This is a genomic window from Edaphobacter sp. FHG110511_03, assembly GCF_059115365.1.
In genome coordinates this window covers 805,183-862,072 of sequence record NZ_JBZYWL010000001.1, presented here as the reverse complement: position 1 = coordinate 862,072, position 56,890 = coordinate 805,183, and the positions used below count along the sequence as shown (strand labels likewise).

The window sequence follows — 56,890 nt, the reverse complement described above, 5'->3', positions numbered from 1 at the left end:
GACGCGCAGCCGCTCGTCTTCAACGACCCGGTCGCTGTCCCCATCCTCGGCAGCGAATACCTCCCCGAGGTGGAACGCACGGTCACCAAGCTGCAAAAGCCGTTCTCGGTCTCGCTGCGAGCCTTTATGGTGGCGCGCAGCCGTTATGCAGAAGACCTGCTCGCCCAGGCCGTGGCGCGCGGAGTGACTCAGTACGTCCTGCTGGGTGCCGGTCTCGACACCTTCGCTTATCGCAATCCGTTTCCGGGGCTCCACGTCTTCGAGGTCGATCACCCCGCCACACAGCAGTGGAAGCATGAGCTGCTCGGTGCCAATGGCATCTCCATTCCCTCCAGCCTCACCTATGTCCCGGTCGACTTCGAGCATCAGCTGCTCGCGACTCAACTCACTGCCGCGGGCTTCGATGCCTCGCGTCCCGCATTTTTCGCCTGGCTCGGCGTCGTACCTTACCTTACCCAGCCCGCCTTCCGCTCCACGCTTTCGCTCATCGCAACTTTGCCTGCCGGAAGCGGTGTCGTCATGGACTACGGCCAGCCCCGCTCCGCGTTGCCCTACTTTGAGCAGCTCGCGCACGATTCTCTTGCTTCGCGGGTTCAGCTCGCGGGCGAGCCCTTTCAGCTCTTCTTCACCCCGCCCGAGATGGCCGCCGAGCTTACCGCCTTTCAAACGATCGAAGATCTCGGTGGCGAACAGATCAACGCCCGTTACTTTGCAGATCGCAAGGACAATCTGAAACTGCTGGGAAGCGCTGGCCGCATCGTCAGCGCATGGGTATGAATTCGAGCCGGGGGTATACCATCGCAGCGTGAACCTTCCTGTATCACCACCTGTGCTGCCCATGCTCGCCAAGCGAGTCGACGAGATTCCCGAGGGCGATGCCTGGATCTTCGAGCCCAAGTGGGATGGCTTTCGCGCGCTGATCTTTCGCGACGGCGATGAGCTTCTGATTCAGAGCCGCGATCAGAAGCCGCTCGACCGCTACTTCCCCGAGCTCTTCGATCCGCTGAAGTCGCAGCTTCCCGAGCGTTGCGTCCTCGATGGAGAGATCGTCATCGCGGCAGCAGATGGGCTGGATTTCGACGCGCTGCAGCTTCGCATTCACCCAGCCGCATCGCGTATCAAACTGCTCTCGCAACAGATTCCCACTTCCGTCGTCTTCTTCGATGTGCTCGCCATTGGCGATCGCGACCTGACCCAGCAGCCCTTCGAGCAACGCCGCTCCGAATTGGAATCGCTACTGGCGAAAGCGAAGCCGCCCATCCACATCACGCCGGCCACACGGGACGTGGCTACAGCGCGCGACTGGTTCCGGCGCTTCGAAGGCGCGGGACTCGACGGCGTAATGGCTAAGCCCGCCACCGGTATCTACGAGCCGAACAAACGCACGATGCTCAAGGTTAAGCACGAACGCGACTGCGACTGTGTCGTCGCCGGTTTCCGCTGGCACAAGGACGCCGAGAACGAGGCTATCGGATCGCTCCTGCTCGGCCTCTACGATGTGTCCGGCTCGCTGCAGCACGTGGGAGTCTGTGCAAGCTTCACCAAGGCGAAGCGGCGTGAGCTCGTTGAATTTCTCGAGCCCTATCGCCGCAACGCGCTCGCAGATCACCCCTGGCGATCGTGGGCTGAGGCCAGCGGCGCGGCTGAGAATCAGCGCATGCCCGGCGGCCAGAGCCGATGGAGCCAGGGCAAGGACCTCTCCTGGCAGCCGCTGCGACCCGAGCTTGTCGTCGAAGTCGCCTACGAGCATATGCAGGGCACGCGCTTTCGCCACATGGCGCAGTTCCGCCGCTGGCGCACCGACAAGCCGCCTGCCGAATGCACCTACGCGCAGCTCGAGGTCATTGCCCCGCACGAGCTCTCCTCCATCTTCGCCACCGGCCGCTGAGGACACGCTCTTTCACTACGACTTTGCCCACACGCTGGCGTTCAAACAGGCACACATCTCTAACTTTCTCAATCGGAAGCGTGCTTTGTCGCTTGAAGGCCTCGACCGCGTTCTGGCGGCCCAGAACCTCAGGATCGAGGAGATTCTTCCTTTGGAGCTAACTGCCGGAGGGGGTAATCCTCCCCTTGCCCAGGAACTGGACCCGGTGGAGTCGGTTCCGATCGTCTCTCCCTCCTCCGCGATGGAGGATGTCTCGATCGCGCCTGCCGCAACGATTGAGGTGATTCCAATCTCAACCTCCAGGCTGTACGAGAACCGCGCGCGCCCCGCCACCCGCCGCACGCACTGGCAACGGTTCCTCGCCGTGCGCACGGATGCGCAACAGGCTACGGCGATGGCTCCCCTGCTCCCGCCCGGATCCATTGCCGTGCTGGACCGTCATTACAATTCCCTCGCCCCCTATCGCGCGAACCAGGCTAGCATCTATGCTGTCCGTTTTGGTCCCATGCTTCTGCTTCGCCACGTCGACTTCGATGAGCGCCATCTCATTCTCAAGCCCTATGTGCGCGATTTCCCCGTACAGCTGCTTCCCCTGGTCCCGAATGAATCTCCTGGAGACCATATCGTGGGCCGGGTCTGCATGGTGGTAGCCGAAGTCTGATCGGGATTCATTTGGTCACCCTCATCGCTTGATAAACTAGAAGGATGCTCGGAAAGCTTTACGCGAAGTGGATGTACGCCTGGGAGACGGCGTTGACCACGCGCGACACCAACCGCATTGTCAGGCCGCTGGAGTGGGGCGAGGACTGGCTAAGCGATTTCATCCAGGCCGGCAATCTTACAGGCGCTTCAGGATTCGACCGCATGGTCTCGCTTAACAACCAAATTGTTGAGCGGGCAGATGAATTCTTTGGTTATGAGACGCCAGTGGATTTCCGGCTCGAACACCGCCATCCGCAGCTCTTCCCGACGAACGTGCGTCCGGAGACGCTTGAGCAGGATGCAGAGATGAAGCGGCAGGCACATTCAGGCGAGCTTTCCACGGCGGAGTTCCTGCGATTTACCTCTCCCGTGCGAACCCGCTATCCGGAGAACGACATCGTCAATGCGCGCTGGTATCCCGCGCCTGAGCCTTCGCATAAGAGAGTGAAGCAGGCGATGATCGTAATGCCGCAGTGGAACGCCGACGCCTTCAGCCACAACGCTTTGTGCACACTGTTCAATCGCTTTGGCATCTCAGCGCTGCGGCTCTCAAAACCGTACCATGACATTCGCAGACCGTCCGAGCTGGAGCGTTCGGACTATGCCGTGAGCTCGAACATCGGTCGCACCATCGAGGCGTGCCGCCAGGCGGTCGTTGATATCCGGAGTTGCATCGACTGGCTGGAGCAGCAGGGTTACGAGCAGATGGGCGTACTGGGCACAAGCCTGGGAAGCTGCTACGCCTTCATCGCCGCAGCGTTCGACCCGCGCCTGCGCGTCTGTGCATTCAACCACGCCTCCACATGGTTCGGCGATGTGGTCTGGACCGGTCAGAGTACGCGCCATATCCGTGCGTCCTTTGAACAACAAGGGCTGACCCAGGATGATGTGCGGCGGGTCTTCACGTCCATCAGTCCCATGTCGTACATGGACCGGTTCGCCGCGAATTCCAAACGCGTGCTGGTCGTACACGCAACCTACGACCTCACCTTTCTGCAGGAGTTCTCGCTTGATGTGCTGAAGAACTTCGACAGGCTGGGGATCGATTATGTCTCGAAGGTGCTGCCCTGCGGCCACTACACAACCGGAGAGACTCCCTATAAATACATGGACGGCTGGTATCTCGGATCGTTCGTCTATAGTGCTTTCAAGAAACTCGCCGCGACTCCGGCCGAGGCGAGAAGGCTTGAAAGCCAGATGACTCCGTAAATTGCTACAGATATCGCCTAAGCTCCTTACCGGGCGGCGAGCCTCGAGACCGGCGGCTGCGCTTCGCTGCGTCCTTCACATTCCTTCGCCAGCAGCTCCATCGTGCGTGCAAGAGGCAATCCCATTACGTTGAAGAAGCAGCCTTCGATCCGCGGAATCCAGCGGGCCGCGTAGCCCTGGATCCCATAAGCCCCTGCCTTATCCATGGGCTCGCCGCTGGCGAGATAGTGGACCATCTCTTCCTCGCTGATCAGGTCGAAAAAGACCTGTGTAATCTCGATCTCGCTGAACAGCCCGCGATGCGAGACTGCGGCGATTCCGGTAAGCACCTGGTGCGTGCGGCCAGCGAGCATCTCCAGCATCCTTCGAGCATCTGCCTGATCGACAGGCTTTCCAAGGATCATGCCATCGCACACTACTGTGGTATCGGCCCCCAGCACGACGAGGTCGGCGTTCTCCTCCGATCTGTGACGATCCCAGACTGCCTGTGCCTTCTCGAGTGCGAGCCGTTGCACATATGTCGCCGGGGCTTCGTCCGGCTGGAGTCGCTCATCGATATCGGCTGCCTCCACTGTGAAATCAAGGCCCGCAAGCTTCAGCAACTGGGTGCGCCGGGGTGACGACGATGCGAGGATCAGCATGGTCAGCCTCGTTTCTCCTGCGATTTCTGCACTGTGATGTGAGCCTCCATGACATGGGTCGACCGGGGTGCCAGCGTCACGATGTTCTGCCCGGCGTTCACGGTCTCTACACAGACCATCTCATGCCACTCATCCGGCCCCATGTCAGGCAACTCTTTCCATGGATTGAAGACGACCGTGGTGTTGGAGTTTTTCTTTTCGACCGTGATCGTGCGGTTGATCTGTTCGTCATGGATGGTGCAGGTCGCCGTGGTATTGGGGTAGACGCGGTCTGTGAATCCGGTCAGCCGAAGCGGTGCGTTGGCCGCAGGCTTGAAGCGAAAGTGATCCGTCTTGTCGACGTAACCGGTCGGCTCAAGCCCCGTAATGAAAACTTCATGGACATCGCCGACGGCAAAATAGGTATGCAGCGCTTCTTCAAACTGTAGGGGGACCTCTGAATCGTTCGCGACAGCGAGACGCATCGTAAGGCTGCGCCCTATCACCAGCTCGAAGGCGAGACGAAAGTGATCGAAGCCCATCTGGCGGCTGAGCTCGGTAGGCCCAAGCGTAAAGGTGAGATGGAGATCATCGCCAGACAGCGCCGCAAAGCTGAGGGTCCAGTCCTGGATTCGGGCAAAGCCATGAGAAGGACCGGGCTTGCCTTGAAACCGGTCTTCCTTCGAGTCGATCGCGAACCACGGAAAGGCAATCGGAACCCCGCCCCGAATGGGTTTCCCCGGAAGAAAGTCACTCTTCCGGCTCATGAAGAGAACTGGCCGCTCACCTGCGGGCTGCCAATGGGTGAGATGCGCCCCCTGCAGGTAGACCGTGGCGCTGGCGGCTGGAGCTGTAATGACGGCGCGAGAGAGCCCCGCGTGCTCGTCGAAGTGAAGAACGTTGGGGATTCCGAAGTGATCGTTAAGCTGCTTGAGGTCCATGTCGGTATCAAGTGTAGCCTTTGCCGGGGATCGATGCTCTCGTGACCTTTCGAAGCCATCGTTGCAATCAACGATAGTCCATGGATTCCGATCGGCCGGGCGAGAGAATCGCTTGATCTCCCGGTGCAGGTTGTTTCAGGTCGATGGGGATCTCCGAAGTAGCGGCGAAGCGCGTCGTCGGGAACGATTCTGGATAGTGCTGCTGAATGTAGGCAATCATCTTCTCGCGCACGAGGCAGCGCAAATCAAAGTTCTCGCTTGAGTTGCGCGAGCTGACCAGGCAGCGCAGCTCCATCGTGCGCTCGGACAGGTTCGTTACCTGCAGACCGCAAACCCTTTTATCCCACAGGGGTGAGGCCTCCACCATGCGTTTCAGCTCATCTCTCAGCTCTTCGACGGGAATCGCGTAATCCACATACAGGAACGAAGTGCCAAGGATGTCCGAGGATTCGCGGGTCCAGTTCTGAAATGAATTCTCAATAAAATAACTGAGCGGAACGATAAGGCGGCGTAGATCCCAGATGCGAATGACGACGTAGGCGGAGGTAATTTCTTCTATACGCCCCCACTCCCCCTGGATGACGACAACGTCATCGATCCGAATCGGTTCCGTAATCGCGATCTGAAGACCAGCGAAAAAGTTCGATGCCGTGGACTTGGCCGCGGTGGCAACGATCAGCGAAGCGAGACCAGCGGAGGCGAGAAGTCCCGAGCCGTAATGCCATATTCGCGGATCGTTAAAGGTCCACAAAAGAGCACCGATCGTTACAACAACGACAAAGGTGATCAGAATGCGGCGAAAGAGTTGAAACTGCGTGTGAAAGCGGCGCGCGCGAACATTATTCTCTAACTTCAGGTCATAACGCTGGAGCAGGAACTCCTGCAAAACATAGACACAACCAATAGCGAACCAGCCAAGGCAGAGAACCACCGCCATCAGCAATCCCTGATGAATGATGCCCTTCAGATTCGACGCCAATGACGGTAGAAGCGGAAGGGCAATTCCGGCGCAGGTCAGCAAAAAGATTGCGCGTGCGGGGTGGCTCAAATGCTGCTGAATCCCCCAGCGGCTGCCGATCCTTTTCTCTTCCTTCTTTTTAAGGATGCGGAACAGAACGTAGTGGATCAGATTCGCTGCAACGATAAAGCCGCAGAAATAGAAGACGGCGGCGAACCAGGTGTGGCGAAATTGAAGTACGTTAGCAATCGTCATCATGATCAAGGTTACAGTGCGCGTCGGCACGCTATCAGTGAGGATGAGAATGGGCTTGTGTCGGTTGCTTTCCCGTTGTCGTTGAATCAGCGCATGTGGGCAACATCAAGGCTTCGCAGGATCTCCTGCTGAAGCGCGATGCGATGATCCGAATAAGAGTGGTCCGTGGCGAAGTGAACGGAGCGTGCCTCCGTATCACCCAGCTTGTGCAGGTTCTCGATCAGCTCATTGTTTGCGGGGGCAAGGCCGTCATCGGATGTGATCACCAGGATCGGACGCCTGGCAAGCTTTGGCGCAAGATCAGGGATATTCCAGCGCGCAGCATTTGCCAGCAACTCCCGGGCGAGCGACTCCGGCGTGCAACCGGCAAGCGGCGCCATTCCCTCGGCAGCCAACCCTCGTCCAATCCCAGGCAGTGCAGCTTCCTGTTGATTCGCTCTTACAGCAGGCAGGACCCGGCCCGCCATATTCGCCGCAGAGATGAGACCGACGAACCGGATGTCGGCGTTCTCTGCATCCTCCGAAGCAACGACCGCGGCAATCATTCCGCCCATGGAGTGACCGATAAGAAGAATCCTCCTGGGGTCCGCTCGGAACTTCGCTGCATTTGCAGAATCGTGAAGAAATTCGATCGCGGCGTGCGTGTCTTCAATAGAGTGAATGAAAGAGAAATCGCCCGGAGAGCCCCAGGATCCCCTGTAGTCAAAGAAGAGGACGTCGTATCCTGCACGTCGAAGTGCCTGCGCGAGATCCAGGTTGCGCTCGTTTCCGGGAAAGCCGTGCAGAAGAATCACAATGGGATGCGGACCCGCTCCAGCCGCAACGTAGACCAGCGCATTGAGCAGCGCTCCATGACTAGGCAGCTGAAACGACCGCATAGCCGCAGGATTCGCCTTGTCTGGCGCGGGGTCGGTTGTGATTGCCGTCGTGCTGAGTGCAGTCGAGCTCTGTGCATGAACCATCAGCGACGCACAAAGTAGTGCAACGGCAAGGAAGGATCGGCAGGCGAGCATGCCGTGATTCTATCGAGGAGACTGGGAATGTAAAGAGAGAACGTTCAGGTTTTATGGCAATGTTGCAGAGATATCGACGGTAGCCAGTGCCGTAAGTCCAACGCCGCGTCCGCAGTCCGTTGCATAAACGATAGACGATCTCGCCGACCATGCCGGGGTGTAGGCGTTGCAGTCCGTCGTCGTAAGAACTTTTACCTGGCGGTTCGACATATCCAGCACGGCGAGCTGCCAGCGATTATGAATTCGTTCCGTAAACGCCATGTAGCCTTCATCGGGCGACACAGAAAAATTCGCAACCTCGGCCCCGGGAGAAAAAAATGGACTCGGCGAGGCTCCCGTTTGAATGGAAAATAATCCCGTCGATCCCCCATGCTTCGCCAGAAAAAGAAGCGCGCCGGAGCGAAGAAACGAGATATCGCGTACATCGTAATCTTCTCCCGTAAGACGGATCGGTGACGGTGGCTTCAAGGACGCTTCCAAGGCGAGAGGCATAGCCCATACGCTGCCTCGACCTTTGTGTTCGCGGATAAAGGCAAGCTGGTTGCCATCGTCAGAGATCGCAGGAGACTCCGCGTCCTCTATTACAGGTGCGAGATCGGAGCCACGAACGATGCGAGAGCCCGAAGAGTCTGCAACCTCTGCAAAGATTCTGTGATCCGGAGATACCGTGAACGAGAGTTGATCTGTAAACCGCCGAGCATGTCGGTTAAGAAGTACAGGCTCATCAGCTTCGAAAATGCTATAACCCTTGGGCCACAGGGCCACGAAGAGGTCACGGCTGAAGTCGGCATGAGGCTGGGTGGCAAGCAATGTCGTGGCTGGTGGCGCGATGCGGCGTCCCATCTCCTGGTCCCGATTAAGGAAGTGACGGTGATAGCTCGCAATGCTCAACGTGAGCGCGATCCCTGTGAGTGCAATGAGCAGAGCGTAGCGGTTGCGCTCATGCTGCAATCCTCTCCGCTCAGGATCACGGCGAAGCCAAACGAACAAGACTGCATACAAAGCGATCCCAAACCACAGGCGGGAGGTTGTGAGCAGTGTATTCAGGACTGAGCTGGTGTGAGAATTCGGTGCGATGAAACCGGATACCGAAACGAACAGGTAAAGCAACACGGCGATGACGATGAGGCCGCGTCGGTTCTCCCGGGCCAGTCCATCGATCAACAGAACGACAGGCAAGATCATCACTACGAAGTGATAGCTCGATGGCACCGGCGACAACAGCAGCAAAGCGATAAGAAAGCCTGCCCACTCCACCTGCTCGCGTATAGAACCGCTGCGTGGCCGAATAAGAGCGAATAAGGGAAACAAGATCGCCGCTTGCCAGAGAGGATACAAAACGGCATAGAGAGTAGACGACGCAAGCACAGGAGTGGGATTGAGAGATGGCTCAAACAGAAAGAGACGATGAAAGAGAGCTGTCGCCGATGCCGCGTGCAGATTGTAAGGGTCGAGCATCTCCCCCTGCATGCTCCGTGGAAGCATCTCGAACGCATAGGTATGGAGAGGACCCCACCCCATCGTGAATCCTCCAACAGCCACGAGAATCCCAGCAGCGATCACCGTCGCCACCGCAGTACGCCACTGTCGCTTCCACAGGAAGAAGAGGACGAACAGCAGGGGATAGATCTTGAGAGCTCCCGCGAGCGCGATGCACACTCCACACCACTCTGCGCGGTCACGGCGATGGAAGACATACGCCAGCACCATCAGGAACAGAACCAGCAGATGCATCTGTCCATTAAGAAAGCTGGTGCGGAGGGGCGACACTGCAAGCAATGCAATCAGCCAGATGCGCCGACGCCCAAGCATTATCGAACGATGTAACAGCTCGACGCATGCAGCCAGCAAACCCAGGTTGATCACAATCCAGATCCGTTTCGCGGTCAGGGCCGAAAAGATCGAAAGAGGAACGATGGGAAGTGCCGACCAGGGCGTCAATCCCGCGAAACCGACCAGTGTTTGGTCCAGGCCCCAGTGATCCTTTATCCGCTGCAGCCATATCCAGTCATAGATGCGATCGAGACTGTAACCCTCCCGAAACAGTCGGGCAACCAGGTAATAGTTAGGGAAATCCGTGTTGAGAGATCGCCAGGCCGGAATCACACCCTTCCACAGCAGAAGCAGTGCAAGCGCAGCGCATAAAGCTGTCTCGAGCCTCGCGCTCGAACCTGAACCCGCAGAACCGTTTGCGTCTTCCATAACCATTCGCCTTTGAGCTTATGACGCACTTCGCCGATTGCGGCGCATAAGGCGTTCTTTTTACATCTGTGAGACAACTCGGCCCGGGAGACGGTTTTACAAACAAATCGCTCGGGACCCTTCCGGCCAGTAAAATAGAGAGGATGGCGTTTACGGAACATTATGATGTACTCGTCGTGGGGGCAGGGCATGCCGGCTGCGAAGCTGCTGTGGCGGCGGCGCGCATGGGACTGCGCACGGCGATCTTTACCCTGAACCTCGACCTCATCGCCCAGATGAGCTGCAATCCCGCGATCGGCGGAATCGCGAAGGGCCATTTAGTACGCGAGGTCGACGCGCTTGGCGGCGTCATGGGTGAGGTCGCGGACGCCTGCGGAATCCAGTTCCGGTTGCTGAATACCTCGCGAGGAGCGGCAGTATGGTCGCCCCGCGCGCAGTGCGACAAGGCTTTGTATCGCGTGAAGATGCGCGAGGTGCTCGAAGCGCAGCCAAATCTCTTTATCAAGCAGGCAGAGGTCGTAGACCTGATCGTGGAGACCAGCCCCTCCGGCGAGGCCTCACACAGCGTCATTCGCGGCGTGAAGCTGCGGGACGGCCGCGAGATACGGGCGTCCGCAACCGTCGTCACGACAGGCACGTTCCTCAATGGCCTGATTCACTGCGGCGAACAGCAGTACACGGCAGGCCGTTCCGGAGAGCCTGCCAGCGTACTTCTGGGCGAAAGCCTGAAGCGGCTCGGCCTGCGCGAGTGCCGTTTGAAGACCGGGACCCCTCCGCGGCTCGACGGACGCACCATCGACTGGTCACGATTCGAAGAGCAGCCCGGAGACACTGAACCCACTCCCTTCAGCTTCCACTCACCGTTTGCGAAGGGCGGTGTTCCGCCGCTGCGGCAGATCAGCTGCTACATCGCTTACACCACGCCGGAGACGCTCCAGCTGATCCGCGACAACGTGCATCGCTCGCCGATGTACTCCGGCCAGATCGAAGCCATCGGCCCGCGTTATTGCCCTTCCATTGAAGACAAGATCGTGCGCTTTCCGGAGAAGGCGCAGCATCAGTTCTTTCTTGAGCCTGAAGGCCTGAACACTCACGAGGTCTACATCAACGGCATGAGCACCAGCCTTCCCATGGAGGTTCAGGCAGCAATGGTCCGCTCGATCCCCGGCCTCGAGAATGCCGAGATGCTGCGCCCCGGCTACGCGATCGAATACGACGCCATCGATCCCACCGAGCTTGACCGCTCCCTGAAGGTAAAGAAATACGACGGCCTTTATCTCGCTGGACAAATCAACGGAACCAGCGGCTACGAAGAGGCTGCCTGCCAGGGCCTGATGGCCGGCATCAACGCTGCGCTCGCGGTGAAGGCGGCCGCAAGCGGAGAACCGATCGTCCCCTTCACGCTCGACCGCACGGAAGCCTATACGGGCATCCTGATCGACGATCTCATCAGCAAGGGAACCAACGAGCCATACCGCATGTTCACCTCGCGGGCAGAATTTCGCCTGCACCTGCGCATCGACAACGCTGACCGCAGGCTGACCCCGCACGGCCGCCGTCTAGGCCTGATCGGCGATGAAGCCTGGACCGCCTACGAAGCCCGGCAGCAGCGCACCGCGCTCTTTGCGAAGCTGCTCGCGGCAACGAAGGTGCAGATTACGGAGCTTCCTGCCGAAGTCCGCGCGACTCTCGAAGGAACCAACGTCGAAGGCCTGACCTTCGCGGTTCTTCTGAAGCGGCCGGCGGTAAACCTCGAATCTCTCGCGCCTCTACTACGAAGCCTGATCGCGACGCAGGATGGTTTGGGCGAATGGGTTGAGGCGATGGACGCAGCCTCGGAGACCCGATTGCCCGCCTGGGTTCGCAACGAGATGAAGACGGTTGAAACCGAGATCAAGTTCGCCGGATACCTCGACCAGCAGCGTAAGTCGATGGAAAAGCTGAAACGCGCCGAGCAGAAGGCGATCCCCGACGGATTCGACTACACCGCGATCAGTGGGCTAAGCCGCGAAATGAAGGAAAAGCTGGGGCGCGTCCGCCCGCAGACCCTGGGCCAGGCCAGCCGCATCTCCGGCGTAACCCCCGCAGCTATCAGTCTCATTCACGTCTTCATCGAGATCCAGTCCCGCCAGCAGAGCGTGGCCTAGCCTTTTTGTGACCTGACAGGCAATTGCCGCGTCGAATGGGTGTGTGCGATGGAGGAATTGCGATGAAAAATGGGGCGACCTGGGTAAGGCTGAGTCTGATCTTCATCGCGCTTCTCGCCGTTGTGCTGGTGATGGGAGGACGCAAAATGGCAAACGTTGCCGCAGAGACGAAGCGAGCGCCGATTCCTGCTCCTGCGCTCGATCCGCAGGCCCAGGGGCAGCATAGCGAAACAGCTGTCTTTGCAGGCGGATGCTTCTGGGGTGTGCAAAGCGTCTTTCAGCGGGTCAAGGGCGTTACTGCAACCACGGCAGGCTATTCGGGTGGAAGCAAAGAGACCGCCAACTATGATGCGGTCTCCTCCGAGACCACCGGCCACGCCGAATCCGTAAAGATCGTCTATGACCCCACGAAGATCAGCTATGGAACCCTGTTGCGTATCTTCTTCTCCGTCGTCCACGATCCCACGGAGCTCAATCGCCAGGGGCCAGACGTTGGGACCTCCTATCGCTCGGCCATCTTCTTCACCACTCCTGAGCAGCAGAAGACCGCCGCTGCCTACATCGCGCAGCTCGATGCGGCCCATGTCTTCCCCAAAAAGATCGTGACCCAGCTCGTGCCCCTCAAGGCTTTCTATGACGGCGAAGACTACCATCAGGACTACGCCGATAAAAATCCAAACAATCCCTATATCCAGGTCTGCGACGTCCCCAAGATCGCCGGGTTGAAACAGCAGTTCCCCGACCTGTTCCAGGACTACAAACACAAGTAAACGACTTACACCGCTTCGCCCGGACGCCGGTTTCCTCTTTGGATACCGGCGTTTCTGTCCAGGGATGCATAACAACGTAAACTTAGGAACGAGCGGCTTTTCCTCGTTCTCCACAGTCTTGCACAGGCCTGTGGAAGCACCTGAGTGCATGCTCCGTTAAGGTAGAAGATTCATGGCAACCTATCCCCAACTCGTCGGCGATCAGCAGGAGCGCCCCGCCTCCGTCCACGCGGAGATGACCATCCTCGGTGCGATGCTGGTGGAACCCCTGGCCATCACCGATGCCACCATGCTTCTTACCGCCGAAGACTTCGCGCTCGATTCGCACCGACGCATCTATTCGGGAATGCTGCGGATCGCCGAGACGGGGCACGCAGTCGACATCGTTACCGTCGCCGAGGAACTGCGCAAGCAGAAAGAGCTGGATTCGATCGGCGGCGTGCCTTATCTCGCCTCCCTGAGCGAGGGTCTGCCGCGCAAGCTAAGCGTCGAGAGCTACGTCCGCATCGTGCGCGACAAGAGCCTGATGCGTCAGCTGATGACCGTCTGCGATATGGGAATGGTCGATGCAGCTGATCAGTCCCAGGAAGCCATCGAGGTCCTGAACAACGTCAGCACTCGCCTCATGGAGATCTCCGACCACGCCGTCACCGGGGGCTTCTCCGACATTGGTGAGATCGTAAAGTCCTCCTTCGGCTCCATCGACAAGCTCTACGAGCAGGGCCGCGAAGTCACCGGCCTCGCCACTCACTACATCGAATTCGACCGCATGACCAGCGGCCTGCAGGACTCCGAACTCATCATCATCGCCGCGCGGCCCTCCATGGGCAAAACCGCCTGGGCCATCAACATCGCGCAGAACTCCGCCGTCCGCGACGGCAAGGTCGTCGCCGTCTTCTCGCTTGAAATGTCGAAAGAGAGCCTGCTGCGCCGCATGCTCGCCAGCGAGGCGATGGTGAACTCGCGCAAGATCCAGACCGGCTTCCTGCCCAAAGAGGACAAGGGCAAGCTGATGGCTGCGCTCGAGCGCCTCATCGAATCGAAGATGTTCATCGACGACACACCCGGCATCACGCTGGCCGAGATGCGTGCCAAGGCGCGCCGTCTGCGTCAGCAGGAGGGCCGCCTCGATCTCATCATGATCGACTATCTCCAGCTGATGACAGGCTCTTCCGGCCCCGGCAAGAAGGGCTTCGAAAATCGCAACCAGGAAGTCGCTGCCGTATCTCGTGGCCTCAAGGCGCTCGCCAAGGAGATGAAGGTCCCTGTCATTGCGCTCTCACAGCTCTCCCGCGCCAGTGAGCAGCGTGGTGGCGACAAAAAGCCTATGCTCAGCGACCTCCGCGAATCCGGCTCTATCGAACAGGACGCCGACGTTGTCTGCTTCATCCACCGCGACAGCTACTACAACAAGGATGAAAACGGCGATGAAGATCCGGAATCCAAGGGCAAGGCCGAGATCATCATCGCCAAACAGCGCAATGGCCCCACCGGCAGCGTCCACCTCGCGTATCTCTCCGATTACACGCGCTTTGAGAACCTTAGCTCCGGCGACCACGGCGGCGGAGGCTACTAGAAAAGGCTTCGAGGAGCGATTTGTCTCCGTGCTACTTGTTCTTGTGTCGCTGTGTTTTCCGTGCTGATTTGTTTCCATGCCACCGTTCAGAATCTGAACCGTGTCGTCCTGCGCGGAGCGCAGCGGAGTCGAAGGATCTGCGGTCGAACGATCTGCGATAGTTTTCCGCCTTATTTCTGATCTTAGCTTCCTTTCAAAGAAAGATTCCTCCCGACAAACCTACTGACATGATGCTGTCAGCAGGGCTTCAGTATGCTTCGTGATGTAGTCGCCCTAGAGTGTTTCCCGAAAGGGATGAAGGAGCGCCCCCATGAGCGGACAAATGACAGCAAAACAGAATGCAATCAACTGGTTCGAAATTCCCTGTGAAGACCTGGACAGGGCTGCGGATTTCTACGAGACGCTGCTCGGCGTCAAGATGCACCGGCATAGCCTCGACCGCCCGATGGCCCTTTTCGCATCGGAGCAAACAGGCACAGGTGGAACGCTGGTTAAGCGGCCCTTTCAAAAGCCCGGCCGTGGCGGAACCATGGTCTATCTCAACTGCGACGGCGAGCTCGACGATGTTCTGGCGCGCGTTCCCACGGCAGGTGGCCTGGTGCTGATGCCCAAGACGCCGGTGCCTGGGGGCTATGGTCACTTTGCCTGCCTGCGCGACTCCGAAGGAAACCACATCGGGCTGCATTCCCACTAAGGCCGTTGTCAGCTGCAGTTGTCAGTAGCCCGTAAAATCAATCTGGCAAACAGCAGCTGGCAACTGATAGCCAAGAACCGGCACCGAATCCCTAAACCATGCGACGCGCAGACCGCCTCTTCCGAATCGTGCAGTTTCTCCGTCAGGGCAGGCTGCAGACGGCGCAGACGCTCGCCTCAAAGCTGCAGGTGTCGCAGCGGACCATCTATCGCGACATTCAGGATCTTCAGCTCGCGGGGACCCCCATCGAGGGCGAAGCTGGCGTCGGCTACACCCTCCGCCGCGATATGGATCTTCCGCCACTGATGTTTACCCGGGGCGAGTTGACCGCGCTCGTCCTCGGGGCACGTCTCGTGCGCGCCTGGGGAGGCGCGGAGAACGTCCTCGGGGCTGACCAGGCCCTGCAACGCATCGAAGCCGTTCTGCCGGCGGACCTGCGCACGGAGTTCGACTCCATTTTGCTCTATGCTCCCGGCCATCGAATGCGCCCGCACCTTCGCGCTCGCGTCGACATGCTGCATAGCGCCTGCAAATCCCAGCATGTCGCCAGCTTCAAGTACGTTCGTGAAGATGGAGAGAACAGCCAGCGTTGCGTGTGGCCGCTTGCTCTCGTCTTTTGGAGCGGCGTGTGGACCCTGACCTCATGGTGCGAGCTGCGCGAAGACTTTCGTGACTTCCGCCTCGATCGCATGGACGACGTCGCCATCCTCGAGCGCACCTTTACGCCAAAGAAAGGCCAGCGGCTTGAAGATCATCTAAGGCAAGTCGTACCGTCAGCTGAGGAGCGCCGCGAACTTCTGGCGCCCTCGGCTGTCCTCTAATCCACTCGCGAACCTTTCCTCGATCTTCACGGCTCCTTCCGATAGGGGCCGTAGGATAGAAGAGTGAAGAACTGGGTGGAGATCTCAGGACAGCGGCTTGCCGCAAACTATCGCCTGCTTGCTGACAGCGTGGCCGCCGGAATGTCTGTGCTCGCGGTTGTAAAAGCGGACGCCTATGGACATGGAATCGAGCTTTGTGCTCCGGTGCTGACCTCAGCCGGGGCTGAATGGCTGGGCGTGACAGACGTTTCCGAGGGGGCGACCGTTCGGGCGGCGCTCGGCAAGGCGGGCATTCCAATCGAACGGCAGCCGCATGTGCTCGTGATGAGCGAAGCGCTCGAAGAGGACATGGGTTCCATGCGGGAGCAGAATCTAATTCCTGTCATCTCGACGATGGAGCAGCTGACGGCGCTGGTTCGGGCTGCGAAGAACGATCCCTCACAGCCATTCCGCGTGCATCTTGAAGTGGATACCGGCATGGCCCGGCAGGGAGTCGCGACTGGCGAAGCGCTGGACGATGTCCTGCGATGGCTGAGCCGCCAAGGCGCGATCCGTCTCGATGGCGTTATGACCCACTTCGCCTCATCCGAGATCGCCGGCTCGTCTCAAACTGCGGCACAAAGGACGCTCTTCGAGCAGGCCATCCAGCAGGTCGCCGCTTCCGGCCTGAAGCCTGCCTGGGTTCATGCCGGAAACTCCTCAACGATCGATAATTCTGCAGGGGATCCGCTTCGCTGGCTGAAGAAGACGGCTGACCTGCTTGGCGCACGTTCGATGGTGCGCAGCGGTCTTGCACTCTATGGGTACAGCCTTGCGGTCGAGCGCGAGCAGGGTTACGCGGACCTTGCACAATCGCAGGTCCGGCCGCGGCTTCTGCCGGTGATGACGTGGAAGGCGCGCGTCACAGGGCTGCGCGAGGTTGAAGCAGGCGCAAGGATCGGCTACAACGGAACCTTCACCGCCAAACGGCGCATGCGTCTCGCCCTGTTGCCGGTCGGCTACGCCGATGGCCTGAGGCGTGAACTTTCCGCCACGGATACGCGTGCCGGAGGCCGGGTCCTGTTCGGCGGCACGCCGGCTCCGATCGTAGGCCGCATCTCGATGAACCTGACCATCGTTGACGTGACGTCCATCCCGTCGGTCTCGGTAGGCGATGAGGCCGTGGTTCTGGGCGAGGGTGTGAGCGCTGACGATCACGCGTGCCTGGCCAAGACGATTCCCTACGAGATCCTCTGCGGCGTGAAGGCCGTCCGATGTTTGGTGTAGAACTTACTCCACGGGTTGGTAGCGGAGCAGCCGCCTGAGAATCACGTCCATCGATCCGCATTTGCACGGCGCCTGCATCGGCCATTAAGATCGGGCTAGAGAGACAAGAGGGACTTTTTTCATGGAAGCCACAACGATTGCCGCGCGCCGCACGGAAGATATTGCCCTGGACCTGCTGAAGTTCGTCGCCGCGCATGCGAACCTCCCAAGCAAAGGCGGCGGCTCAACCGGGTTCGGCGTTGTGACCTCGGCGAAACCTGAAGACCAGATAACGCACTTGCTGGAGCTGTATGCACGCTGCCGCGAGGCGGTAGAAGCTCCCATCAAGTAAGTGAGCGCTACGAATCCACTCCGGGTCGCGGTCGTCGGGGCCGGGACCTTTGGCCGCAACCATCTCCGCGTTTATCAAGAGCTGGAACGTGCGGGCGAGCCGGTGCGACTGGTTGCCCTGGTCGATCCCAACCCGGCTGTCGCCGCCGAAGCAGCAGCGAAGTTCGGCGTGCCCGCGTTCGGCTCGATCGCCGAGTGCCTTTCCAAAGGCGAGGGCCTGGATGCGGCGTCCGTCTGCGTTCCGACGGTGCATCACCGTGCCGCTGCCGAGGAGCTGATTGCCTCGGGCGTCGACGTGCTGATCGAGAAGCCGCTGGCTCCGAGCCTGGAGGATGCGGACAGCATCCTCGCACTGGCCGCGAAGCATGGGCGGATTGTGCAGGTGGGACATCTGGAACGGTTCAACCCGGCGGTGACGGCAGCGCGGCGATATCTACATCAGCCGATGTTCTTCGAGTCGCACCGCCTGAGCGTCTTTACTCCGCGCTCGCTGGATGTGGACGTGGTGCTGGACCTGATGATTCATGATTTGGACATCGTGCTGAGCCTGGTGGGCTCGCCGCTGGCCGAGGTTCGGGCAGTCGGCCTGCCGGTGCTGTCACCGAAAGTCGACATTGCGAACGTCCGGGTGGAGTTTGAGAGTGGCTGCGTTGCGAACTTCACGGCCAGCCGGGTTTCGACAGAGCGGGTTCGCAAGCTGAGGTTCTTCCAGCCTCACCAATATCTCTCGATCGACTTCGCGCGGCAGGATCTGCTGATGATCGACGTGACGGCTGCAGCGGGGATGGACCCGGCGAAGCTGGCGGCGATGGCCCAGATGCTTCAGGAATCTCAGCAGCTCCAGGCTTCCGGGGGTCATCCCTCGGCCGGGCTCTCGCTGAGCAAGGTTCCGGTGGAGCAGGGCGAACCGCTGCTGCTTGAGATCGTCTCGTTCCTCGACGCCGTGCGGAAGCGATCCGTTCCGGTGGTTTCCGGTGAGGATGGCCGGGCGGCGCTGAAGCTCGCTCTCGAGATCAATGCTGCGATCCATGTTCATGCCGAGCGGGCGGGGCTTACGATCTAGCCTCCCCCCATACAAAATGCGTCAAAGTCTTCAAATAATTCGGCTTAGCCTCGGACCTCGCTTCGAGTATCTTGACGCGGGGTGATAGCCGCAAAGGTCAATACCTCTCTGAACAAGTTAGGGTTTAAGCGCCTTCTTTTTCTTCGAAGGTGGAAGGTAGTTTTCATCTGAGACGACCTTCCGACCGGTTTCCTTCTCAAGTTCCAGACGAGCCCTTCTAGCGATGCTCCCACCTGTTACTGCCGCTTTTTGATTTGCTGGCATTCCCCTTGCAGAGTTGGTTTGGGCAACTTGCCGAGTTGACAATTCTGCTAAGGCAGTAAAAATCAGTTCAGCTTCGGTCATATGGTCGCGGAGGTTTTGGGATTTGAGCCCTTTGCGATCTTTATGATCCTTAATCGATAACCCCGTCCACTCTTGGTGAATGATGTTGGTTAATATTGCGAACTCCTGTCCGGGCCGAACGTCATGGGATGCCCAGTAGTCAGTAAGTTTGTTTCGGGTTTCTTGGCTCGTCATTCGGTGAGCGATCCACTTCTCACTTCTGCCTTGCTTTTGCCAAGTATCGCGAGCGCGGTCAACGGATAAGGAAGGATCGGCAAGTTCCTGCATGCGCTCGAATCCAACCTTCGCGAGCCAAACTTTAATGGGTTCTGCCCTTGGACTTGGCACGGATTGGACGAGCCTTAGCATAGTTTCGGCGGTGGCACAGTCAGTGAAACGCTCTTTACCATCTTCTGCGGTTAATTTCAACGCGTTACATTTTGTAACGGTTTCACTCCCCTCTTTGGTCAACCTGCTCTTCAAGACTCTCCAATATAGGCCCGCCCTTTTAACGTCTGATTGCTGAGTGAGAACTTTTATGATGTCCACGACAGAGAACCACCAGGTATCGCTGGAAGCATCGTAAACACGGCGAATAGGTTGATTATCGAAGAGCGCAGGTTGATGATTGGGCATAAAATGTGCCTCAAGATTACCAAGATATTCAATTTATTCGAGATGTCTTTATTTGATCGCAAAGAAAAACCTCGGCCATTGCTGGCGGAGGTTTCTGCTTTCTGACCTCCAGTATATCAACCGGAGGACAATCTTTCGCCAGAGGGATGTGATTGATAATATTGGTGATACGGACACATCGGGCTTGACAGGTTTTCTTCCGGTGGATTCTGAGGTATCGCCTTCGGCAGACTCCCTTTCTCGAGAAGTTGTCCACCCACGCGGTAAAGCCGCGTAGGTGGGACGGTTCCGTTATGGGTCGATCCAGTCGAATCCAGTGAAGTTGGTCGAATGGTTACGCTGATTTTTGCAGCCAATCCGCAAACCGCGTTGGAGCGATGCGGGGGCTGGGACCATCGGGGTTCAGGGTGTGGTCGTCGAGCAGGTATCCGAAGTAGCGGGCACCGGGGTCCGAGACGACCGGACGTGGGTCGTGCTTCGCGGTAAGTACCTTTTTAACGATCTCGACCATGGGAAGCTTCTCGGGATCTGCCACCTCAACGATGCCATTGGCGGGTTTGGCGGTCGTGACGTCACGCAGGGCGGCGGCAACGTCATCGGCGGCCATTGGCTGCATGAGCGCGGGCGGAAGGCGGACGGCTCCGTCCTGCTGGCTTACATCGGCGATTCCCTGAAGGAACTCGTAGAACTGCGTGGCGCGAACGATGGTGTATGGGACGCCGGAAGCCTTGATGATGGCTTCCTGCGCGACCTTGGCGCGCATGTAGCCTGCGCTGGCCATGCGATCAGCTCCAACGACGGAGAGCGCGACGTGATGTTGCACTCCTGCGGCAACCTCCTGCTTTGCAATATTGCCAGCTGAGGTCTCGAAGAAGTTGAGAACTGCCTTCTCCTCAAAGGAGGGTGAGTTTGAGGTGTCGATGACGACCTGTGCTCCCTTAAGAGCTTCGGCGAGACCTTCGCCGGTAAGCGTGTTGACGCCCGAGGAGGGTGAGGCCGAAAGGACATCGTGACCCTGTTGGCGAAGCAGGTTGGCAAGTTTCTTTCCGATGAGGCCAGTGCCTCCGATGATGACGATCTTCATGATGAACCTTCCCGGATTGCCCACAGACGGGGCGGAGTTTTGTTCCTTCGTTACAGGGAAGACAGGACAGCCCTGCGGGTTGTGACACGGGCCAGGATTTTCCTGTGGGCAGGAGATCAGAGATCGGAGGGAGGAGGGGCGTGGTCCTACCCGAATCCGGGCCAGGATCTGGAGATGAGCGCGAGTTTGGCGGGGCTCATCACCCAGAGGATCTTGCTGATGCGGTCGTCTGTGACCTCAACCGTTCCGAAGGCATATACAGAGTTATTCCGCGAGATAAGGACAGCGGACTGTCCGTTGGCCTGAATGTAAGCCAGGGTTGCATCGGCCCAAAAGTGTGAGGGGAAGGAGGCCACGAACCTGGCAACGCGTTCCTGACCGATGACAGGTTTGCGCGCAGCGTTGACGATGCCATTGCCATCGGTGAGGGAGACGACCTCGGCGGCAAAGAGGCTTTCGAGTTCGGCAAGCTCGCCCTTTTGTGCGGCACGCATAAAAGCCTGGAGAAACCTGTCCTGCTTCTGGAAGCCTGACGCTGGGGCGGATGAATGACCCTCTTCTGCGATGTGACGGCGTGCGCGGGAGACGATCTGACGGACGTTGGCCTCGGTAAAGTCCAGCAGGTCGGCGATCGCGGAGTAGGGGTAATCGAACGCTTCGCGCAGGACGTAAGCTGCGCGTTCTGCCGGCGTGAGTTTTTCGAGCAGGAGGAGAACAGCAAGGGAGAGGGCTTCCCCACGCTCGGCTCCGAGGTGAGGATCGGAGCTGGTATCTACGGGCTCGGGCAGCCAAGGGCCGATGTAGGTCTCGCGACGCGAATGGGCCGACTGGGCGACGTTGAGAGCGAGCCGGATGGTAATCGTAGACAAGAAGGCCGGTGGATCAAGGACGGTAGAGCGATCCGTCCCCTGCCAGCGGATCCATGTTTCCTGAACGAGATCCTCGGCCTCGGCGGCGCTGCCCAGCATGCGATAGGCAATTCCGAAGAGTCGCTGGCGGACACCGAGAAAGACCGACGCCGCATGATCGAGTTCGCCGGTCCCGTCCGTGTGATCCAGAGACATGTTTTCGATTGTAAGGAATGCGTGGCGGATGTGGGTACGCGGCCGGTGGGCGATTGCCGACTTTCGCTTAGGCTTAACCATAATGAGAATTTTTCGGGCCTGCTTTTGTTCTGCACTTTTCTTCGTTACCGCAATCCTTTCCTGCATTGCCGTCCATGCTTCCGATCCTGCCCCGGCTGGGGCCAAACCGCCTGCGCCGGATGTACTGATCTTTACGAATGGAGATCAGCTGACGGGCAAGCTGATGCACTCGACCGGGGACACGGTTACGTTCCATAGCGATATGGCTGGGGATATCAATGTGAGCTGGTCGAAGGTGAAGGAGCTGCGCTCCGGGCGGCAGTTCGTGGTGCTGGGCAAGGACCAGCACTTTAGCTGGCACTCGGTGCAGAAGGTTCCATCGGGCAGTATCAAGGTGGAGAACAATAAGATCAAACTTCAAGGCAAGAATGAAATCCAGACGATGCCGATCAAGAGCACGGCGGACGTACTGGATCTTGAGACCTTCAACCGGGAGGTCCTGGAGGATGTCAGCTTCTTCCGGCGGTGGAAGGGGTCGGTGAGCCTGGGAGCGACGCTGATCCAGGCCACGCAGAACAATTACACCTATACCGCGGGCGCCTCGCTTATACGCAATACGCCAACGGTGAATTATCTGCCGCCACGCAATCGGACGACGGCGAACTTCTCCGGCTCCTACAGTCTGATCACGCAACGGCAGGCGGAGGGCGCACCGGCGCTGCCTGACCTGAAGACTTCGATCTACCATGTGGATGCGGAGCGCGATGAGTATGTGTCGTCGCGGGTGTATCTGCTGGCGGCCACGGCGTTCGATCACAACTTTTCGCAGGGCCTGGATCTGCAACAGATCTACGGCGCAGGAGTTGGATGGACCGCGATCAAGCGACCGAAGCAGACGCTGGATCTGAAGGCGACGCTGCAGTATGAGAAGCAGGAGTTTCTGCTTACCGCTTCGGAGGTGAATACAAACCTTGTCGGCTCGACGTTCAGCGCGGACTATGTTCGCAAGCTTCCACTGAATGCGGTGTTCGAGCAGCAGGTGCAATTTCTTCCCGCCTATAACCAGCCTGAGGCGTATTCGATTAATGAGACCAACAGCTTGAGCTTTCCGCTCTACAAACGATTCCGGTTTCAGATTGGAACGCTGGACAGTTATCTGAACAACCCGCCGCTGGCGATCTTCCCGGCGCCGGTCAATCGGAGGAACTCGTTCCAGTTCACGACGGGGATCAGCTACACGTTTAAGTGATTTATTTTTGCGCGGCGATGAGGAGGAACATGGGACGCTCGAGCTCCTCTGCGAGCTCGGGCCTTTGAAGAAGGCCAGGGTAGATATTTTGCGCCATGGTGGCGTGGGGCCCCTACGAGGTATTTACTTCAAGGTTTCGACGTTGATGCCCTCGGGGATCTTGAGCTCGAACTGGTCGTCGTCGAGCTTGCCGTTGAGGGTGAGCTTGGTGATGTTGACCGTGAGGGAGTAGTGGTCGCGGGGGCGCTCGATGATGATGTTCGAGGGGAAGGGAGTGTTGCCGTAGTACTGGTAGTTGCTGTAGTGAGCCTTGGTGACGACCTGTCCGTCGGTGTCATAGATGTCCTGCTGATAGGGCAGGAGATCGGTAGAGTTGATGTGGATGACGCGCAGGGTCCGGACGGTCTGTCCCTCGGGCCGGGCGAGAATCTGGAGGGAGTAGGCGGGCTCTTCGATGAGGTCCTTCTTCTTCTTGCCGGACTCGATGACGCGGATGTCGGTGGTCATGGAGATGATCTGCTCCTCCTCGGGCCCCTGAATGAACATGGAGTCGAAGACGACATCGGGGCGAAGGTTTTCGAGGGTATTTTTCGACTTCGTCGTGACAGTGTTGCTGCCTACGATAGCTCGTTTGCGCGCCGGAATGAGGAGCTTGAAGTTTTTGCCATCGGAGACCATGTCGAGGGCCTGGGTGCGGACGACGGGGACGAGGAGGAGGACGCGGAGGAACTCCGGCTTGCGCATGAGGATGTAGCCGGCGAAGCTGAGGGACTGGGTTTCCTTGCCCTGGAGGCCACCGCCGGTGGTGGCGGAGATCTCGACCCCGGCGTTGAAGGTCTGGACGGCTTCATAGCGAGTGTCCAGCTGCTTAGCCATGGCATCGAGCGACGTGCTGATGATGACATCGGCGATGCGAGTCTTGGGGACGTAGCGGGTATGGGAGAGGCATCCCGTCAGCGCGGGGAGAAATCCCATGATCCCCAACGCCAAGGTTTGTCGTATCTTCATGCGCACGAAGGTTAAGTATATCCGCCTAATTTTTTGGGAAGCAGAGACTACAAAGGATTTAGATGTCCGCGAACACGGGAAGGTTCGGGGAAATCGCCCTTCCCTGTGTTCTGGGGGGTACTAGAGAGATACGAGGCCATTCTGCGGGACCTGCTCAGTGCTGCTGGGCTTTGCGATAGCTCTGCACGTTCTGGTTGTGCTCCTTCAGTGTGGCGGCAAAGCGGCTGTGGCCGGCGGCATCGGAGACGAAGTAGAGGTAATCGGTCTTTGCCGGGGAGAGGACGGCGCGGAAGGCTGCCATACCGGGATTGCAGATCGGTCCGGGGGGAAGGCCGGGATGGCGGTAGGTGTTGTACGCCGAGGGCGAATGCAGGTCGGAGGCATAGATGGTTCCACGCCAGCGGTTGTCGAGCAGCGCGGCGTAGACGACGGTGGGGTCGGTGGCCAGCGGGATGGACTTGGCCAGACGGTTGCGGAAGACACCGGCTACGAGAGGGCGCTCAGAGTCCTGGGAGACCTCTTTTTCGACGAGGGAGGCGAGGGTCACGGTGCGGGGGACATCGGCTTCGAGGCCGAGCTGCTGGCTGGCCTGACGGAAGCGCCGCACCATGGCGGCGAGGATGTGCACGGCCGGAGTGTGGCGGGCGAAGTGGTAGGTATCGGGGAAGAGATACCCTTCGAGCGAGGCGGGGGGCGTGGCGGCTCCAGCGGTCCATTCGGCGATGAGCTCGGTGTGTTTGCGCTCCTCGGCGAGGAAGGCTTCGTGCTCCCCGAGCCCGGCGGCTTCGACGGCCTGGGCGATGTCGAAGATGTTGTAGCCCTCGGGAATGGTGAGGGCGTGGGTGTAGATATCGCCGCGGGCGATGCGGCGGTAGACCTCGGTGAGGGTGACAGGGTGGTCGAAGCGGTACTCGCCTGCCATGAGGGTTCCGCCACGGGCGAGTTTTAGGGCCTCAAAGGCGTAGCGGCTGCGGATGATGCCGCTCTGCTGCAGTTTGGTGGCGATGGTCTTGGTTCCGGTGTGGGGAGGGATCTCGACGAAGGTTTCTGTGGAGGGGCCGAAGGGTGTGTAGACGAAGTAGGCCGCGAGCCCGCCAGCAACAAAAGCTATAAGGATGATAAGGAGCAGCAGGGTACCGATGAACTTCAAGGTGAGGGCGACCTCCGATTGGCTCTTATTTTAAGACGTGGGCGATTTCGATTGTCCCTTTCTGAAGGATCGAGGACATGCACAAGGTGAAAGTACTCTCGCAGCCTGCCGTATTGATTATGAAGGATTTTGGGGGGTAACGGGTTTCGAGGAGCAACAGGCCGTCCCTACAGGAAGGATTTGTCCTAAGGTCGTATAATCGTATTTTCACTCCCATGCGCGGATTTCGGGCACGGGAGATCCCGTGGCTTCTGACGTCGCGGGCGGTTGTAAGCCGAAATCAGGAAGGCCCAATGCCAGAACAGATCAAGAAACGGCTCGAAGAGGAGATCAAGCAGCTTGAGTATGAGCTGACGACCGAGCTTCCGGCCGAGATTAAAAAAGCAGTCGCCCTGGGCGACCTGAGTGAGAATGCCGAATACCACATGGCCAAGCAGCGCCAGGTGTTCGTGAATGCCCGCCTGGGACAGCTGAAGAAGCGGATGGGCGAGCTGGCAATGGTAAACCTGACCAACATTCCTCACGACAAGGTTGGCTTCGGAGCCACGGTAACGGTCTTCGACACCTCGAAGGATGAAGAGATCGTGTACAAGCTGGTGACGAGCGAAGAGTCGGATGTTTCGCAGGGGTTAATATCGACGACTTCGCCGATCGGGCGCGCCATTCTGGGCAAGAAGGTAGGCGACACTACAACAGTGGTTACGCCAAACGGCAAGCGCGAGCTGGAGATTTTGAAGCTGGTCACGATTCACGATACGGCAGAGTAGTTTGCGGATAAGCGCGGCCAGGCTGCGCAACGAAAAGCAGCAAGAGGGGCAAGGTTGACCTGGACGAGCGCATTTGGCAAAGGCAGCGGCTGGCTGCTGCAGAAGATCGTGAACGGTCTTGCGCTCTCCCGTATCTCACCGAACACGCTGACCTTCATCGGGCTGATCATCAATATCATCGCGGCGCTGTTCTTCGGCTTCGCACGTGGACCGCACGCGAATCGCATGTTCCTGTACGCGGGACTGACGATCATCGGCGCGGGCATCTTTGACATGGTGGATGGCCGGGTGGCCCGCGCAACCAACCAGGTCTCGATCTTTGGCGCGTTCTTCGATTCGGTGATCGACCGTTACTCCGACGTGGCGATCTTCTTTGGCCTGCTGGTGTACTACGCCCGCGGCAACCGGCTGTTCTACGTCGGCCTGGTGGCGTTTGTGATGACGGCGTGCCTGATGGTGAGCTACACGCGGGCACGAGCCGAGGCGTTGATCGGGAGCTGTAAGGTCGGCTTTATGGAGCGCCCGGAGCGGATTGTGTGCGTGATCCTGGGAGCGCTTTGCAACAAGTGGGGCGTGATGGCGGCGGCACTCTGGGTGCTGGCGGTGATGTCGACCATTACGGTGATTCACCGCATTCGTTACACATATCTGGAGACGGAACGGCGGAAGCTGCAGCCGACGGCTTGATTCTGTAGCGCTTGCATCACGAGCCTGAAGCTGAAGGGTTATTGTTCTACTCAAGGGAAAATTCCGCCTGCTTCTTTTCAGGCTCCGCCGATGAAAATCCTCCCGGAGTTCAAGACAGGATACGCTGCAACACGTTGGTCTTCGCCAGGTCGAGGACCTCGTCGCCTCGACCGCTGAGCACGGACTTTGCTGCCCAAAGGGAGAAGCCTTTGGCCTGCCCGAAGGTGATGGACGGCGGCATGGAGAGCTCCTGACGATTGACGATGACTTCGACGAGCGCGGGGCCGGGAGTTACGAAGGCGGTACGCAGGGCGGCTTCTAGATCGTTGGGATACTCGACACGGGTGCCGTGCAGGCCCGCGGCCTTTGCAATGTCGGCGAGGTTGGGGTTGTCGAGGTTAGTGCCATAGTTCACGATTCCTGCGGCCTTCATCTCCAGCTCTACAAAGGCGAGAGAGCTGTTGTTGAAGACGACGATCTTGACGGGGAGCTTGAGCTGGCGCAGGGTGAGCAGGTCGCCGAGCATCATGGCGAGTCCGCCATCGCCTGCGAGAGCGACCACCTGACGTTCACGATGCGAGGCCTGCGCGCCGATTGCCTGAGCGACTGCGGATGCCATGGACCCGTGCACGAAGGAGCCCAGTAAGCGGCGGCGACCGTTCATGGTGAGATAGCGTGCGGCCCATACGGTGGGGGTGCCAACATCGCAGGTGAAGATGGTGTCATCCGCAGACAGCTTGTCGATGAGGCGGGCGACGTACTGTGGGTGGATGGGGGTCTTGTTGTTGTCGGGCTGAGCGAGATCTTCAAGCCCCTCGCGGACTTTTTTGTAGTCGTTGACGTGGGTGTCGAGCCGGGCCTGATCGGTCTTTGCCGTGATCAATGGAAGCAGCGCGGGGAGGGTGTGCCTGATGGAGCCGACCAATCCCAACGCGAGGGGAGTGCGGCGGCCGAGTTGTTCGCCGCGCGCGTCGATCTGGATGACCTTCGCTTTGGAGGGAAAGAATTGCTGGTAGGGGAAGTCGGTGCCGAGCATCAGCAGGGTGTCGCAGTTCTCCATAGCATGGTAGCCGGAGCTGAAGCCGATGAGGCCGGTGAGGCCGACGTCGCAGGGGTTGTCGTACTCGATGTACTCTTTGCCGCGCAGGGCGTGGACGATGGGAGCCTTGAGCGCGGTGGCGATAGCGATGAGGGAGTCGTGCGCGTCTTTGCAGCCGGCTCCGGCGAGGATGGTGACCTTCTTTCCGGCGTTGAGGAGGTCGGCGGCCTGGCGCAGCTCTCCGTCGTTGGGGCGGAGGACGGGATCGGGGATGTGGATGGGCAGGACGGGCGAGTCGTTGGCGGCATCGTGAAGGAAGATCTCACCGGGGATGACGAGGACGGAGACGCTGGAGCGGGTGATGGCGGAGCGCATGGCGATCTCGAGCAGGCGCGGCATCTGCTCGGGAACGCCGACCATCTCGCAGTAGTCGCTGCACTCCTTGAAGAGATTCTGGGGGTGGGTCTCCTGGAAGTAGCCGGTGCCGATTTCGTTGCTGGGGATATGCGCGGCGATGGCGAGTACGGGAACACGGCTGCGATGGCAGTCGAAGAGGCCGTTGATGAGATGTAAATTTCCGGGGCCGCAGCTGGCGGCACAGACCGCGAGGGAACCGGTGAGGTGAGCCTCGGCTCCGGCGGCGAAGGCTGCAACCTCTTCGTTGCGGACGTGTGCCCACTCGAGGGTTCCGTCTTTGCGGATGGCGTCGGTGAAGCCGTTCAGCGAATCGCCGGGAAGGCCGTAGACGCGCTTGACGCCAGCGTTTTTGAGGCTCTCGACGACGACTTCTGCGATTGTCTTTGCCATGCTGTCTCCTGCGGTGCGCTTACTTTACGAGGTGAATGAATTGAGATGAGCCGAGTTGCTTATAAGGATGCTGGCGGGCCTTGAAGATCTGATTAAGGTAGGTGCCTTTAGAGGGCGCGGCCTGGAACTCAGCGTACTCTTCCGGAGTGACGTCGTAGTAGCGATAGACGCCGCGTTTGCCGCGATAGACGATGGTGAGCTCGTGAGAGGTGTCGTCGTAGTGCATGGTGGCGATCACGCTTGAGGGCATTGTGGCGAACTCCCGTACACTTTAAGATGCAAATGCCAATGCAACCTATTCTTCTGATTCATGGCGGCGCCTGGGCGATGCCGGATGACGCGATTGCTGCCCATGAGGCGGGAATCGCCAATGCTCTGGCTGCAGGGTATGGGTTGCTGGAGCGCGGAGCAAGCGCCGTCGATGCCGTGGAGGCCGCGGTGGCGGTGATGGAGGATGACGAGGCGTTCGATGCCGGGCGAGGATCGTTCCTGACGCGGGATGGGCGCGTGCAGCTGGATGCCCTGCTGATGAATGGCGAGAACCTTCGCACCGGGGGCGTGGCGTGTGTGGAGCGGCTGAGGAATCCGATTCGCGCGGCGCGGCTGGTGCTGGATTACAGCCCGCATGTGTACTTCGTGGGAACCGGCGCGGAACGATTTGCGAGGCAACATGGCATGGAGCTGATCGATAATACGGAGCTGATCGTTCCCCGCGAACGCGAGCGGCTGATGGCCTTCCAGAAGGCAGAGCTGGAGGGGGCGACAGACACTACATTTTCGGGGCCTTTGGACTCGCACGACACGGTAGGTGCCGTGGCACTGGATCAGCATGGGCACATTGCCGCGGGGACGAGCACGGGCGGGACGCTGTCCAAGGCTCCGGGGCGCGTGGGGGACTCGTCGCTGATCGGATGCGGATGCTATGCGGATGATGAATCGGCAGCGGTCTCGCTGACGGGATGGGGCGAGCCGATCATGAAGCTGGTGCTGGGCAAGTGGGCCGTCGATCGCGTGGCTGCCGGAGTTGCTCCACAGGAGGCTGCGGAGGCGGCGATCGATTACCTGTTTGCGCGGCTGGGCGGACATGGCGGGATTATCCTGCTGGACCGGAAGGGGCGTTTCGGGCTGGCACACAATACGCCGCGCATGGCGTGGGGGTTGAGGACGGCTGACGGTGTGCGAGTCGGCGTGATTCGGGAGGATTGAGTCTCGCCGCCATCCTGCAAGCCGACCTTAGCTGCTGCGCGTCGAAGATGGGGCATCCGGTTTTCTCTGGCGTCAAGGTTTTAGTGTGCGCCGTTTCCGGGTACACAGGTTCTGATGCGCTCCGGTTTTCTTTTTGAGACGCGCGTAAACTTTAGGCAGGCTCTACCGATTTTTAATGACTGACTCTCTTTTCAAACATCAGGCTGAACCCGATGACCGGCTGGCGCATATTCATCGGCTACTGCTGGGGCACTTTGGCGAACAGAAAGCACGCGAGCCGTGGGATCCGCTGGCGCAGTTCATCTACTCCCTACTGTCGTCGCGAACGAAGACGGAGACAACGTACCAGGTAGTACGTCATCTGCGGGAGAGGTTTGGCACGTGGGAGAATCTGCGCGATGCTCCGCTGGCCGAGATCGAGGATGGGATTCGCGATGTGACCTTCCCGGAGCAGAAGGCCGTGCAGTTGAAGGCTTCGCTGGAGGGAATTACGCAGCGATACGGCAGCCTTACGCTGGACTTTCTGGCTCGCTATCGCACGGAAAAGATTCGTGCGTGGCTGGAGCAGTTTCCTGGCGTGGGGCCAAAGACGAGCGCCGCGGTGGTGAACTTCTCGACGTTGCGGCGTAGGGCGATGTGCGTGGACTCGCACCATCTGCGGGTGACGCAGCGGCTGGGACTGACTCCGCGGGCCGATGCCGCGACAACAGAAGAGCGATTGATGCGGATGGTTCCGGAGACATGGACTGCGGAGATGCTGGATGGGCATCACCAGCTGATCAAGCAGCTTGGACAGACGATCTGCACTTTTTCCGAGCCGAAGTGCAATCGATGTCCGCTGCTGAAGTTGTGCCCCTATGGTCAAAAGAATGTGGCGGTGGGGGAAACGAAGCAGAACGAGCGCGGAGAGACGATTGCCACAGTGGCGAACGTCGATGCGGGTTATCGGCAACTGTCAAGCTGATAGAAGGAACTTCCTAACGGTGCGAAAAAAATCGCTCTCCGGCATCCGATCGGGAAAGCCTTGCCTGATTTATCGCTCTCTCTGCGCGGTCTCGCATCTTACCTTTGTGCAGTGAGGTATTAAAAAGATGGCCTGTCACACCTTGGCTGGAACCGCGCAACTTCCAAAGCCGTATTGGTTCTGAGAAGGATGATAGCGATGTTCAGAGGAAAGAGACTTTGGCTGCCGTTGCTCACTTCGTTCGCAGCGGTGATGCTGTGTACAGCGAGGGCGCGGGGCGACGTGGCCTTTTTGATGGAGGAACCCTACGGCGGGTTTGGAAGCGTGAATCCGACCGGGCATGGAGCGCTTTATCTCAATCACATCTGCGCGAAGTCGCCTACTGAGCTGCGGATGTGTCTTCCTGGTGAGAGAGGCGTCGTCATCAGCCGGTATCACAAGATCGCGGGGTACGACTGGCTGGCGATGCCGTTGATTCCTTACCTGTACGCCGTCGATCACCTGCACGATGTTCCGGCGACAGTGGATCCAGCGGTACGAGAGCGCTTGAGAGACACGTATCGCAGGAAGCATCTCATGAAGATTGCTCCTGACGTGGTTACAAAAAGCGGCGAGGCGGAACCGCCCAAAGGAGAATGGACTCAGCTGGTGGGATCGTCCTACGACCGGACCATCTATGGGTTCCAGGTGGAAACAACGCGCGAGGAAGACGAGCGCTTTGTGGCGTACTACAACGACCGCAGGAACGTGAGCCACTTCAACTTGTTCTTTCATAACTGCGCAGACTTTTCGCGCGGGGCGTTGAATTTTTACTTTCCCCATGCGGTGGGACGAAGCTGGATGGTGGATTTTGGGCTCACGACTCCAAAACAAGTGGCACGATCGCTGACGAAGTATGCGAAGAAGAACCCTGAGCTGCCGTTCACCGTTTTCGTAATCCCGCAGGTTCCCGGAGAGATTCCGCGCAGCCATCGGGTGGATGGAGTCGTGGAGTCATTGGTTCGGTCGAAGAAGTACGTGGTCCCGCTGACGGTTTTTTATCCGGAGTTCACGGCCGTGATGGGAGTCGCGTATCTGACTGGCGGAAGGTTTACCCCACCGAAAGATGCTCCTGAAGTGATGGTGCCGGGCGAGAGCGCTCGTGCGATCGTTGCGAAGAGGCAAGAACAGCAGGAGCGCAGGGGAGCATCAATGGACGCTCAGGCCCGTGTCGACGTCGAGCACAAGCAGGCTGCCCTCCACGAGCATCGAGTGAATCTTGAGGGACGTGAGGGTGATGGCGTAGCCGGTGGTCTCAGCCGAACGGCTGAGTAGCTGACGCATCAGGTCTGCCGCGTTGACCTTCATCTGCTGGGGCAGCTGGTGCTCGAGAAAGGGGACGAGTAGGAAGTTGAGCTCGCGCGAGTTCGAGAGATGATCGATGCGGGCATCACGGAAGCCCGATCGTCTCGCCTTCCGCATCGGGGAGGACGGAGACGTCCACATCGCGAGTAATCGAGACGCCCACGCAGTTTCCGTAGACCCCTGTCCCGAGTTTGGCGCGGGTGTGGACGTGGACGACGACGCGATCCTTGTCGAAGGTGACGCGTGGATTTTCAGCATAGACGAAGCAGGTGGATTTCGCGTCACCGCGAAGATAATAGCGACCGTCGGGACCATTGAAGAGCTGTGTCTTGAGGGTGCGCTCCATGGCCTGGGCGGAGACTCCGACCTCAGTGGCGTGGGCAGAAACGGCGGCAAGTAGAAGAATGCAGGCAAGCAGCGGGCGATGCATGAGATAAGGATAATGGCGGAGACGGGCCTGGAGCAGTATCAAGAAATCGCCATCAGCTCGTGCTTCCGGGCTTCTTCGTCCTGGCAAGGGTGCCTGACGGACCGGAGGGTGGGCCGGGCCTGCCGCCCAAATTCCTGTAGCCCGGATGGACGCCCGGGGTAAGGCCCTGCTGGTTCGCGATACGCTGCAACAGACTGGCGAGCATCTGACGCTCGTCCGCATTCAATGCCTCGCAGATCGCTTCGTCGTGTTCTCTGGAGACGGCGGTCACCTCGGCCAGTTTCTGTTGTCCGGCCGGGGTGATGCTGAGGGAATAGGATCGCCTGTCATTGGCGTTGCTGCCGCGAACGAGCAGGCCCATTGTCTCCATCTCGTCGATAACGGCCACGAGCCGACTGGCATGCATGCCCAGCCGGGAGGCAAGCTCGCGCTGGCTGATCTCGGGTTCGATGGCCAGCATACGCAGAATTCCGGAGTGAGCGGGGACCAGTTGAAGCGCGGACAGTCGTTCGGCGTAGCGCCTGGCAGCGTGAGCTCCGACCTGCGCCAGCAGGAAGGAGTTTCGAGTGTTTTTGATCGGCGGGGCCATGGATCGCTAAAACGAGTGTATTGCACGTTGTTAATCGTTAATGATATTAACGATTCCACTATGAAATCAATTCCGAATCCTTCGATCTCCACTCTTCGGCACGCAGGCCCCTCGTTGCTGGTGCTTACCATCGTGTACGTAGCCCTGCTCTTTGCCGGAGGCTCCAAGATCAGCGCGGCATTCAAGGTTCCTCGGGATACGGCTGAGAACGCCGTGGCTTATGTTGCGAAGGTGAGCGGGGCGCTTCGGTGGGGCTCCTTTTGGGAACTGGGGTCAGCGATTGTGTTGGGTGTCTTTATCGCGGCTACGGTCAGCCGGCTTCGTTTCCACAAGGTGCGGGCGGCGGGCGAGGAGATTGCGCTGCTTGGCGGCGTGGGCGCCACGATGATGCTGGCTTTCTCGGCACTTGCAAGCTGGTCGCTGACAAGGCCGGGAATCGCGGAGGCGACAGGCGCGGTACGCGCCCTGCAGGCATTGACCTTCAACGGCGGAGGCCCTGGTTTTGTGGTGCCACTGGGACTGTTTGTCGCTGGGATCTCGATTCCGGCGGGCAAGCGTCGGCTAATTCCACAGTGGTTGATGTGGCTTGGACTCTTTACGGCCGTGGCTTGCGAACTCTCGGCTCTGACGCTGATCGACTTCAGAGCCGGTTATCTGATCCCGGTGGACCGGTTTGTCAGCATCGTGTGGATGCTGGGTATCTCGCTCAAGCTGTCTCCCAGGGCGGAGAGCAGTGGAATAAAAGAGTGAGGTGCGATCGCGAGTTGGCAGCGTTGCTCTAATCGCAGCGAAGGGTCTGAGCTGGATCGACGTATGCTGCACGAGCCGCAGGCAGAATGCAGGCGACGGTGGTACCGAGGAGGAGGAGCGCGGTGACCGGAGCGAAGATCCAGATAGCGGGACTGCTGCCCGGCATCCAGTGCTCCAGCAGCTTTCGCAGGGCAAGATTCAGAACGAGCCCGGCTACGATTCCACCGGCGATGGTGAACACGGTTGTGCGGGATACGGTCCAGACGATGTGGCTTCTTCGTGCACCAAGAGCCATTCGGATTCCAAGCTCATTTCTGCGCCGGGCGGCTGCGAATAGAACGGTGCTGGCGATGCCGACAAGAGACAACGAGAGCGCGAGGCAGGCAAAGAAGCTGAAGAGGATGGAGAAGAGGCGCTGCTGCACCCAGATAGGTTGAACCTCCAAACGTTCTTCCAGAGTTTCTCCTGCGGTGATGCGTTGTTCGGAGTTAACAGACTGGATCGCAAGACGAATGGGACGAAGAAGAGCGAGGGGTTCGCCTGTGGTGCGAACCATAAAATTGGCGGAATCGAACATGAAAGTGGTGCTCGGCACATAAATCGCCGGGACTGTGGGCCGTTCCAGACCGTCGTTTCGAAAATCCGCCACTACGCCCACAATCTGCCGCCATTCTCCACTTTGGGGAGAGACTGCAACAAGCGGCGATCCGTCGTCTTTGAGAGAAGGAATGCGGACCTGATGATTGAGCGCCTCGGCTGCGGCCAGGTAGCGACGGACGAAGCTCTGGTTGACGACAGCGACAAAGTCGCCACGTCGGTTTTCATCCTGATTCCAAATTCTTCCGCTAAGAAGCGGAACTTTGAGGACGGAGAAGTAATCGGGGCTGACAAGGAAGGTGGCGGTCTCTTGCTGCTTCTCGGACTCTCGTCCCATAATTTCAAAGGGCGCAGTGACACCATCGAAGGGCAGAGAAGGTGGGATGCTCCGAGTAGCCACTGCGACGGAGACGACTCCGGGAACACCGGCAACGCGTTCGCGAAGCTGCTCCACATAATTGGCTCGCTTCGGCTGATTTTTGTCGGTGTCTCTTTTTAGAGGGACACCAAAATCCATGGCGTGGTGTGGGTCGTAGCCCAGGTTCATGGAAGTGACTTTGAGAAAGCCTATGATCGCAGCTCCCGAAAGACCAAGAAGGACAAAGGTCAGCGCGACCTGACCGCCAATGAGCAGATTCAGCGAACGCCTGCTGGAGCCGCCGGCGACACGAGCATGAGCCTGCAGGATGCGGGAGACATCCGGGCGCGAAAAACGGAATGCGGGAGCGAGGCCAAAGAGAATTCCGCAAAACAAGGCAAGCCCTACGGAGAATGCCAGCATGGGAAGGTTGAGAGTGATTGCGGCTTCCTGGGGAAAGAAGGCGTTGGGCATCAGCAGAAGCGGCAGCCGTGCGAGCCAGTAAGAGAGAGCCGTGCCAAGAGCCGCACCACTGAAGGAGATCGCCAGCGATTCGATCAGAAGCTGTCGCGCGATACGAAATCTTCCCGCACCAATCGCACTGCGGATGGATAGTTCATGTTGCCGGGCCTCTCCGCGAGCAAGCAGGAGCACTGAACAGTTCGCGCAGCCGATGAGGAGGAGAAAGAGAACGGAGGCAAAGAGGAGTGCCAGGATGTGTCCGCTGCGATGAACGTAGGGCGCGACGATGGGCTGCACTTCAACGTGAAAGGAGTTTGGAAAATGTTTTGGCGTCTCCTGCTTGAACTTATTGAGGTAGCTCTGGAACTCCGCGTTTGCAGTGGCAAGGCTGACTCCGGGCTTGAGCTTGATCCACGGCAGGAGGCCGGGATTCCTAGCCGGTGTCCAGGGAATGTAGACATCGGCGTTGTATACGGTCTGGGTAAAAGCGAACCGTGAGGGCATTACGCCGACGATGGCATAACTCTGATGATCGAGATCGAGAGTCTTGCCGAGGATATTCCGATCGCCGTTGTAGCGCCGCTTCCAGTACTTGTAGCCGAGCACCACAATATTCGACTGATCTTTTGCCTGATCGCCGGGACGCGCATCCGACGGCTGAATCCCTCGGCCGAAGAGCGGCGGTATCCCCAGAAAGCTGCCGATATTTGAGGTGACATAGGCGACGCTGACGTTTTCAGGAAGTGCGCCTCCTGTCTCGGGCAGACCCGCAAGCTGGAAGCCCAGAACGCTATCGATGGACTTCGCCTTGATGAAGCTGTCGAACTGCGGCACGGTCAGCGCGAACCAGGTGGGAACATCCGGATGCTGATGATTGATGACCGCGGGGTTCACGATTCGGTCTGCATCAGCGTACGGAAAGGGATGCAGCAAGGCACCGTAGATGACGTTGAACATCGCGCTGGTGGCTCCGATGCCCAAGGCAAGGGAAAGAATGGCAACAACCGAGACTTGAGGGTGCCGGTACAGGGAGCGTAGACCATAGCGAATGTCACCACCGATCTCGTGGAGTGGACGGAGGCCGATTGCGGAGCGGTACTTCTCTTTCTGAACATCGACGCGGCCAAACTCGATCTTTGCTTGCCGGAGGGCTTCCTGCGGAGAGAGGCCTGAGTCGACGAGATGCTGCGCGTGGGTGTCTATGTGAAACTGCAGCTCTGCCTCGATCTCGCGATCAGTCTGCGAGCGATGCACGAGAGCGTTCCACCAGGAGCGAATGGGAGCGAAGAGCTTCATGCCTCCTCCGGTGTGGCTCCGAGAATGGAATCTACGACGTCGGTCATCCGGGCCCATTTTTCGGTTTCGGCCTTGAGCTGTTTTCGTCCGGCGGCCGTGAGCGTGTAGAACTTGGCGCGGCGGTTATTCTCCGACTCTCCCCACTCACCCTGGACGAGGCCCTTGTGCTCCATGCGATAGAGCGCGATGTAGAAGGACCCCTGAGGAATCTCGAGGCGGCCGCTGGAGATCTGCTGGATTCGGAGCAGGATTCCGTAGCCGTGGAGCGCGCCGAGGGAGACGGCCTTGAGGATAAGGACCTCGAGGGTTCCCTGGAGCAGATCGATTTTTTTGCCGCCCATCGCCTCTTCTCCTATTTGGAATAGGAGAGTACTCGCGTGGCAGAGCGGGCGTCAACAGCTGCTTTGTTTTTTCAGCGTCGATTTATTCGCGAGCTTCGGCGAGGGCGCCGGCGGCGTGGGCTTCTTTCTTTTGTTCGGCGGCGGAGAGCGGAGGAAGAGGATCGCTGCGCAGCTCCAGCCTTTGCAGCTTGCCGGTGAAGGGGAAGGGTGAGTGGTACGGACCTGCTGGTGTGGCGGAGTCTTCGCCTACGTCGAAAGTTTCTTCAAAGGAGTAGGCGCGGGGGACGGTGTGTTCGATGCGTGCGTGGCCGGCCTCTTTGCCGTTGACGAGGAGAGTGACGTTCGCACCTTTGCCCTGGCCTCCGCCGTCGTAGATGAAGCGCAGCTCGATGGTGGAGTCGCCGGGTGGAAGAGGGTCTTTGGCGATGATGGAAGTTCGCTCGCGGCGGAAGTAGTTATAGGCGTAGGCGGGATGTCCATCCTTGATGTAGAGCGAGTAGCCGGAGGCTTCGCCACCTTCGGCGACGAGGACACCGTCGGCTCCTGCTGGCGGCATCGTGACATATGCCGTGAAGGTGTGGGAGCGATTACGTGTTCCGGGAGCGAGGGCGTCGTAGAGATGGGTTGCACCGGGATAGAAGGTGTAGAAGGCGCGGCCCCCGGGCGGCGGCGGGTTGGGATGCTGACGACCGGAGATGCGCGGATCGATGGGATAGACGTGGTTCTTCCTGGCCTCTTCGTCGAAGAGACTTTCGAGCTCGTGAAGCTTTGCGGGATTGGTGGCGGCGACGTTGTGGGCTTCGGAGTAGTCGTCGGAGAGATGGTAGAGCTCCCAGGGGAGAGGCTTGTAGTCGCCGTTGAGGGCGTAGGCCCAGGGCAGAAGGCCGGTGCGCTGAGCGGCAACCCAGCCATCGTGATAGATGGAGCGGTTGCCGTGCATCTCGAAGTACTGCGTGGTGCGCTCGGGAGCGGCGGCGTTCTTGAAGGTCGCGATAAAGCTCGCGCCGTCCATGTGCTGCTGCCCTACGCCGTCGACAGATTTAGGAATAGGGATGCCTGCGGCTTCGAGGATGGTTGGGGTGACGTCGATCACGTGCTCGTACTGCGAACGGGTGCCGCCGGGATCGGAGATGTGGCCGGGCCAGGAGACGACGAGGGGATCGCGCGTGCCTCCCAGGTGCGATCCGATGCGTTTGCCCCACTGGAACGGAGTGTTGCCGGCCCAGGCCCAGGCGGCGGGATAGTGTGGGTTGGTTCCGGAGAGACCGATGGTGTCGAGGTGTTTGAGAATCTCGGAGGCGGATGAGGGCAGGCCGTTGACCTGCTCCATGATGTTGTCTGTGCCCTTGAGATTGCCTTCCATGCTGGCGCCGTTATCGCCGGGGATATAGAGGATGAGCGTGTTATCGAGGCGGCCGGTCTGACGCAGGGTATCGATGACATGGCCGATCTCGTAGTCGGCCTGCGCCATCATTCCAGCGAAGACCTCCATGAGGCGTGCAGCGATTTTTTTCTCGTCGGGGGTGAGGGAATCCCATGCGGGAAGATCAGCGGGGCGTGGGGTGAGAACGGTGTCCTGCGGAACGACACCGAGTTTCTTCTGGCGTGCGAAGACCTCTTCACGATACTTGTCCCAGCCCATGTCGAACTTGCCTTTGAAGCGGTCGATCCATTGCTTCGGGGCCTGAAGCGGCGCATGCGTGGCTCCGGGAGCGTAGTACATGAAGAGAGGGCGGTCCGGGGCAAGCGCGGTCTGTTGCAGGATCCATGCACTGGCGTGGCTGGAGAGATCTTCGTTGAGGGTGTAGTCAGCTTCGCGGCCTGGCGGCGGCTTCATCTCGAGGGGTTGGGTGCCTTCGGTAAGTTCGGGATGCCACTGGTCGGTCTCGGCACCGATGAAGCCGTAGAAGTAATCGAAGCCCTGGTGGGTGGGCCAGTGATCGTAGGGGCCGGCGAAGGTGGTCTCGGCGTCGGGGATGAGGTGCCATTTGCCGATGCTCGCAGTGGCGTAGCCATTTTCACGGAGGATCTGGGAGACGAAGGCGGCGCCCTTTGGGATGGAGCCTGTGTAGCCGGGATAGTTGTTGGCCCAGTTGACGATGGTTCCCATGCCTACAGCGTGGTTATTCCGACCTGTCAGCAAAGCGGCACGGGTTGGAGAGCACAACGCGGTGACATGGAAGCGTGTGTAGCGCAGGCCGTGCGAGGCGAGAGAGTCGAGCGTAGGCGTGGGGATGAGGCCGCCGAAGGTCGCGGTTTGAGAGTAGCCGGCGTCATCGAGCAGGATGAGCAGGACGTTGGGCGCTCCCTTTGGCACCGTGAGTGGCGACGAAGGCTCGACCGTGGAGGTCCTGTAGTCGGGCGTGATGGAGCCGGAGAAAGGTGCGGAAGGGATCGGGAGCGTTGTGCGGTCGGGCTGCACGGGCGACTGCGCAACGGCGGACGCGCCGATCGCGGTGGCAGCGGCGAGAAGAGAAAGTACGGATGAGAGTTGCCATTTGCTGCGCGGAATGCGATTCATCGACGATGTTCTCCCCCAGGGGACACGATACATCGCCGATTTGAGGAATGGATTGCAGGCGCGTTATTCGTAGCGAAGAGCGACGGTGGGATCGACACGAGAGGCTCGGCGGGCGGGGAGATAACCCGCGAACAGAGCGACCAGCAACAGAGCAAGGATGGCTGCGATAAGGCTGAGCGGGTCAGCGGCTCGAAGGCCATAGAGCATCGAGGAGACGAGGCGACTTCCAAGGAGCGTAACCGGAACACCGACGACAATCCCGATAACGATGAGAATGACCACATCGCGCATGACGAGCCATCGGACGTTGGAGCGCGCAGCGCCGAGTGCCATGCGGATGCCGATCTCGTTGGTACGGCGGCTGACGAGGTAGGACATGAGGCCGTAGATTCCGATGGAGGAGAGAAAGATGGCGAGCAGGCCGAAGAAGGCGGAGAGCTGCGCGACCAGGCGCTGGTTGGTGATCGTGCGCTGAACCTGTGCATCAAGCGTGGTGATGTGCCGGATGGGCAGGATTCGATTGACGGAGTGAATGGCCTGCTGCACGCCGGAGGAGACAGTGTGGAAGTCGCCTTCGTAGCGCACGGCCAAGGCGCCGTAGCCCCATGGGTGTTGGGGGTTGGGGATGTAGTCGACATACTCCTGCGGTTCGTCGAGGCTGCCAAACTTTACATCCTTGACGACGCCAATGACCTCGACGTCGGTTTCGGGCCGAGGATCGTGGCCCATAAAGTAATGCCGGCCAACGGGGTTGACGCCTGCGGGAAAGAGGTCGCGTGCCATGCTCTCACTGATGATGGCGACACGGTGTGAAGTGGCGGTGTCCTGCGTGCCGAAGGTACGGCCGGCGAGCACGGGGATCTGCAGGGTCTTGAAGTAATCGTCGCCAATGACGTTGTGCCTGACGTCGATGCGCTCGTTGTACCCTGCCCCAGGAACGTTGACGGAGCCGTTCCAGCTGCCCTGGTGGAAGAAGAAGGAGGCGAAGCTGGCGCCTTTGACTCCGTGAAGTGCGGCGATGCGCTGTTCGATCTGGCGAAACATCGCGATCATGCGGGGGTCGTCTGACTTGAGGCCGACGACGTTGGAGTCGATGTCGAGGCGAAGGACGCCGGTGCGCGCAAAGCCGGTGTCGACATGAGTAAGGTTGACGAGGCTGCGCAGGAAGAGCATGGCGGCGACGGTGAGCACGAGCGAGAGGGCGACCTGACCGATGACCAGCGCCTTGCCCAGCGGGGTTCGAGTAGGCGCGTGTGAGGAACCGCGACCGTCCTTAAGAGACTCCGTGACCTCGACGCGCGAGGCGCGAAGCGCGGGCACGATACCGAAGAGGACGGCGGTGCCAATGGTGGCAAAGAGAGTAAAGAGGAGCAGCCGCAGATTGAGCGAGACGTCGAGAGGGATGGGGTCGGCGTCGAAGCCTCCGGAGATCATGCGGAGAAGAAGGCGGTCAGCGATGACGGCGAAGAGAATGCCGAGGAGTCCCCCGGCGAGCGCGAGGATAAGGCTTTCGGTAAGAAGCTGCCGGATGAGGCGGATGCGCCGGGCACCAAGCGCCTGACGCACCGCAAACTCGCGAGCGCGAGCTGTGGAGCGAGCCAGAAGCAGATTTGCGATGTTGGCGCAGGCGATAAGCAGCACAAGCGCGGTGACGCCCATGAGGATCTTGAGCGGATCGGAGAAGCCGTGACGCAGGTAAGAGAGGCCGGTAGCCAACGAGGTGAGTGGGACGTGGGCCTTCTGGAGATGCTGGAGGTTATAGGCGTTGAGCTTGGCGTCAGGGAAGGCGCGGATGATCTGCTGATAGAGGACGTTGACGTTGGCTTCGGCCTGCGCGGGGGTGACGCCGGGCTTGAGGCGGCCGAGGATGAGGTTTGACTGGAAGAAGTTGTCGTTATAGCCGCCCGAGTGAGGAGGAATGGCCTTCCACATCGACATGGGAACCCAGAGATCGGGTTCGTGCCCGACCATGATTCCGAAGAAGCCGGGCGGGGTGACACCGACGATATTGAAGGTCGTGTCTCCGAGCTTGACGGTGTGGTGGAGCACGTTGGGATCACCAGCGAAGGCGCGCTGCCACCAGGCGTAGCTGATGACAATGACTGGATGGTCGCCTTCCGTGGTGTCGTCGTCGTCCGTGAACATGCGGCCCATGGCGGGCTCGACGCCGAGGGTGGAAAAGAAGGTTCCGGAGACGATATCGATCATCATCGGCTCCATCTGGTCGCGGCGGTCGATGGTGCCGTGCGGGTTGGCATTAAAGCTGAGGATGGTGGCGACATCGGAGAAGACCTTGTTCTTCTCCTGGAACTGCCGGTAGAACGGGTAGGAGTACAGCGTTGTGGAGCCATAACGGTCGGTCATACCGTCTTCATCGCCCTCGCCGAGAACTACGAGCTCGGCGGGGTTTTTGATGGGCAGAGAACGGAGCATGACCGCATCTATGAAACTGAAGATAGCGGTGTTGGCTCCGATGCCGAGGCCGAGCGAGAGCAGGGCGACTGTGGTGAGCGCGGGACTGCGCAACAGGGACCGGATGCCATAGGAAACGTCCTGCAGAAAGCTTTCGAGCCAGTTCCATCCCCATGCCATATGACTGTTCTCCCTGAGTACGGTTGGATTGCCGAATTTGCGACGTGCGGTTCGATGAGCGGAGGCAGCGGAGAGTCCGGCCTCGCGTTGCTGCTGCTCGCGAAGGTCGAGGTGAAGCTGCAACTCTTCGTCGAGGTCGCGCTGGAACTTGCCGCGATGAAGAAGCATTTCGAGGCGCCGTTTTATTTCAGCAGGAAGGCTCATGGCTGGTGTCATCGAATGCGCGTCAGGCGGTCTGGATGATGCGTCCGATGGCTCCCATCACGCGCTGGAACTGGGAGACCTCAAGGTGGAGCTGCTTGTGGCCGTCGGGAGTAAGGGTGTAGTAGCGGGCGCGGCGATTGCCGGCGGTGACTCCCCACTCTGCCGTGACCCAGCCTTTGAGGAGCATGCGCTGGAGGGCGGGATAGAGCGAGCCTTCTTCTACCTGAAGGATCTCATCGGAGTTTTGCTGGATGGACTCGGCGATCTCGTAGCCGTGCAGCCGTCCGCGAACGGCGATGGTTTTGAGGATGAGGAGATAGAGGGTTCCAGGAGGGATTTCGTCGCGATCTTCCGTTGGGCTGGAACTGCGGTTGACGAGTGCGGCCATGACAGAGATTCCCTTCAGCAGAGCTTGGCATAGTTAGACTATGCCAGTAGACCTCCGCTTCCGTTTTCATGTCAATACGGCTCGTCACAACGGGCTGATTTCCCCGGAGACTCAGGAACTTCGCGCGGCATCCAGCCAGCCCTCCATCTGCTGGTGGCTGACAAGGCCGGCCTGCTGAGAGACGAGACGACCACCGGAGAAGACGGCGAAGTTGGGGATACCGCGAACGTTATAGCGGGCCGAGAGTTGGGGATTCTGCTCGGTGTCGACCTTGAGGACAAGCGCGCGGCCTTTGGTGTTCGTTGCAGTTTGCGCGACCTCGGGAGCAGCCATGTGGCAGGGACCGCACCAGTCAGCCCAGAAGTCGACGAGGACGGGAACGCGGGAGTTCTGAACAATCTCGTCGAAGAGCTGCGTATCGACCGGAATCGGCTCGCTGACGGGGGCCAGGTCGTTTTTGCAGTTACCGCAGCGCCCGGTATCGGCCAGATGGTTGGCGGGAATGCGGTTCTTCTGTCCACAGCTTGGGCAGGTCCGGATAAGTGGCATGTCTTCGAGCTCCGATGTGGTTGGATGCGGATGGAAGGGTCGAGGATACAGCGAGCGCAGAACCTGGGTACAGCAGTCTGTCTGAGTGGGGTGCAATTGTTAACTGCGCTTTTTCGATCGGGAGAGTACTCTATCCGCGAAAGCGATCATGACAGACAAAGTAGAGCGAGGAAGAAGATGGCAGAATGGGTAGCTCATTCCACTCCACTGCTTCACGTTGCGGAGATCGAGCGATCGATCGCGTTCTATCAACTGCTGGGCTTCCGGCTGACTGATGACGATGGATGCACCCCCATCGGGTGGGCGCGGCTGCATTGCGAGGGCGGCAGCATCATGTTCCTGCGGGCGGAGCGGGAGATCGACGCTGAGGCTCAGGGATTCCTTTTTTCCATGTACACGCCGGACCTTGCGGGACTGCGAGAACACCTGATTGAGAAGGGTGCAGCGGTGTCGGAGATCAAGCATCCACCGTATCTGCCGAGCGGAACGATGAATCTTGCGGATCCTGACGGATACCACATAGAGATTGCCCATTGGGGCAACGCCGAGCAGGAGGCCTGGGAGAAGCATCTGGCCGAACGCAAGGAATTGGTTTAAGCGCGGCGGCGATAGCGGATCGCGAACTCGTAGCCTGAGTTTGGCGGGAAGAGTCTGGCGATGTGACGCAGGCGGTCGGCGAGGGCCTGCGGAGCGAGAAGAGGGTACTCCCGCTCGCGCAACTCGGTGTAGTCGAAGTCGAGAGAGAGGGAGAGCAGATAGATCGCGACCGCGTCGGAGAAGGAGCTCTCGAGGAAGCTGGTTTTGGCGCGCTCATCGATGGTGGTCTTGCCCTCGGATTTTCCGACAAGCGAGAGATTGCGGCTCTCCCAGGCATCCTGCGAGGTCTCGCCGCGTACATCGGCGAGAGCCTGAGCCCAGACGAGCTGCTGAAAGCTTTCAGGAACTCCGGCGACATCGACGAAGGCGTGGCCGACGTTGATGAAGAATTCGAAGGCGAGGGCGAAGCGGTCTCCGAGGAGGCGTGTGGAGATGAAGACGCCCTCGGCGTTGTCGAGGGTGACGTTACGATGGCAGATGGCCTGGTCGCCGAGCTCAGTGGTATAGGCGGGGGCTACCAGGGTGGAATCACCGGCCCGGCCTTCCGAGAGAGCGAGCGGAACGAAGTAGTAGGCCTTGCGGGCGAGAGCGGAGGCGATCGCCGAGGGAACGGCCTGCACCATCCGCTCCAGATCGGGGCCTTCGAGGCTGTTATCGCCGAATGCAGCGTAGGCGATACCGTTGGGAGCGCGATGCACCGTTGTTTCGCGGGCAACCTGCACCGCCCGCAGTAATCCGTTTTGAACACCTTCAGCCATAAAGCAGTATTCTACTGGTATGACGCCAGGATCGCAGGGAGAAGGAATAACACGGCAGACGCAGGAAGCGAAGGCAAATCTCTTCGGGATTCCGATGGGAGACCTGGGGTGGTTCGCAAGCCTGCTGATGGGGGCGGCTGCGGGATTTTCGGCGTTTTTCGCAGGGACCTTTGTAGGAATCATCGGAATTATGATCTACAACTCGACAGCCCATCAGGCGGTGGATGTCTCCCTGAGCTACAAACGAGGTGGGCTGATCGCTGGTGTGATTATGCTGTTGGTATCGTGGGGATACCTGGGTACGCTATGGGTGAAGCGGATCACACGCAAGGCCTAGTTCTGCTTTGTATCGAAGAGCTTAGACGTATTTAACCCTAGTTACCGGGCCTGTTCTCTCAGCCGATCGGAAAGAGTCCGCCGCCCCCTCACGCAGGGCCACCTGCGGCAAGGGTTTTGCCTAGGTGGCTTTGCGCTGGAAGTTGGTTTTCTTGGTTCCGGCAAAGGTGTCCTTGGCCTTGACCGATGAGCTGGAAGAGGTCGAGAAGGACTTGCCGTCCTTCTGTTGTGCGGCCTTCTCGCGCAGCGCCTGCAGTTTCTGGGCCTTGGGGCCGAGACCGCCGATCTTTGCTCCGTTGGGTTTCGGGATGAAGTCACTCATACTGAAATTTTCTCATGATCGGGAAGATTCGGTGAACAGCGCTTTTGAAGCACGCCTGTTCTTTCAGAATGCGGCCTGCCGATTGTAGAAACATCCGTATCGACAACGCTTTCGTCAACTTTTTCGCTTGCGCCTTCGTCTCCTACCCATACCCATTCTGCTATTCTTCGTTATCCGATCCAACCCCCTATTTCTTTCTGGAGGACCATCAAGCATGTCATTCGTTCGCACCGTTGCGCGCTGGAGCTTTTATACGGCTGCAGTTGCTGGCCTCGTAATTCCCTCTCTTGCGGCTGACAAAAAGCCCGTCAAAAAGGAACCTGTCGCGGAGACACCCTCCTATTACGGTCCACAGCCGGCTAAAGAGAATCTTGATCTGACTATGTATGCGCGGATCCGCGAAGAGGGATTCAAGCACTCGCATGTGATGGAGTTCGCGGACGCGCTGACCAACGGCATCGGGCCGCGCCTGACAGGTTCTCCTGACATGAAGAAGGCGAACGAATGGACTCGGGACACTTTGACGAAGGTCGGTCTCGAGAATGCGCACCTGGAGGACTGGGGCGAGTTCGGGATGGGATGGCAGCAGATCAATACCTGGGGACGAATCATCTCGCCCGACCCGGAGCCTATCTGGCTGCAGGCCGCGCCCTGGTCGCCGGCGACCAACGGTCCTCTCACCGGCGAGGCTCTGTACATCTCGATCGCCGATATCAAGGACATGGACAAGTACAAGGGCAACCTGAAAGGGAAGATCGTGCTCTTCGGAGCGATCCGGCCAACGCCTGACCTCGATAACCCGCTCTTTCATCGCTACACCGACGAGGAGCTGAAGGAGATGGAGAACTTTCCCGAGGCCCGTGCGGGTGCACCGAACATTCAGCAGTTGATGGCTGATCGTGCGAAGCTGACCGCGATGCGTACTGCCGCGCTGAAGATCATGACGGAAGAGGGTGTGGCTGCAATCATCACTCCGACGCGGGATGGCGGCAAGGGCGGCGGAACGGGAATCGTTTTCGACGACAACGGAGCGAATCTGATTCGCGGCGCGCAGACGAAGGAGACAGCCGTAACCATTCCCAATGCCGTCATGATGATCGAACACTACAACCGCATCGCGCGGCTCCTGGAGCATCATGTTCCGGTGACGCTCGAGGTTAACATCGAGACCAAGTTCACGGGCGATCACGAGCATGGCTTCGACACCGTCGCCGAGATTCCGGGGACCGATCCGAAGCTAAAGGACCAGGTGGTGATGGTCGGCGGGCACCTCGATAGCTGGATCTCGGGTACAGGCGCGACGGACAACGCGGCGGGCTCGGTGGTGGCGATGGAGGCGATGCGCATTCTGAAGGCGCTGGACCTGAAGCCGAAGAGGACGATCCGCATCGCGCTGTGGTCGGGCGAGGAGCAGGGGCTGTTCGGCTCGCAGGGCTACGTCAAGAATCACTTTGGTACGTTTGCCGAGCCGCCCGGTGCCGAGCCGGCGGTTTCTGCGTTCCTGCGTCCGAAGGGCAAGTTAACGACGACCAAAGAGTGGGAGACACTGGACGCCTACTACAACCTGGACAACGGTACCGGCAAGGTGCGCGGCGTGTACACGCAGGAGAACTACGCGATTGCTCCGATCTTCGCTCAGTGGCTGGCTCCATTGAAGGACCTCGGCGCGACGACGATCAGCTATCGCAACACCGGCGGTACCGATCACCTGTCGTTCGATGCCGTTGGCCTGCCGGGCTTCCAGTACATCCAGGACCCCATGGACTACGAAACCCGTACCCACCACTCCGACATGGACACTTTCGATCGTCTGCATGCGGCCGACCTGCAACAGGCGGCAGTGATCGAGGCGATCTTCCTCTACAACACGAGCGAGCGTGAAGCGATGATGCCGCGCAAGCCTTTCCCCCATCCCGAGCTGGAGCAACAGAAGACGGCACCTATTTCGGGAATCTATCCGAACGTGACAGAGTCGAAGTAAAGCACGCTAGAGATAGAGATCCGAGGCGGCGGGAGCGAGAGCTCCCGCCGCTTTCTTTTCATGCAAAGGAATTCCCTTTTCGACTTTGTGCAGGCGGGCCTTTGTTGCCGGGTCAGAACTCGCATTTGAACATTCATTGCTTCGTTACCGTTTTTTCACGATCGTTGACTACACCTTTGAGCATGGCCTGCCGGGGCAAAAGGACAGGTCCCAGTTCAAGGAGATCGTATGCAGAATTTTTTTGCGAGTACTGTTGCCACAATGCTTGTGGCTGGACAGATTGCGGGGCCATCGCTTGTAAACGCGCAGGCCAACTTTAAAGAGACTTCCATGCCGATCAAGCACCTGGTGGTGATCTTCCAGGAGAACGTCTCCTTCGATCACTACTTCGGGACGTATCCGATCGCTTTGAATCCCCACGGAGAACCCCGGTTCGTAGCAGCACCTGGAACACCAGGCATCAATGGATACACCGACGACCTTCTGTACAACAATCCGAACTTCCTTAATAAGACCTTGAATGGCGCGGCTGCCTCCAACCCGTTCCGTCTGGATCGCTCCGCAGCAGCTACGGCGGACCAGGACCACGACTACACCCCGGAGCAGCAGGCCTTTCATGGCGGCCTGATGGACGGCTTCCCCAAGTACACCGGAGCTCCCGGCCCCCCGCCCAACGGCCAGTCGACCAATGCTTTGGTGATGGGTTACTACGACGGCAATACGGTTACGGCGTTGTGGAACTACGCGCAGCAGTATGCGATGAGCGACAACTCCTACGACACAACCTTTGGCCCTTCGACTCCCGGCGCGATCAACCTGATCTCGGGACAGACGGGTGGAATCGTGGATTCGGTGAGCGCGGGTGACTCCGTTGTCTCCGATGGCAGCGGCGGACAGACGTTGATCAGCGATGCCGATCCTATCGGCGATGTCTGTTCGGGAACCGGAACGGTGCGATTCGGAGGCCAGAATATCGGCGACCTGCTGAACAGCCGCGGCGTGACCTGGGGCTTCTTCGAGGGCGGCTTCGATCTGACAAAGACGAACGCCGACGGATCGACAGGCTGCAGCCGCACGACGACCTCCAAGGTCACGATGACGAAGAAGGCCGACTACATTCCTCACCACCAGCCGTTCCAGTACTATGCCTCGACGGCGAACCCGAAGCACCTGCGGCCTTCGTCGGTGCGGTCGATCGGCTATGACGCCGATCAGGCAAACCACCAGTACGATACGGATGACTTCTTCACCGCAGTCAAGGCGGGGAACTTTCCGGCGGTCAGCTTCCTGAAGGCTTCGGGCTATCAAGACGGTCATGCCGGATACTCCGATCCGCTGGACGAGCAGGCCTTCATCGTGCACGTGATCAACTTCCTGCAGCAGCAGGGGCGGGACTGGGAACACACCGCGGTTGTGATCGCCTATGACGATTCCGACGGTTGGTACGATCACCAGATGAGCCCGATCGTGAACCAGTCCTCCACCGAGGCGGATGCCCTGATCGGACCAGGATCCTGCGGAGACGGTTCCACGGCGCTCTCCAGCTCGACGGCGTTGCATGCGCAGGGCCGTTGCGGATATGGACCGAGACTGCCGTTGCTGGTGATCTCTCCGTATGCGAAGCACAACTATGTGGACCACACGGTCACCGACCAGAGCTCGATTCTTCGCTTCATCGAAGATAACTGGGTTGGCGGACAGCGGATCGAGGGTTCATTCGACAGCCGCGCCGGTTCGCTGCAGAACATGTTCGACTTCAAAAATCCACAGAACGACAATCTGCTGCTGGATGAGAGCACGGGGCTGCCGACGAACAACCACGGCGGCGGCGGCAATCACAATGGCTGGTTCTGAAAGTTGCTTTTTGAACAACTGAAGTAGTTGCATTGCAACGAAGGGTGCTGGAAGCAGTAAGTTCCGGCACCCCTCGTTTCTTTGTTTGCAGAAGGAAGAGGGCAATACGCTTGATCTCTCGACGAAGGTTTCTACGACGGGCCGGTGTTCTGGCTACCGGACTTTCTCTTGAACGGACGATGGTCGCGGGAGGGATCGCGACTGGGTCAAAGGCGCTCGATCCGAATACGCTGAAGCCATTTGTCGATCCGCTGCCCCTACCCGCGACGATGAAGAGCGTTGGCATTCGTCCCGATCCGGAGGATCCTTCGAAGAGCATTCCGTTCTACAGGGTGACTGCGGAGGAGATCCATCAGAAGGTGCACCGCGACCTGCCGCCGACACGGATGTGGGGCTTCAACGGCTGCTCGCCGGGGCCGATCTTCGAGACGAAGAGTGGGCAAGGCCTGATGGTGGAGTGGGCAAACCGGCTCCCGTTGAGGCACTTTCTACCGATCGATCACACGCTGCACGGAGCCGAGGCCGACAAACCCGAGGTGCGCTGCGTGGTTCATTTGCATGGCGGCAGAACGCCTGCGGCGAGCGATGGATATCCGGAGGACTGGGTGGTGCCGGGCAAGTCTCTGCTCTATCACTATCCCAACAAGCAGGACGCCGCGCTGCTGTTCTACCACGACCACACGATGGGGATTAATCGGCTGAACATCTATGCGGGGATGCAGGGACTCTTCGTGATTCGGGATGAAGCCGAAGATGCGTTGAATCTGCCCAAGGGCAAGTACGAGATTCCGCTGATGCTCTTTGACAGGTTTTTGAGGGCTGATGGACAGTTGGAGTATCCCGTCTCCGGAAACCCTGAGTCGCCGTGGGTTCCCGAGGTCTACAGCAACGTGATGCTCGTGAACGGAAGGCTCTCTCCTTATCTCGAGGTCGAGCCGCGCAGATACAGGTTTCGCGTGATGAACGGATCGAACGCACGGTTCTTCCGTCTCTCCTTCGGCGATCAATTGGAGATGCATGTGATCGGTGGAGACCAGGGATTGTTGGAGGCACCTGTGAAGGCGAAACATACGCTGTTGAGCCCTGCGGAACGGACGGACCTCGTGTTCGACTTCAGTGCACACGCCGGGGAGAAGCTGCTTCTGAAGAGCGACAGCTTCGACATTATGGAGTTTCGCGTGGCGGCCTCGGGCTCGAAGGACGAGAGCCCACTGCCAACGGCGTTGCGGACTATAAAGCGGATTCCGGAGAGCGCGGCGGTGCGAACGCGACGGCTGACGCTCGACGAGAAGATGGACAAGGTTCAGGACTCCATGGGGATGTTGTTGAACAATACTCCCTGGCACATCCCGGTGACGGAGAAACCGGTGATCGACACCACGGAGATCTGGGAGTTAGTGAATCTTACCGAGGATACTCACCCGATTCATCTGCACCTGGTGAAGTTTCAGATCCTGGACCGGCGCAGCTTTGACGTCTTCCACTTTCAGGACACGGGCGAGATGAGGTACACCGGACGCGCCGTTCCGGCGGGACCGGAAGAGGCCGGGTGGAAAGATACAGTGCGCTGCGAGAAGGGCCACGTAACCCGCATCATCGTTCCCTTCGAAGGCTACAAGGGTCGCTATGTGTGGCACTGCCATCTGTTGGAGCACGAAGACAACGAGATGATGCGACCGTTCGAAGTGGTGGAAGCAGGTCACGGCGCGTAACCTCGCCTTCCTTGCTATCCCCGTCGCACGACCTACAAGATCAAGCGCATTTTTGTATCTGCGCAAAACGATCTCCTAGACGCAATGCAACTGCGTTATTGTGGAGCGGACAACAGATACCCGGGCCCGTGCGTTTCATTCGTTCCAAGGAGTGTGTGCATGGCAACAAAGAAGAAACCGGCTCTAAAAAGAGCCACAAAGAAAACTGTGGCAAAGGCCTCGCGCAGGCAGGCGGCATGGCCAAAGACAAATGTCGTTCCTGACAGCATCGATTTGAGGGACCGGCCTTATCAGCCGTCGGTGATGCTGATCCCCGCCGAGATGCTGGCACCTTCCATCCAGATTCCGGTGCTGAATCAGAAGATGACGAGCGCCTGTACGGGATTTGCCCTGGCCAGCGTCATCTTTCACCTGCAGCACAAGGCGAAGCGCGAGAAGGTTCCGCAGCCGGTTTCGCCGTTCATGCTGTATTCCATGGCGCGCCGCTACGACGAGTTTCCGGGCGATCCCACGAAAGACACGGGATCGAGCCTCCGTGGCGCGATGAAGGGCTGGTACAAGTACGGCGCCTGTTCTGCCCGGCTGTGGAGCAAGGAAGCCATGCCCGCCCCGGCGACAAACCCCGATGACGATTGGTGGCAGGATGCTGTGCGACGTCCGCTGGGAGCGTACTATCGCGTGGATACGCGCAGCGTGACCGACATGCAGGTGGCGCTGAACGAGATCGGCGTGCTGTATGCAAGCGCGATGTGCCATGCGGGGTGGATGGAGGGGCTTAGGCCGAAGGCCAAAGCTGACGCCAAACCCGCCGCAGACTACTGGGTGATTCCGCGAAAGGAGCCAACTCCTCAGGATGGAGCGCATGCCTTCGCCATCGTGGGGTACACGCGCGAGGGATTCATCATCCAGAACTCATGGGCCACCCTTTGGGGTACCGGCGGACGCGCGGTGTTGACCTACCAGGACTGGACCGAGAATGCGATGGACTGCTGGGTCGCACAGCTTGGAGTGACCACCGATCTGCACACGGAGATCGCAAGCTCGGCCACGTTGCGCGTGAAGCAGGGCCGTGTCCAGCTGGCGAGTGATGAGACCCTGCGCAACCGTGAGATTGGGCCGTTCATCATTGACATGGAGAACAATGGCAAGCTGAGCAACACGGGCGACTTCCGCACCCAGGACAGCGACGTGACCGCGCTTTTGAACCAACAGCTGGGTGAGGCTAGGAAGAAGTGGGGACTTCGCGATAGCCAGCCGGTGGATGTCGCCATCTACGCTCACGGTGGCCTTACTTCGGAAGATGACGCCGCTACGACTGCAGGGCAATGGATTCCCGCCATGTACGACCGCCAGATCTTTCCTATCTTTTTGATGTGGGAGACAGACCTGTTCTCTACCCTGAAGAACATCTGGGCGGATATCTCCGCGAAGCAGCCGCGCACTACAGGCGCGGTTCTGGACCGGGTGAAGAGCTGGTGGGACTCGCGACTGGAGCGGCTACTGGCGGTTCCGGGCTCGAGTGTATGGGGCGAGATGAAGCAGAATGCGGATGCGATCTCAAGCGCTCAGGAGAGTGGCGGACGAAAGCTGTATGAGGCCAGCAAGAGTTCGCCCTACTTCAAGGACCCGTCGAAGGTGAGATTGCACCTGGTCGGCCACTCGGCGGGAGCGATTGTTCACAGCTACATCGTGAACCGTTTGAAGTGGAACTTTGAGACCGTGAACTTTATGGCTCCTGCAGTGCGCGCGGACGTGTTCCAAAGCCAGGTTGTGCCTGCCATTCGAAGCGGAAAAATAAAGCGATACAACCAGTTCGAGCTGACGGACGAGATGGAGCAAAAGGATCCGACCTGCAAGCCCATTCTCGATTACAGCCGCTCGCTGCTGTATCTGGTTTCGCAGTCGTTCGAAAAGGGAGAGGTCACCCCGATCTTAGGAATGGAGAAGTACTTCACCAGCGAGATTCTGTCGCTTGGGCTACCGAATATCACAATCTTCAAGGCGCCACAGCAGCATTCCAAGAGCACGACCCATGGCGGCTTCGATGACGACGCGACGACCCGAGAGAAGATTCTCTCGCTGATCAAGGGGTGACCTCTATCGCACACGGTGTCCGTCACTTCGCTCGACACACGATTGCCAGATCGGTATAGGCTGTCATCGTGAGCGCAGACGAGGCGGCGGAGATTCTTTCGATCGGCGGCCGCGAGGTGCGGGTAACGCATCCGGAGAAGCTGTATTTCTCCAAGCAGATCAAGGTCACGAAGCTTGACCTGGTGCGTTACTACCTCGCAGTGGCACCCGGTGCGTTGCAGGGAATTCGCGACCGGCCTATCGTGCTGAAGCGTTTCGTGAATGGTGCAGAGGCGGAGCCGTTCTACCAGAAGCGAGCACCCAGCGATCGTCCTGAGTGGATTCGCACGGTCACGCTCTCGTTCCCTTCAGGACGCACTGCGGAGGAGATCGTTGTCGATGATGCGGCGGGGCTGATCTGGATCGTGAACCTCGGTTGCATGGAACTTCATCCACACCCGGTGCGCACGGGCGACCTCGACCATCCTGATGAGCTGCGCGTCGATCTCGATCCCATCCCCGGCGTAGGCTGGGACGACGTACGCCGGGTGGCGATGGAGGTGAAGGCGGTATTGGAAGAGGTAGGGCTGCGCGGCTGGCCGAAGACCAGCGGGTCGCGCGGCATGCACGTCAACGTGCGGATCGAGCCGCGGTGGAGTTTCACCGAAGTTCGCCGGGCGGCGATTGCGCTGTCGCGGGCAGTGGAGAAGAGAGTTCCGCAGCTGGCCAGCTCGAAGTGGTGGAAGGAAGAGCGCCACGGCGTCTTTCTGGACTACAACCAGAATGCGAAGGACCGCACGACGGCCTCGGCTTACTCGGTTCGCCCGTTGCCGGATGCAAGAGTGTCGACACCGCTCGAGTGGGATGAGGTGATGGAGTGCGATCCGCAGGAGTTTACCGTCTTTACGGTGCCGGAGCGGTTTGCGAAGAAGGGCGATCCACATGCCGGGATGGACGATGCTGCCGGATCGCTTGAAGGGCTGCTGGAGCTGGCAGCACGCGATGAGGCCGAGGGACTGGGCGATGCTCCGTGGCCTCCGCACTTTCGCAAGATGGAGGGTGAGGCAAAGCGGGTGGCTCCCTCGCGCGCGAAGAAGACCGTTGCGAAGAAGGCAGACGGTGGTGAGGAGCAGACGGACACCGCTGTCACGTCTGCACCCAAGAGGCGTCAGTCGAAGATGCCGCTGATTGTGGTTGCCAACTCCACGAACAAACAGGAAGCCCTCGACGGCCTGGAAAGATGGAGGGCGCGGCATCCGGAGGCAGCGAAGCTGCTGGCTGTAGATGACGTGCTGGTCGACTCGATGCGCGGAAGCTCGTCCACGTGGACGAGGGTTCGCGTAAACCTGCGGCATGTTCCCGAAGCGATTCGGCCTCCGCAGGAGACGCCTGATCCCGATGACGACCCAACCCGGAAGTGGCGCGAGATGCGGGCAGCAGCACAAGCAAGCGGGGAACACCCTAAACGCACGCGAAGCAAAAAGGAATAGGATCCCCAAACCTTCCGGCATCCGCGGACGAGGTTGCAAACCCCTGAAAGCACGTGGCGAAGACCGTTATAATCGGGCTATGGACGCCTCACCGCTGGTTGGAGTGATCATGGGAAGCCGCAATGACTATGCGGTGATGCGCGGCGCCGTCGAGATGCTTGCCGAGTTCGGCGTTCCGCACGAGGTGCGGGTGGTCTCGGCGCATCGCACGCCCGATCTTCTCTTCGAATATGCCGAAACTGCTGCCTCGCGTGGCCTTCGCGTCATCATCGCGGGCGCGGGTGGAGCGGCGCATCTTCCCGGAATGGTCGCGGCCAAGACGGTCGTGCCTGTGCTGGGCGTGCCAATACCGGCGACCGCGCTGCAGGGGATGGATTCGCTGCTGAGTATTGTGCAGATGCCGAAGGGCGTTCCCGTAGGCACGTTGGCTATCGGAGCTCCCGGCGCAGCAAACGCCGGCCTGCTGGCCGCGCAGATTCTTGCCACCACCGATGCTGCCCTACGCGAGAAGCTGACCGCATGGCGGGCAGCACGACGGGACGAGGTCCTGGCGCAGGTGATCGCAGAAGAGACTCCCGGGGCCAAGGCGTGAGTAGAGATTCAGCTGCACAACCGATTCTTCCCGGCGCAACCATCGGCATCTTCGGCGGGGGCCAGCTTGGCCGCATGACCGCCATGGCGGCGCGTGCCATGGGATATCGCATTCAGGTGCTCGACCCCGACCCAGCGTGCCCGGCGCGCTTTGTCGTGGACGGCTGCATCGAGGCCAACTGGGACGACGCGAGGGAGGCCGCAAACCTTGCCCGCGGATGCGACGTGGTGACCCTCGAGATTGAGCAGATCTCGCTTGCCAGCATGGACGCGGCTGCGAACTTCGCCCCGGTACGTCCCGGGCGAGCGACGCTGGCCGTCATCCAGGACAGGATCGAGCAGAAAAACTGGTTGCGGAAGCATGGCTTCCCTATCGGCGACTATCGCGCCGTGCACTCGCTCGAGGAGCTGCGCGAGGCGATCGCAGCATTGGGCGGACGATGCTTCTGCAAGAGCGCGACTGGAGGCTACGACGGCCGGGGGCAGGGTAAGGTCGGCTTCCGCGAGGGTGCGGACCCGGAAGAAGAGGTTCGCGGAGCCTGGGAAGCACTGGGCGAAGGAGCCGGAGTCGCCGAGAAAGCAGTCGATCTGGAGCGCGAGATCTCGGTGCTGGTCGCCCGCAGCCCGTCGGGCGAGGTGAAGGTCTATCCCGCTGCCTGGAACCACCATGAGAATCAGATTCTGGCCTGGAGCGTGATGCCGGCGCCGCTTACCGATCCCATGGCAGCCGAGGCCAGGCAGCTTGCCGAGAGCATCGCCGACACGTTTCAGCTCGAGGGCATCCTGGCGGTGGAGATGTTCGTGACCACCTCAGGCCAATTGCTCGTCAATGAGCTGGCTCCGCGGCCGCATAACAGCTATCACGCAAGCGAGCGAGCCTCGGTCACCAGCCAGTTCGAGCAGCTGGTTCGCGCCGTCTGCGATCTTCCCCTCGGAGATGTGGACATCGTGCAGCCCTGCGCGATCGCCAACCTGCTGGGAGACGTGTGGCTAAACGAGGACGGCTCCGCAAGGGTGCCGCACTTCGACAGGGCGTTGGCGGTACCGGGGGTTCGGCTGCATCTCTATGAGAAGCACCGGCCACGCAAGGGCCGCAAGATGGGGCATTTGAGCGCGGTGGGGGCAACGGCGGATGAGGCCGTGGCGAGCGTTTTACAGGCTCAGACGCTGCTGTGATTTATCTCATCGAAGATCTGGAGAGTTTCCCCCGCAAGATGAGCACAATTTTTACTGCATCTTTGAGGCAAAGAACTCCTATCAGGATAAAAACCAACGCGAAGAACAGTTCAACGCTGGTTTGAGCCAGCTTGTCTCGATGGCTCCAGATCTGGGGAAGCAGGGCGACATCCGACATACATAGAAGGCCTAGCACAGTCTCAAAGAGGAGGCGGAGCACAAGCAGAGATTGCTTCATCGCGATTTATGCTCTCACATCGAGCAAGGCTGGCGTTCACACCTGGAACCTCAGTCAGTACACGCTAATTCCGATGTTCCGTGGTATCTTCTAAGGTGCACTGAATTTCGTGCATGTATTTTTGAGGGCTTTCGATGAGCAGCTCTGAGCTTGAGTACGTGCTTTCGCTGCGCGATGTGAACATCGGCACCAGCCAGAAGCGGCTGCGCGCCGAGATCATCGAGTTCATTCAGCGGCATGAGGACGCGGTGCTGGCGCAGCTCCGCACGCACGAGTCGGCCGTCATCCCCACCTCGTTCGGCGAGATCACGCTGAACCTCGCCGACCTCCACGAAGCAATTGCCTAGGAGATAACGTTGCTGGCGCTTCTCGTCAGCTTCCTCATCGCCGTCTACCTGCTTGGCCCCAACCTGATTGCGCGGTGGGCCGCGGACCTTGTCGTCTTTCGCAAGACCCGCACCGAGAGCCACGCTGAAGAGGTTGCACGCTCCATCATCGTCGCTGCGATTCCTCTGTTGCTTGCCGTGGGATGGGCGCGGTGGACTGGCGCTCTGTGGCATAGCGGTACGCAGGCCGATGTGGAGACGGTTTTCTCCGCGCTGCAGAGCGACAACTTCTTCCAGTCGCACCACCAGCAATTTTTCACCAGCCTCTATGCATTCTTCTGGATGAACTACGCGATCCTGTGGCGGCTTTATCTGATCGTGTTTATCGCGTGCGGGGTACGCGTCTTTGTGGTGCTGAACTACAACCACATCTGGCGGCGGCTGAATAAGCGGTGGATGAGGACGCTGCTGGCGACGATCGTCCCGCGCATCTCGGAGTGGGACCTTCTGTTCAGCGACATGCTGCTACCCGAGGGCAGCTTTCGCATCATGGC

Annotated in this window: 52 protein-coding genes (2 of these 52 running past the window's edge); 30 read left to right on the top strand and 22 right to left on the bottom strand. The window is 59.5% G+C overall.

Translation table 11 applies throughout. The features are described from left to right. The 4 genes in view from AC5S26_RS03420 to AC5S26_RS03405 are tightly spaced (at most 44 nt apart) and all read left to right on the top strand, a layout consistent with a single transcriptional unit that may run on beyond the window. Positions 1-777, top strand: partial view of a class I SAM-dependent methyltransferase gene (locus tag AC5S26_RS03420; protein ID WP_494183447.1) — the 3' portion only. 69 nt of this gene lie to the left of the window's left edge; the window shows 777 of its 846 coding nt (coding positions 70-846); the start codon falls outside the window, past its left edge; the stop codon is at positions 775-777. Between the two features lie 28 nt (positions 778-805). Beyond that, positions 806-1,888, top strand: a complete 1,083-nt coding sequence (locus AC5S26_RS03415) for an ATP-dependent DNA ligase (RefSeq protein ID WP_494183446.1) — start codon at positions 806-808, stop codon at positions 1,886-1,888. Next, a complete protein-coding gene (locus AC5S26_RS03410) occupies positions 1,845-2,549 on the top strand; it encodes a hypothetical protein (protein WP_494183445.1) in 705 nt (234 codons plus the stop codon). Before AC5S26_RS03415 ends, AC5S26_RS03410 begins: the two co-directional genes overlap by 44 nt. Positions 2,550-2,593: 44 nt before the next feature. Beyond that, positions 2,594-3,799, top strand: a complete 1,206-nt coding sequence (locus AC5S26_RS03405) for an alpha/beta hydrolase family protein (RefSeq protein ID WP_494183444.1) — start codon at positions 2,594-2,596, stop codon at positions 3,797-3,799. A gap of 26 nt (positions 3,800-3,825) precedes the next feature. Here the strand turns inward: AC5S26_RS03405 and AC5S26_RS03400 are convergent, their stop codons facing one another. From AC5S26_RS03400 to AC5S26_RS03380, 5 genes are all read right to left on the bottom strand, one after another. Next, the gene (locus tag AC5S26_RS03400) at positions 3,826-4,440 is read right to left on the bottom strand and encodes a Maf family protein (RefSeq protein ID WP_494183443.1); all 615 of its coding nucleotides are present in this window, start codon (positions 4,438-4,440) and stop codon (positions 3,826-3,828) included. Between the two features lie 2 nt (positions 4,441-4,442). Further along, positions 4,443-5,360, bottom strand: coding sequence for a D-hexose-6-phosphate mutarotase (locus AC5S26_RS03395; protein WP_494183442.1), 918 nt, complete (start codon positions 5,358-5,360; stop codon positions 4,443-4,445). Between the two features lie 67 nt (positions 5,361-5,427). Further along, positions 5,428-6,576 (bottom strand): mechanosensitive ion channel family protein, encoded by a 1,149-nt coding sequence (locus AC5S26_RS03390; protein ID WP_494183441.1) that lies wholly within the window; start codon positions 6,574-6,576, stop codon positions 5,428-5,430. Between the two features lie 83 nt (positions 6,577-6,659). Beyond that, positions 6,660-7,586: an alpha/beta hydrolase family protein gene (locus tag AC5S26_RS03385; protein WP_494183440.1), complete on the bottom strand. Its 927-nt coding sequence runs from the start codon at positions 7,584-7,586 to the stop codon at positions 6,660-6,662. A 51-nt stretch (positions 7,587-7,637) separates the two neighbouring features. Beyond that, a complete protein-coding gene (locus tag AC5S26_RS03380) occupies positions 7,638-9,788 on the bottom strand; it encodes a glycosyltransferase 87 family protein (protein WP_494183439.1) in 2,151 nt (716 codons plus the stop codon). 143 nt (positions 9,789-9,931) lie between these two features. Here AC5S26_RS03380 and mnmG point away from each other — a divergent pair, with 143 nt between their 5' ends. The 8 genes from mnmG (at position 9,932) to AC5S26_RS03340 (ending at position 18,455) form a co-directional block, all read left to right on the top strand. After that, on the top strand, positions 9,932-11,935 hold the full coding sequence (gene mnmG, locus AC5S26_RS03375) for a tRNA uridine-5-carboxymethylaminomethyl(34) synthesis enzyme MnmG (RefSeq protein WP_494183438.1): 2,004 nt from the start codon (positions 9,932-9,934) through the stop codon (positions 11,933-11,935). A gap of 131 nt (positions 11,936-12,066) precedes the next feature. Beyond that, positions 12,067-12,705: a peptide-methionine (S)-S-oxide reductase MsrA gene (msrA, locus tag AC5S26_RS03370; protein WP_494184598.1), complete on the top strand. Its 639-nt coding sequence runs from the start codon at positions 12,067-12,069 to the stop codon at positions 12,703-12,705. Between the two features lie 172 nt (positions 12,706-12,877). Then, positions 12,878-14,281, top strand: coding sequence for a replicative DNA helicase (gene dnaB, locus AC5S26_RS03365; RefSeq protein WP_494183437.1), 1,404 nt, complete (start codon positions 12,878-12,880; stop codon positions 14,279-14,281). Positions 14,282-14,591: 310 nt separating this feature from the next. Then, complete coding sequence (locus AC5S26_RS03360) at positions 14,592-14,975, top strand: VOC family protein (RefSeq protein WP_494183436.1); 384 nt, start codon at positions 14,592-14,594, stop codon at positions 14,973-14,975. Positions 14,976-15,073: 98 nt separating this feature from the next. Continuing rightward, positions 15,074-15,796 carry a helix-turn-helix transcriptional regulator gene (locus AC5S26_RS03355; RefSeq protein ID WP_494183435.1) on the top strand — a complete coding sequence of 241 codons (723 nt, stop codon included), beginning with the start codon at positions 15,074-15,076 and terminating at the stop codon, positions 15,794-15,796. 63 nt (positions 15,797-15,859) lie between these two features. Beyond that, on the top strand, positions 15,860-17,062 hold the full coding sequence (gene alr / locus AC5S26_RS03350; protein ID WP_494183434.1) for an alanine racemase: 1,203 nt from the start codon (positions 15,860-15,862) through the stop codon (positions 17,060-17,062). A gap of 121 nt (positions 17,063-17,183) precedes the next feature. Continuing rightward, positions 17,184-17,393, top strand: coding sequence for a hypothetical protein (locus AC5S26_RS03345; RefSeq protein WP_494183433.1), 210 nt, complete (start codon positions 17,184-17,186; stop codon positions 17,391-17,393). Next, positions 17,394-18,455, top strand: a complete 1,062-nt coding sequence (locus tag AC5S26_RS03340) for a Gfo/Idh/MocA family oxidoreductase (RefSeq protein WP_494183432.1) — start codon at positions 17,394-17,396, stop codon at positions 18,453-18,455. Positions 18,456-18,572: 117 nt separating this feature from the next. On the opposite strand, the gene AC5S26_RS03335 is transcribed toward AC5S26_RS03340, so the two are convergent. The 3 genes from AC5S26_RS03335 to AC5S26_RS03325 all read right to left on the bottom strand — a co-directional run bounded on the left by AC5S26_RS03335 (position 18,573) and on the right by AC5S26_RS03325 (position 21,644). After that, positions 18,573-19,415, bottom strand: a complete 843-nt coding sequence (locus AC5S26_RS03335) for a BRO family protein (protein ID WP_494183431.1) — start codon at positions 19,413-19,415, stop codon at positions 18,573-18,575. 334 nt (positions 19,416-19,749) lie between these two features. After that, on the bottom strand, positions 19,750-20,499 hold the full coding sequence (locus AC5S26_RS03330) for an SDR family oxidoreductase (RefSeq protein WP_494183430.1): 750 nt from the start codon (positions 20,497-20,499) through the stop codon (positions 19,750-19,752). Positions 20,500-20,645: 146 nt separating this feature from the next. Continuing rightward, on the bottom strand, positions 20,646-21,644 hold the full coding sequence (locus AC5S26_RS03325) for an RNA polymerase sigma-70 factor (protein WP_494183429.1): 999 nt from the start codon (positions 21,642-21,644) through the stop codon (positions 20,646-20,648). A 1-nt stretch (position 21,645) separates the two neighbouring features. On the opposite strand from AC5S26_RS03325, the gene AC5S26_RS03320 reads away from it, so the two are divergent. Beyond that, positions 21,646-22,833 (top strand): DUF481 domain-containing protein, encoded by a 1,188-nt coding sequence (locus AC5S26_RS03320; RefSeq protein ID WP_494183428.1) that lies wholly within the window; start codon positions 21,646-21,648, stop codon positions 22,831-22,833. Between the two features lie 123 nt (positions 22,834-22,956). Here the strand turns inward: AC5S26_RS03320 and AC5S26_RS03315 are convergent, their stop codons facing one another. Next, entirely contained in the window at positions 22,957-23,808 is an 852-nt protein-coding gene (locus AC5S26_RS03315; protein ID WP_494183427.1) for a DUF4292 domain-containing protein, read from the bottom strand. A 187-nt stretch (positions 23,809-23,995) separates the two neighbouring features. After that, a complete protein-coding gene (gene mltG, locus AC5S26_RS03310; protein ID WP_494183426.1) occupies positions 23,996-24,991 on the bottom strand; it encodes an endolytic transglycosylase MltG in 996 nt (331 codons plus the stop codon). A 293-nt stretch (positions 24,992-25,284) separates the two neighbouring features. Here mltG and AC5S26_RS03305 point away from each other — a divergent pair, with 293 nt between their 5' ends. Together AC5S26_RS03305 and AC5S26_RS03300 are read left to right on the top strand one after the other, a co-directional pair. Beyond that, complete coding sequence (locus AC5S26_RS03305; protein ID WP_494183425.1) at positions 25,285-25,758, top strand: GreA/GreB family elongation factor; 474 nt, start codon at positions 25,285-25,287, stop codon at positions 25,756-25,758. A 54-nt stretch (positions 25,759-25,812) separates the two neighbouring features. Continuing rightward, a complete protein-coding gene (locus AC5S26_RS03300) occupies positions 25,813-26,445 on the top strand; it encodes a CDP-alcohol phosphatidyltransferase family protein (protein WP_494183424.1) in 633 nt (210 codons plus the stop codon). A 109-nt stretch (positions 26,446-26,554) separates the two neighbouring features. On the opposite strand, the gene poxB is transcribed toward AC5S26_RS03300, so the two are convergent. Both poxB and AC5S26_RS03290 read right to left on the bottom strand, forming a co-directional pair. Next, positions 26,555-28,291, bottom strand: a complete 1,737-nt coding sequence (gene poxB, locus AC5S26_RS03295) for a ubiquinone-dependent pyruvate dehydrogenase (RefSeq protein ID WP_494183423.1) — start codon at positions 28,289-28,291, stop codon at positions 26,555-26,557. Between the two features lie 19 nt (positions 28,292-28,310). Beyond that, a complete protein-coding gene (locus AC5S26_RS03290) occupies positions 28,311-28,541 on the bottom strand; it encodes a KTSC domain-containing protein (RefSeq protein ID WP_494183422.1) in 231 nt (76 codons plus the stop codon). 32 nt (positions 28,542-28,573) lie between these two features. Here AC5S26_RS03290 and AC5S26_RS03285 point away from each other — a divergent pair, with 32 nt between their 5' ends. The 3 genes from AC5S26_RS03285 to AC5S26_RS03275 all read left to right on the top strand — a co-directional run bounded on the left by AC5S26_RS03285 (position 28,574) and on the right by AC5S26_RS03275 (position 31,775). Then, complete coding sequence (locus AC5S26_RS03285) at positions 28,574-29,497, top strand: isoaspartyl peptidase/L-asparaginase (protein ID WP_494183421.1); 924 nt, start codon at positions 28,574-28,576, stop codon at positions 29,495-29,497. Positions 29,498-29,672: 175 nt separating this feature from the next. Further along, complete coding sequence (locus tag AC5S26_RS03280) at positions 29,673-30,461, top strand: endonuclease III domain-containing protein (protein ID WP_494183420.1); 789 nt, start codon at positions 29,673-29,675, stop codon at positions 30,459-30,461. Between the two features lie 198 nt (positions 30,462-30,659). After that, positions 30,660-31,775, top strand: coding sequence for a hypothetical protein (locus AC5S26_RS03275; RefSeq protein ID WP_494183419.1), 1,116 nt, complete (start codon positions 30,660-30,662; stop codon positions 31,773-31,775). A gap of 115 nt (positions 31,776-31,890) precedes the next feature. Here AC5S26_RS03275 and AC5S26_RS03270 read toward each other — a convergent pair whose 3' ends face one another. After that, entirely contained in the window at positions 31,891-32,235 is a 345-nt protein-coding gene (locus AC5S26_RS03270; RefSeq protein ID WP_494183418.1) for a hypothetical protein, read from the bottom strand. 52 nt (positions 32,236-32,287) lie between these two features. After that, entirely contained in the window at positions 32,288-32,824 is a 537-nt protein-coding gene (locus AC5S26_RS03265) for a MarR family winged helix-turn-helix transcriptional regulator (protein WP_494183417.1), read from the bottom strand. Between the two features lie 60 nt (positions 32,825-32,884). Between AC5S26_RS03265 and AC5S26_RS03260 the strand changes: the two genes are divergently transcribed. Next, a complete protein-coding gene (locus AC5S26_RS03260; RefSeq protein WP_494183416.1) occupies positions 32,885-33,574 on the top strand; it encodes a hypothetical protein in 690 nt (229 codons plus the stop codon). Positions 33,575-33,602: 28 nt separating this feature from the next. Here AC5S26_RS03260 and AC5S26_RS03255 read toward each other — a convergent pair whose 3' ends face one another. From AC5S26_RS03255 to AC5S26_RS03230, 6 genes are all read right to left on the bottom strand, one after another. Next, on the bottom strand, positions 33,603-36,287 hold the full coding sequence (locus AC5S26_RS03255) for an ABC transporter permease (protein WP_494183415.1): 2,685 nt from the start codon (positions 36,285-36,287) through the stop codon (positions 33,603-33,605). Next, on the bottom strand, positions 36,284-36,628 hold the full coding sequence (locus tag AC5S26_RS03250; protein WP_494183414.1) for a PadR family transcriptional regulator: 345 nt from the start codon (positions 36,626-36,628) through the stop codon (positions 36,284-36,286). The genes AC5S26_RS03255 and AC5S26_RS03250 overlap by 4 nt, the downstream gene beginning before the upstream one ends. Before the next feature lie 82 nt (positions 36,629-36,710). Next, positions 36,711-39,149 (bottom strand): arylsulfatase, encoded by a 2,439-nt coding sequence (locus AC5S26_RS03245; protein ID WP_494183413.1) that lies wholly within the window; start codon positions 39,147-39,149, stop codon positions 36,711-36,713. 63 nt (positions 39,150-39,212) lie between these two features. Further along, positions 39,213-41,909 (bottom strand): ABC transporter permease, encoded by a 2,697-nt coding sequence (locus tag AC5S26_RS03240; protein ID WP_494183412.1) that lies wholly within the window; start codon positions 41,907-41,909, stop codon positions 39,213-39,215. Between the two features lie 58 nt (positions 41,910-41,967). Then, a complete protein-coding gene (locus AC5S26_RS03235) occupies positions 41,968-42,333 on the bottom strand; it encodes a PadR family transcriptional regulator (RefSeq protein ID WP_494183411.1) in 366 nt (121 codons plus the stop codon). Between the two features lie 111 nt (positions 42,334-42,444). Continuing rightward, positions 42,445-42,882 carry a thioredoxin family protein gene (locus AC5S26_RS03230; protein WP_494183410.1) on the bottom strand — a complete coding sequence of 146 codons (438 nt, stop codon included), beginning with the start codon at positions 42,880-42,882 and terminating at the stop codon, positions 42,445-42,447. A 177-nt stretch (positions 42,883-43,059) separates the two neighbouring features. On the opposite strand from AC5S26_RS03230, the gene AC5S26_RS03225 reads away from it, so the two are divergent. Then, complete coding sequence (locus tag AC5S26_RS03225; RefSeq protein ID WP_494183409.1) at positions 43,060-43,479, top strand: VOC family protein; 420 nt, start codon at positions 43,060-43,062, stop codon at positions 43,477-43,479. Here the strand turns inward: AC5S26_RS03225 and AC5S26_RS03220 are convergent. Then, positions 43,476-44,237, bottom strand: a complete 762-nt coding sequence (locus AC5S26_RS03220; protein WP_494183408.1) for a hypothetical protein — start codon at positions 44,235-44,237, stop codon at positions 43,476-43,478. The genes AC5S26_RS03225 and AC5S26_RS03220 overlap by 4 nt on opposite strands. A gap of 19 nt (positions 44,238-44,256) precedes the next feature. Here AC5S26_RS03220 and AC5S26_RS03215 point away from each other — a divergent pair, with 19 nt between their 5' ends. Beyond that, complete coding sequence (locus AC5S26_RS03215) at positions 44,257-44,574, top strand: hypothetical protein (protein ID WP_494183407.1); 318 nt, start codon at positions 44,257-44,259, stop codon at positions 44,572-44,574. A gap of 120 nt (positions 44,575-44,694) precedes the next feature. On the opposite strand, the gene AC5S26_RS03210 is transcribed toward AC5S26_RS03215, so the two are convergent. Next, positions 44,695-44,895 (bottom strand): hypothetical protein, encoded by a 201-nt coding sequence (locus AC5S26_RS03210; RefSeq protein WP_494183406.1) that lies wholly within the window; start codon positions 44,893-44,895, stop codon positions 44,695-44,697. 214 nt (positions 44,896-45,109) lie between these two features. Here AC5S26_RS03210 and AC5S26_RS03205 point away from each other — a divergent pair, with 214 nt between their 5' ends. The 9 genes from AC5S26_RS03205 to AC5S26_RS03165 form a co-directional block, all read left to right on the top strand. Further along, positions 45,110-46,876, top strand: a complete 1,767-nt coding sequence (locus tag AC5S26_RS03205; protein ID WP_494183405.1) for a M20/M25/M40 family metallo-hydrolase — start codon at positions 45,110-45,112, stop codon at positions 46,874-46,876. A 228-nt stretch (positions 46,877-47,104) separates the two neighbouring features. After that, positions 47,105-48,730, top strand: coding sequence for a phospholipase C (locus AC5S26_RS03200; RefSeq protein WP_494183404.1), 1,626 nt, complete (start codon positions 47,105-47,107; stop codon positions 48,728-48,730). Positions 48,731-48,840: 110 nt separating this feature from the next. Next, positions 48,841-50,442 carry a multicopper oxidase family protein gene (locus AC5S26_RS03195; RefSeq protein ID WP_494183403.1) on the top strand — a complete coding sequence of 534 codons (1,602 nt, stop codon included), beginning with the start codon at positions 48,841-48,843 and terminating at the stop codon, positions 50,440-50,442. 159 nt (positions 50,443-50,601) lie between these two features. Next, on the top strand, positions 50,602-52,536 hold the full coding sequence (locus tag AC5S26_RS03190) for a C1 family peptidase (RefSeq protein ID WP_494183402.1): 1,935 nt from the start codon (positions 50,602-50,604) through the stop codon (positions 52,534-52,536). Positions 52,537-52,604: 68 nt separating this feature from the next. Further along, positions 52,605-54,005 carry a non-homologous end-joining DNA ligase gene (gene ligD / locus AC5S26_RS03185; protein ID WP_494183401.1) on the top strand — a complete coding sequence of 467 codons (1,401 nt, stop codon included), beginning with the start codon at positions 52,605-52,607 and terminating at the stop codon, positions 54,003-54,005. 79 nt (positions 54,006-54,084) lie between these two features. Next, entirely contained in the window at positions 54,085-54,597 is a 513-nt protein-coding gene (gene purE, locus AC5S26_RS03180) for a 5-(carboxyamino)imidazole ribonucleotide mutase (protein ID WP_494183400.1), read from the top strand. Continuing rightward, positions 54,594-55,772, top strand: a complete 1,179-nt coding sequence (gene purK, locus AC5S26_RS03175; protein WP_494183399.1) for a 5-(carboxyamino)imidazole ribonucleotide synthase — start codon at positions 54,594-54,596, stop codon at positions 55,770-55,772. Before purE ends, purK begins: the two co-directional genes overlap by 4 nt. 372 nt (positions 55,773-56,144) lie before the next feature. Next, positions 56,145-56,357: a hypothetical protein gene (locus AC5S26_RS03170; protein WP_494183398.1), complete on the top strand. Its 213-nt coding sequence runs from the start codon at positions 56,145-56,147 to the stop codon at positions 56,355-56,357. Positions 56,358-56,366: 9 nt separating this feature from the next. Further along, positions 56,367-56,890 carry the 5' portion of a hypothetical protein gene (locus AC5S26_RS03165; protein WP_494183397.1) on the top strand. It continues 325 nt past the right edge of the window, so the window shows 524 of its 849 coding nt (coding positions 1-524); the start codon lies at positions 56,367-56,369; the stop codon falls past the right edge of the window.

Coding starts and splice junctions, on each gene's coding strand:
- AC5S26_RS03390 (WP_494183441.1), bottom strand. CDS start 6,576: ATGATGACGATTGCTAACGTACTTCAATTTCGCCACACCTGGTTCGCC.
- msrA (WP_494184598.1), top strand. CDS start 12,067: ATGGGAGGACGCAAAATGGCAAACGTTGCCGCAGAGACGAAGCGAGCG.
- AC5S26_RS03240 (WP_494183412.1), bottom strand. CDS start 41,909: ATGCTTCTTCATCGCGGCAAGTTCCAGCGCGACCTCGACGAAGAGTTG.
- AC5S26_RS03220 (WP_494183408.1), bottom strand. CDS start 44,237: ATGGCTGAAGGTGTTCAAAACGGATTACTGCGGGCGGTGCAGGTTGCC.
- purE (WP_494183400.1), top strand. CDS start 54,085: ATGGACGCCTCACCGCTGGTTGGAGTGATCATGGGAAGCCGCAATGAC.
- dnaB (WP_494183437.1), top strand. CDS start 12,878: ATGGCAACCTATCCCCAACTCGTCGGCGATCAGCAGGAGCGCCCCGCC.
- AC5S26_RS03385 (WP_494183440.1), bottom strand. CDS start 7,586: ATGCTCGCCTGCCGATCCTTCCTTGCCGTTGCACTACTTTGTGCGTCG.
- AC5S26_RS03205 (WP_494183405.1), top strand. CDS start 45,110: ATGTCATTCGTTCGCACCGTTGCGCGCTGGAGCTTTTATACGGCTGCA.
- AC5S26_RS03255 (WP_494183415.1), bottom strand. CDS start 36,287: ATGAAGCTCTTCGCTCCCATTCGCTCCTGGTGGAACGCTCTCGTGCAT.
- AC5S26_RS03280 (WP_494183420.1), top strand. CDS start 29,673: ATGACTGACTCTCTTTTCAAACATCAGGCTGAACCCGATGACCGGCTG.
- AC5S26_RS03170 (WP_494183398.1), top strand. CDS start 56,145: ATGAGCAGCTCTGAGCTTGAGTACGTGCTTTCGCTGCGCGATGTGAAC.
- AC5S26_RS03355 (WP_494183435.1), top strand. CDS start 15,074: ATGCGACGCGCAGACCGCCTCTTCCGAATCGTGCAGTTTCTCCGTCAG.
- AC5S26_RS03320 (WP_494183428.1), top strand. CDS start 21,646: ATGAGAATTTTTCGGGCCTGCTTTTGTTCTGCACTTTTCTTCGTTACC.
- AC5S26_RS03190 (WP_494183402.1), top strand. CDS start 50,602: ATGGCAACAAAGAAGAAACCGGCTCTAAAAAGAGCCACAAAGAAAACT.
- AC5S26_RS03260 (WP_494183416.1), top strand. CDS start 32,885: ATGAAATCAATTCCGAATCCTTCGATCTCCACTCTTCGGCACGCAGGC.
- AC5S26_RS03380 (WP_494183439.1), bottom strand. CDS start 9,788: ATGGAAGACGCAAACGGTTCTGCGGGTTCAGGTTCGAGCGCGAGGCTC.
- AC5S26_RS03345 (WP_494183433.1), top strand. CDS start 17,184: ATGGAAGCCACAACGATTGCCGCGCGCCGCACGGAAGATATTGCCCTG.
- AC5S26_RS03210 (WP_494183406.1), bottom strand. CDS start 44,895: ATGAGTGACTTCATCCCGAAACCCAACGGAGCAAAGATCGGCGGTCTC.
- AC5S26_RS03200 (WP_494183404.1), top strand. CDS start 47,105: ATGCAGAATTTTTTTGCGAGTACTGTTGCCACAATGCTTGTGGCTGGA.
- AC5S26_RS03400 (WP_494183443.1), bottom strand. CDS start 4,440: ATGCTGATCCTCGCATCGTCGTCACCCCGGCGCACCCAGTTGCTGAAG.
- AC5S26_RS03360 (WP_494183436.1), top strand. CDS start 14,592: ATGAGCGGACAAATGACAGCAAAACAGAATGCAATCAACTGGTTCGAA.
- AC5S26_RS03265 (WP_494183417.1), bottom strand. CDS start 32,824: ATGGCCCCGCCGATCAAAAACACTCGAAACTCCTTCCTGCTGGCGCAG.
- AC5S26_RS03315 (WP_494183427.1), bottom strand. CDS start 23,808: ATGGGATTTCTCCCCGCGCTGACGGGATGCCTCTCCCATACCCGCTAC.
- AC5S26_RS03235 (WP_494183411.1), bottom strand. CDS start 42,333: ATGGCCGCACTCGTCAACCGCAGTTCCAGCCCAACGGAAGATCGCGAC.
- AC5S26_RS03330 (WP_494183430.1), bottom strand. CDS start 20,499: ATGAAGATCGTCATCATCGGAGGCACTGGCCTCATCGGAAAGAAACTT.
- AC5S26_RS03230 (WP_494183410.1), bottom strand. CDS start 42,882: ATGCCACTTATCCGGACCTGCCCAAGCTGTGGACAGAAGAACCGCATT.
- AC5S26_RS03225 (WP_494183409.1), top strand. CDS start 43,060: ATGGCAGAATGGGTAGCTCATTCCACTCCACTGCTTCACGTTGCGGAG.
- poxB (WP_494183423.1), bottom strand. CDS start 28,291: ATGGCAAAGACAATCGCAGAAGTCGTCGTCGAGAGCCTCAAAAACGCT.
- AC5S26_RS03395 (WP_494183442.1), bottom strand. CDS start 5,360: ATGGACCTCAAGCAGCTTAACGATCACTTCGGAATCCCCAACGTTCTT.
- AC5S26_RS03285 (WP_494183421.1), top strand. CDS start 28,574: ATGCCAATGCAACCTATTCTTCTGATTCATGGCGGCGCCTGGGCGATG.
- AC5S26_RS03335 (WP_494183431.1), bottom strand. CDS start 19,415: ATGCCCAATCATCAACCTGCGCTCTTCGATAATCAACCTATTCGCCGT.
- AC5S26_RS03270 (WP_494183418.1), bottom strand. CDS start 32,235: ATGCATCGCCCGCTGCTTGCCTGCATTCTTCTACTTGCCGCCGTTTCT.
- mnmG (WP_494183438.1), top strand. CDS start 9,932: ATGGCGTTTACGGAACATTATGATGTACTCGTCGTGGGGGCAGGGCAT.
- AC5S26_RS03325 (WP_494183429.1), bottom strand. CDS start 21,644: ATGGTTAAGCCTAAGCGAAAGTCGGCAATCGCCCACCGGCCGCGTACC.
- AC5S26_RS03275 (WP_494183419.1), top strand. CDS start 30,660: ATGTTCAGAGGAAAGAGACTTTGGCTGCCGTTGCTCACTTCGTTCGCA.
- AC5S26_RS03245 (WP_494183413.1), bottom strand. CDS start 39,149: ATGAATCGCATTCCGCGCAGCAAATGGCAACTCTCATCCGTACTTTCT.
- AC5S26_RS03250 (WP_494183414.1), bottom strand. CDS start 36,628: ATGGGCGGCAAAAAAATCGATCTGCTCCAGGGAACCCTCGAGGTCCTT.
- AC5S26_RS03215 (WP_494183407.1), top strand. CDS start 44,257: ATGACGCCAGGATCGCAGGGAGAAGGAATAACACGGCAGACGCAGGAA.
- AC5S26_RS03305 (WP_494183425.1), top strand. CDS start 25,285: ATGCCAGAACAGATCAAGAAACGGCTCGAAGAGGAGATCAAGCAGCTT.
- AC5S26_RS03290 (WP_494183422.1), bottom strand. CDS start 28,541: ATGCCCTCAAGCGTGATCGCCACCATGCACTACGACGACACCTCTCAC.
- AC5S26_RS03405 (WP_494183444.1), top strand. CDS start 2,594: ATGCTCGGAAAGCTTTACGCGAAGTGGATGTACGCCTGGGAGACGGCG.